Genomic DNA, 57,671 nt, shown 5'->3' with positions numbered 1-57,671 from the left:
TAAAATGATTGGATAATAGCTGAAAACATACTTTAAACTATTTAAACCTAATAAATCATAATTTTTGTAATTAATTGAATACTATGGATATTAAGAAAACTTACGGCTTAGAAGAGGCCCTAAACAAATTAGGAGTAAAAGGTCACAACGGTGGGACTTCAACAGGAAGTAACTGGATGGAAGGAAACGGGAAGATCAGCTCTGTATCTCCAGTAGATGGGAAAGAAATTGCCTCTGTGGGAGTAACAACTGCTGAGGATTACGAAAAAACCATAAAAACTGCTTCAGAGGCTTTCAAGACTTGGAGCAATATGCCTGCACCAGCAAGAGGCGAAATTGTTCGTCAGTTTGGAAATAGGTTAAGAGAATTAAAAGATCCGCTGGGCCGATTAGTTTCCTATGAAATGGGAAAATCCTTACAAGAAGGCTGGGGTGAAGTTCAAGAAATGATAGATATCTGTGACTTTGGTGTCGGATTATCACGTCAATTGTATGGATTAACCATAAAATCTGAACGACCAGATCATTCCATGCAAGAACAATGGCATCCATTAGGAATTACAGGTATTATCTCTGCATTCAATTTCCCCGTTGCCGTTTGGAGTTGGAACACCGCATTAGCTTGGGTTTGTGGTAATGTTACTGTTTGGAAGCCTTCTGAAAAAGCCCCACTAACAGGTATTGCTTGCCAAAATATTATTGCGGAAGTATTGAAAGAAAATGATATGCCGGAAGGTATCTCTTGCTTAATCAATGGAGATTACAAAGTAGGAGAAATGATGACCAAAGACGCTAGAGTTCCATTAGTATCTGCCACTGGCTCTATAAGAATGGGTAAAATTGTAGGCCAAGAAGTAGCTTCTAGACTAGGTAAATCTATTCTTGAATTAGGAGGAAACAATGCGATGATCATCTCAAAAGAGGCTGATTTGAAAATGACCTTAATAGGGGCAGTATTTGGCGCAGTTGGAACTGCTGGTCAGCGTTGTACTTCAACCAGAAGATTAATCATTCATGAGGATATTTATGATGAGTTGATCGGTAAAATGAAAGATGCCTATAAGCAATTAAGTATTGGGAATCCATTGGATGAGAAAAACCATGTTGGGCCTGTAATTGATCAAGATTCTGTCAACAACTATTTAAAAGCCATTGAAAAAGCTAAAGCTGAAGGCGGGAAAGTAATTGTTGAAGGGGGCGTATTAGAAGGAGAAGGATATGAAAGTGGGTGTTACGTAAAGCCAGTCATTATTGAAGCTCAAAATGAGTTTGAAATCGTGCAGGAAGAGACATTTGCACCGATTTTATATGTAATGAAATATAGTGGAGATATCGAAAATGCCCTTGCCCTCCAAAATGGAGTGAAACAAGGTCTATCTTCAGCCATTATGACCAATAATATGCAAGAGGCTCACAGATTCTTATCGTCTAGAGGATCAGATTGTGGTATTGCCAATGTGAACATTGGAACATCTGGTGCTGAAATTGGTGGTGCGTTTGGTGGAGAAAAAGAAACAGGCGGTGGCCGAGAATCTGGCTCTGATGCTTGGAAAGCGTACATGAGAAGACAAACGAACACCTTGAACTATGGAAATTCTTTGCCATTAGCTCAAGGAATTAAATTCGATATTTAATTTTTTCGATGAAATGCACACGTTTATTCGTGTGCATTTTCTATATTGAATTGTTTTTATACAACATTGATTTTATTAACTTGTTCCCAAATTAAAAATTGTTCAATATGAGTAAGTATCAATCCGTCATGCTAATCGATGATAATGAAATCGATAATTTGATAAACCAGAAAATGGTTGAAGCTGCAGGCTTGTCAAAGTATATCTATACACATACAGGTGCGAAAAGTGCAATTGAGTTTTTGAAAAATATTGAGCAATTAGAAAATGATATAGTTTCTGGTGTACTGCCAGATATTATCTTCTTAGACATCGATATGCCTTTAATGGATGGTTTTCAATTCCTAGAGGAGTTTAATAAATTGAAAGATAGTACAAAAGATAAATGCAAGATTGTCATGTTGACTTCTTCGATCAATCCACAAGACGTGAGCAAATCAAAGAAATATGATGCCGTTAAAAAGTATCTCAACAAACCGCTTTCTCAAGAGAGCTTAACGGAGTTATCTATTTAAAAGAGGCTTCATTGTCTCACATGTATAAACGGAAAAAGCCCATTTAACATATGTTCAATGGGCTTTTACAATTTATAATCTAACAAAAATTAAACCACCAGTTGCTTTATTAGATTATCGTCAAATTCAAGTAATAAACTAGGTGCAAAGTGCTGCATCGGCTCTAGAGATTTGAACTTCTTAACCAATTCCTTAATTTTTTCCTCCTTATTCCTTTTCGATTCACTTAAAGAAATTTTCATGATTTTATTCAACACTTGAATATTCATGCAATTTTCCTTTCCTATAATTCTAATTTGTCTCTGAATACTGTTAATAAGCTGATTAAATAACTCATAGTCCTTCATCAAACAATACTCAAGTGCTAGTAATGTTTTAATTTCTAGCTGAGCATTTTGATATTTTTTCAAACTAACATCATTCAATAAATTATTTAACCATTTAGCAGCCTCTTCATGCTTTTGGTCAAAATGGCAACTCAAAGAACGATAAGTAGCATAAGTTATATATTGAGGAACATCATCCTTATCAGGTTCAAAATCCTGAAATAAAGCTACATTTTCCTCAGATAGCATCACCTTATCCGGCATTCTCTTAGCTCTCTGTATTTTTGTAATTAAAAATTGAGCAGGATAAGTAAATAAATTAAAATTTGATAAAAATGCTGCACAAGATTCATTAACCTCCTCGAAGTAATTCTCTGCCTTCCTATATAATCTGTAATGATTATAATACTCTAACTTCAAAAATTCATAAACTAGTTTTAAATGGAAGTAAATGGAATCCAAACTATATAATTCAAAGATACCATCTGCCTTGGCCAACACATCCTCAATGGGGTCTAGGTCAACATTATTCTCGTCTTCTTCAACAAATAATCTATGAAATATATTTAAGCAATTTTTGTAGACGAAAAGTCTGTGGGAATCATAAATCTGACAGGTATTCAACATTTCCCTATTCAGGAGAACAAGCTCCAGTTTATTGGTCTCATCACCCGTTAAAGAGTAATTACCAAACTTAATGAAATAACTGCTTAACAGGTCTTCTGCCTTGTCAACAGCCAACATATAGGCAACATGGCGATTATACAATTGGCTGTAGCCAAAATACTCTTCCGTGTTTTGGTGTAATTTTTTTAATGCCTTATAAACAATGGTGAGTTCGTTCGAAAGATCATAATCTATAAGCTCTTTCTCCAATTTTTTCAAAGTGGCAATGGCTATCGCCTTCTTTTTGGTAAAAATGATTTCATTTATATTAGCTACTTTCTTTAAAATATCCGTTCTCGGATTTTCCATTTGTTGAAGCAGGTATTCTTCGATTTTTTGATTTAATCTCGATCTTAACGTATAATAAGCATTAGTATTAACCTCAAGTTCCTCCATGATGGCATGATCACTAGAAGAACTTTCACGCATCGATTTTAGCAAATAAGCAGATTTTTCCGCTCCACCTGTTGATAAACTCTCATGAATCGCAAGATAATCCGCGTCAGAAAGTTGCATGATTATATTCTTAAGTTTCGCCATATTCTTATTAATTCACCGATTTTAAATCATTTCAAAGGAAAGTTAATTATTTAGATGAAAATCACACAAAAAAGTTAAACATTTATGAAAAAACCTTACATCTACTGCCAATTATTTCGTTTAAAACCACTTTAAATCTTATAATTTTACAATAAACCTCATTTTTCATGTGACAAAGAACTAAATTTAACTTATTATAAAATTTAGTCAATTTACATATTATGAGAAATATCGCATTAATACTAAGCATCTTTTTATTAAGCTGTCAAAATGATAAATCCCTAGATTTTTTTACTCAGGTTAACAATTTAGAAAAAATTGAAGGCAACTCAGAATATAAAAATAGTCCCTTCTTAAGTGCGGGTAAAAGACTCTATGTGGTGGGTCACCAAAACGGTACTTTCCCAGATTTAGGTTGGCATATAGAAGGCGAAATGGGAGGCGTGTGGATGCCTCCCATTAAATTGCTAGATGGATATCATGCGGAGATTAAAAAAAATAATGAACATGTATGCTTAACTCAAGCTGACCAATTTATTAATTATCCGATTGGTAGTGAACATATTTTTAGGGCTAAGAATCTAGGCTTAAAAGTAGCACAATTCCATTTTGTTCCGGGAAATGAAAACGGATTAATTGTAGCCTATCAATTAGAGAACATTCTTGCGTCAGAAAATAAATTCACTTTTACATTTAACACTGCTATTGATATTCGCCCTGCCTGGTTGGCTGATTCTTTAAATATTGAAGACTTTGATGATGAGGGAGAATGGAAGAACAGAAATAATACTTTTTTAGCAAAAGACTCGGGAAATAATTGGTATGCCGCTATTAGCGGAAAGGATTTCAAACCATCTAATTCCGAGAACTCTTGTAAAATAAAAAGAAGAGGAAACGGCTTTGACCATGCTTTGAGTCGATCGATAAATCTGAAAGCAAATGAAAGAAAAACCATTTATTTAATAATTAGCGGCTCTTATAAAGGTGAAAAAGAAGTTATCAATACGTCTCGATATTTATCTAGTACCCCTGAAACCTTATTAAGGGAGAAAATAGATGCCTACCAAAAAGTAAGTGAAACTAATAATTTGAAAACCCAAGACAAAGACTTTGATCAAATGTTCAGGTGGTTGAAATATAATACAGAATGGTTGATGCAAGAGGTCCCAGATGTTGGAACTGGCTTAACCGCAGGAAGCCCAGACTACCCCTGGTGGTTTGGTACTGATAATGGTTATGCTGTGCAGGGCTTATTGGCATCTGGAATGCATCAACAAGCTTTACAAACCATAGATTTGGTTGTAAAATTATCTGAAAAGATTAATGGAAAGAATGGGAGAATCATGCACGAAGCTTCTACAAATGGCGTAGTTTTTAATCCAGGGAATCTAAATACTACTCCAAAATTTGTTAGTATGCTTTGGAAGGCTTACGCGTGGACTGGAGATGATGAATTACTGAAGTACTACGACTTAGTACATAGCGCAGTTGATTGGATTGAATCTCAAGATACCAATGGAAACGGTTATCCGGATGGTGCAGGCATGATGGAAATCCATGGTCTTGATAGTGAAATGATAGATGTAGTGTCTTATCAATATGAAATGTACTTGGCAGCAGCCAATTTTGCGAAAGTAAAAAGCGACAAGGTCTTGGTTGATGAGTACTTGGAAAAAGCTAAAAAGCTACAATCAAAAATTAATTCTGAATGGTGGGTAGAGGAATTTAATTCTTATGCGGATTTTCGAGCCACCAAATCAGAAGCAATAAAACTAACCGAAGCTGCTATTATAAGAGCGGACAGCATTGAAAAGCCTTGGTCGGTCATTGAATTAGAGAATACTTTAGATACCATTAAATCCATGGAGATAAGCGGCCCTTCTCCATTTGTAGTTCACCATAATTGGATAGTCAATACCCCAATGGAAGTTGGAGCTGCCGATCAAGAAAAAGCTACTGCGGCCTTAGCAACCGCAGAAAAATACCGAAGTAGGTTTGGAATATTTGTTACTGGTATCGACCGTGATGAAAAGCAGGAAAAAGCCGCCAAATGGCAATCTTTTAGTTATGTAGGAGCTGTAATGACTTTACCCACTGGAGTGCAGGCCATTGCGGAAGCGAAATATGGTAATCCGGATAAAGCACTGGCCTATTTAAAAAAATTGCAAAACTCATTTAGTTACGCTCTACCTGGCTCTATGTATGAGGTAAGCCCTGATTTTGGCATGATGACACAAGCTTGGAATATTTATGCAGTAGCAGTACCTGTAGTAGAAGAGTTTTTTGGTATTAGGCCAAAAGCCTGGAAAAATGAAATTATAATAAAACCTAATTTACCTTCAGACTGGAAAGATGTAAGTCTACAGTATATTAGGATTGGAAACAATAAGCTCGATATATCAGCAAAAAGAGTAGGGAATATCTTGGAAATCCGAGTTTCTCAATTACATAACTGGACTATAGCTTTTGAATTTCCAGAAGCAAAAAGCATTATCTATGATGGAAATAAAATAAATGGCGGTAAAGTAGAATTATATGACAGACTTCATAACCTTAAAGTAGAGTTTTAATTTATTAGTTTAATTTCAAAACATTAATGCAAGGTTGGCGTTAAATCTCCAACAGTACATAAAAATATACAAATGAATAAAGAACTTATTATACAGACAATAGTCATCACATCCGCAATTTTATTTCCTTTTGTTACGGGTTTTGTTAATTCGAGGAAACAACAAAAGAAGTTGGTTTATAAAAGAGTGAAAAGCTAGAAGTTTTTTTATTTAGAAATAAGCTCTTGAATTTGCTCTAAATGCTCTTTTTGCAAAGGCTTGGTAAAATATCCTTTTACAAGTTTAAACTTATCGGATTTCTGAATATCTGCTTTGTCAGAAGACGAACTTAGCATAAAAACATAGGTGTTATCAGATGATACAAAATGCTCAATGTTTTCCAAAAACTCCCAACCATTCATAAACGGCATGTTGATATCCAAAATAATTGCGTAGGTTTTGTCTTGTGAATAGTCCTCCCGCAAAAACTCTAAGGCGTAAGTTCCATCTAAAAATTTTTTGGGCTTTTGAAAAAAAGAATCCCCTTCTACTATCATTTCGGATAGCATCAAGGATATTTCATCATCATCAACAATTAGGTTTTTTAAGTTCATTCGTTTTGGCTATTTACGTTTATTTCCTGAGATTTACTCACCACGGATTTTACTATTTCATCTAATTCCTCGGCTGATTTCAAAATATGATTATAAAAGATTTCCTTATCACTATCTGTAATTCTCTCATTCTTCATGGCATTGACCAAGCCCATTAAGCGAGCAAGAGGGGCCCTCACCACATGCGATTGTGTCCATGCAATATCCTTTAGTATTTCATTCTGTTTCTCAACCGCTTCTATATGAAGATTCCTTTCAGTTACGTCATTGACTAAAATAATTTGAGCTTGTAGCCCTCTAAAAAGAAAGCTATTGGAACGTATCTCCACTCTTATTCTGTCCCCATTTTTCTTTAAATGAGTAAATTCACCATGATATATATTCTTATTGGGTTGTCTTTGCTTTATCATAGAGTCCTTCAATGCAGATATTTCCTCTGGGGGTCTAATGTCAGTAATATCCATTGCAAGAAACTCTTCATAGGAATATCCATAATGTTCGATAGCCGCATCGTTTACATCCAAAAATTTTAAGGATTTCTTATCATAAACCCACATGGGTAAAGGGCTAAAATGAAAGAGATCAGAATATCTTTGTTCTGATTCCTTCAAATTGACCATTGTTTTATTTCGCTCTATGTTATATAGGATGCTCTTATGCAGCACTGTTGTATTTAATACATCTTTCAAAAGATAATCCGAAGCTCCTAAGGACAAGGTTTTAATGGCAAAGTCTACATCAGTGTAACCTGTTAGAATAATGATGGGTACATTTTTTGAGTATTCTTTAATTCTGGAAATCAATTCCTCCCCCTCTAAATCTGGCAAACTAAGATCGAGAAATATCAAATCAATATGAGATACCTCACCTTTAAGTATATCCCTTGCCGAATGAAAATCTTTAGCCAATCTAATATTCTTAGTCACACGGGTTTCAAGTAGAAAATCTTCAACCAAGAGGTAATCCCCAGGATTGTCCTCAACAACTAAAATATCATATCGATTTAAATTTTTAGACATACTAATTCTGATCTCTAGGTAAACTTACTATACTGAACCAAAATTGTTCAATACCAGCAATAGCAGTCATAAATTCATCAATTTCGACTGGCTTACTGATAAAACAATTAGCATGGTTATGATATGCTTTTTTGATGTCAGTATCTGAAGAGGAAGTAGTGAGCATAATAACAGGTATGCTATTTAGATTCTTATCATTTTTTATTTCTAATAAAACTTCATGGCCACTCATAATGGGCAGGTTTATATCTAATAAAATCAAATCCGGCAGAATGGCTTCTTCATATCCTCTTTTCTTCATAAGATGGTCAAGTGCTTCTCTTCCATTTCTAGCAACATCAACTTCATTGATGATTTTACTATCTTCTAATGCTTCTGTTGTTAGCACTATATCTCCTTCATTATCTTCCACTAACAGGATACGTATGGGTTTCATTTTTTTGGTTTTGAATATTTGAAGCTACTCATGGTATCATCAGCACCTTGTAGATTGTTTTCGATTAAACATAATATTAATCTCTATTTAAAATTTCGTTTTTACAAAATAATTTATTCATCCTGAAAAAATAAACTTTTCCAGCTTCGTATTTCAAAAAACATGACAAAAATCATAGTTTTTGAATTTATAGTTGTTAATGTTAAATTCAATCTTAGTAAGATACATATTTTTATTCAAAAATAGTATATGTGACAGGTAAAAATACTGCTCCTATTAATTTCTAATTTAATAAGTAATAAAGGAGCCCTAAGCTTAAATTTCCCTTGATTGATTTATAGGAATCGTAAAATAGAATGTAGTGCCTTTTCCTTTTTCAGAGTCAACCCAAATTTTTCCGTTTTGGCTTTCTATAATCTTTTTCACTATGGCCAGTCCCATACCTGTACCTGAATATTCTGTCTTATTATGAAGTCTTTGAAAAATGTTGAAGATCCTATCAAAGTATTTTTTTTCTATTCCAATGCCATTGTCTGCAACAGAAAACTTCCAATCCTTTTTTAGCTTTCTCGCTTTAATTAAGACTTTTGGTGGTATTTTTGAGTCTCTGTACTTTAGTGCATTAGAAATTAAATTCTGAAATAATTGAATCATTGGAGAAGGGTGACCAGTGATCTTTGGCAAATTATCAAATAGCACCTCTGCATTTAGCTCTTCTATTTGCTTTCGGTGTAATAAACAAACTTCTTGTACCACATCATTCAAATCGACCTCTGTTTGTTCTGCTTCTTCTTTACCAATTCTTGAAAAGTCCAATAAATCCAAAATGATTTGGCGCATTCGTTTGGCTCCATCTACCGCAAAATGAATATATTGATTCGCTTTATCGTCAAGCTGATTTCCATATTTTTTTTCAAGTTGTGTCAGAAATCCAGAAACCATCCGTAAGGGTTCTTGTAAATCATGAGAAGCCACATAGGCAAATTGTTCTAATTCTGCATTTGAAACAGAAAGGGCATGGGTTTGCTTTTCCAGTTTTTCATTTATTTCAACTAATGATGTTTCATAAGCTTTACGATCACTTATGTCAGTGGTAGCCCCGATCATTCGAATAGCTTTTCCGCTGTCGCTCCTAACGATATATCCCTTATCAATGACATATGCATATTCTCCAGATTTCTTTTTAAATCTATATTCTTCCTTCCAAAAATTTACACTTTTATTATGAAGTGCTTCTTTTTGAGATTTTAATACTTGAGTTAGATCATCAGGGTGCACTTTTTGTTTCCAAAATGTAGGAGATTTATTCGCCTCCTCATTAGAGTATCCAAACCTTTTTTCAAAGCCCGTCCCAAAGCGTAAGGATTCTCCAGTTAGCAAATCCCAATCCCAAATAGCATCGCTGGTGGCTAAGGCTACTTTTTCAAATCTTTCATTTGATTGCTTAATCTCTTCATCAGCACTTTTCCTCAAAGTGACGTCCTTAAAATACACAGATAATCCTTTCTTCGAAGGATATGCACTTACTTCAAACCATTTCTCTAAAGGAGGGAAATACTCTTCAAAGTGAACTTTTTGTTGTAATTCTACGGCTTTATGATACTCCGTATAGAATTTAAGATTAATAGCGTCACCATATTCTGTCCACAAATTCCTATTAAGGATTTCGTGTCTCTTCTTACCCAAGACATTTTCCGCCTCTCTATTCCAATAAGTAACTGTCCAATCGCAATCAACTGCAAAAAATGCGTCCCCTATACTTTCTAAAATATCTTTCCTCTCTTTTAGTGCTTCCTTCAAAGCTAACTGCGACTTCTTTTGTTTATCAATATCTTGATAGCTCCCAAAAATTCGATTGGTTTTTCCTCCTATTCTATCCGCTTGACCAATACACCTGACCCATTTCTCGTTTCCGTTCTGAGTTTTTATTAGGAGTTCCAAATCAAATTCTTTAGCTGTATCAATTAATTCATTGATAGCCTCTTCAATTAAATTCCTACTGTGGTCAGAATAGAACGATAAACCATCTGATAATGAGGGGTTATATTCAGCATCGACTTCCAATATTTCCTTTGTCATGGGAGACCAATAAACTTCTTCTTTTCCATTGCGCCAATTCAATTCCCAACTTCCGATCTTTGCTAAACCAGCAGTTCCTTCTGCAAGTATTTCCAATTCTTTAAAATCCGTAATATCGGTGATAATAGAATCCCAAATAACTGTTCCATTCGAAAGTTTTTGAGGATTGCCAGAACCCTCATGGTATCGAATCATCCCATTAGGATGATGATATCTCCAAACAAAATGCCAAGGAGTTAATTGATCAGCAGATTTAAGAATGGATTCTTTCATTTGTGGCATATCCCCACCTGCTTCTATTCGGCTCCAAATTACCTCCGTAGTCTGCATGCATTCTTCAGGAGTGAAACCAAAGATTTCTTCAGATCTTTTGCTAACGAAATCTAATAAATCTGTACCGTCAGATTTTAAATGATATTGAAAAATCACGCCTGGCACATTATTGGAAATTTTCTCTAAACGAAGCTCCACGATTTTTTGATCATGTATATCTTGGAAACTACCGTATAAACGAACACATTGACCCTCAAGGAATTCTGCATTTCCTTTTGCCCTGACCCATCTTTCATGCCCTTTAAATGTGATTATGAGGGCTTCAAAGTCAAACGAGTCTCCACTACTGATGGCTTTTTCTACTGCTTCAGTAACTTTTTCGCGGTAATCCGAGTGATAAAAATTTATCGCTGTGTCTAAATCTGGCGTAAAATCATCTGGGACCTCATGAATCTCTTTGGTCATGGGAGACCAAAAATGTTCATTAGTCTTCATATTTATTTCCCAACCCCCAACTCTCGCTAGTTTTATAGCATTATCAACTGTTTGCTGCAGTTCAATCTTTTCTGTAACATCTCTTGAATTTGCGACTATACCTTTCACATGTGGCTCATTTAAAAGATTTGATAAAGAAGATTCAACCCACCGCCATTCTCCTCTACCATTTAAGAAACGAAAGGCAGGTAAATAGATGTTTCTTTCACTTTCTAACTTAGTAAACTCATCACGCACCCACTCTAAATCGTTAGGATGAATAAAATCAAAAGCACTTTTTCCCAAAAACTCACTTGGATTACGACCTAAGATTGTTGTTGATGTTGGACTGACATACTTGTAAATACCGTCTAAATTTAATATCGCAATTAAATCTCCCCCCTCTTGGACCAAAGCTTTAAATCTTCTTTCACTCATGTAGAGTTCCTCTTCGTCTTTCAACTGATCCGAAGCATCTCTTGCAATGCAGTTCATTAAATTTTGGCTTGATTCCCAATAGCCTGACCAAACAACGGGTACTATGTATCCTTCTTTGTGCCTATATCGATTTCGAAAGTTTCTAAATGTCTTGCCTTTTTGGATTTCTTCAGCCACAGCTAGTGTTAAATCTCGATCTTCCTCGATAATAAATTGCAAAAATGGCTGACCTTCTAGTTCTTCAGGTTTATAGCCCCATAACTGCTCAGATGAACTACTTACCATTTGAAAAATACCATTTTCATCTATAGTACACAGAGTGTCCAGAGAACTATCCAAAACTTGTTGAAGTTTCTCTTGGCTTGCCTCTAGCTCCTTTCTTGCTTCTAGCGCCTCAGTGACATTCAAAGAAGTGAGGAAAATTCCTACAACTTCATCTTTTTCTGAAAAAATTGGCTTTAACTTCAGTTCGTAAAATTGTTTGGCCTCTGATCCCTGGTCTTGAACGATCTTGTTCACTTCCTCTCCATTAGAAACTAATTTTAGGCACATTTTTAAATCTTCCCGTTGATCTAACTTTACTGCATCTAGGAGAGACTTTCCTTTTTCAATAGCACTTTGCAAAAGGAAATTAGAATGAGTACTCATTTGTTTATTGAATGATACTACTTTCCACTCTCTATCCAAATAAGTATACGCTTCCTCAGTATTGTCAACAAGTAATTGGAGCTCATGCAGCAGCGCAACTCTTTCAGTAATATCAGTCCCAGTTCCGAACACGCACTCCTCGCCTTTGTACTGAATTAATGAAGCGGTGAAATAGAGGGGTATATTTCTGCCTTTGTTATTAATAATCGAGGTCTCTATTTCAGCATGGCCCGTTCTAAAAACTTCTCCTATTTGGTATTTTACCTTAGTTCTTTCTTCTCCCTGAAAGAAATCTTCAACTTTTTTGGAAGCAATTTCTGCATCGCTAAATTCTGTTACTTTCTTTAATTGCTTATTCCACACTTGGATCTTTCCATCCCGATTAAATAGAAAAAATATAGCAGGTAAATTTCTAATTATGTCATTTGTGAGTGAGTTTTGCTCTTCAACTTGCTTTTGGGCATTGACAAAATCACTAATATCTTGAAAAACCCCAATGAGCTTTCTGGGTTTTCCATCATTATCATAAAATAACTTGGCCTTTGAACGAACATGAATAGTTTCTCCAGACTTTTTAATTAGTCTTTTCTCTATTTTATATTCTGTCTTATTTTGCACGACTTCTTCCATCAATGCTGTGGCACGTTGCCTGTCCTTAGGGTGAATAACAGATAGGCCCTTTTCAAAAGTTACCTCAAATTCATTAGGCTCAAAGCCAAGCATTTTGAAGACTCCCTCTGACCAAGACAATTCATTATTTTGGAGATCCAATTCCCATGCCCCTGATTTAGTCAATGACTCAACTTGATCATAGAGAAGCTTTAATTTTTCAAATTCTGCAGGATTCATAGGGATTTAGTAGCGGTGGTAAATTTTGTGTTGAAATTGAACCTTTCACGTAACAGCAATATAATAAAAACTCAGCTAATATGTAATAAATTTTATATGCGTTATTATTTTATGTAGATACAAGACAATGCCTATTCTCCTAAATCGTTTCGAGATGCCTTAACTTTTGCATGAAAGTCCAACATAAAAACTGCCATGAGGTAAAATGGAACCATAACTATTCTATATCTGGAAAGCGTTCCAAAATTATAAGTAGATATTCCAACGCCAAATGCAAAAATAATGGCGAAAATTAAGCAAAATAAAATGATGGGAGACTTCGCACTTTGAGTGAGATGAATGAATTTATTCCTGTAAAAAAGTCTTATGGTGAGGGCTAATAAAAAAAGTGCTTCTAAGGCAGAAAGCAACATTAAAGGATTATTGACTTCCCAAAGGTACGGTCGAAACAAAGAAACATTTATGGCTTGAGGGGCTAGTCTGAGCATACTCCCGAAAGTTCCATCCAATTCTCCCAAAGAATAACCTGAGCCTGCATCCTTACCGGTCCAGTAGCGAATATCATAAGCCGTAACTTGAGCAGTTTCTGCTATTTGATCCAAAGCATATCTACTATTATCTTCTCCGGCTTTTAACGCTACATAATATGCCAATGCCGCTCCAATTGCTAGTAGAAATGGGGCCACCATAATTCTTAGCACAAAAGAGGGAATTCTACCAATTCTATAGAAGAAATACCACAAAATTAATGCGGGCATTAAACATAGAAATATGTAAAGTTTTATGGAAGTGATAATATAGATTGACAAAAGCAACAAAATAATATTCCTGATCAATTTCTGTCTTTCAAAAAAGATTTGGATAAATGAATAAACAAGAAATCCTGATGCTCCTAGGGTCACCGTATCTTTTAAAATACCTGATCCCCAGAAAAAAACAGTGGGAACAAAAAATATAGCTATGGCAAATTGAAGTTTGAGTTCTGGATAGATTTGACAAAATGATTGATACATCAGCCACAGGCCCCAGAAGGAGAAAAATGCAAACAACAAAGCTACTCCTGCATAAGAATTATAGGTAAGTACACCAAAAACGGAAGCTATTCGAACAATAAAATAGGAGGTGGTATCACGGTACATCCATATTTTGGAGGAATATTTATAAGTTTCCGGATCAAATTCTCCGTTTGCAGTGAGTAGTTTCCATCCAGCAGAAAAACTATCATAAAAGGCCTCAACAATATGCGATGCACCATGGGTATAGTACGAGAAAGTATCTCCTCCACCGTAGTAAAATTGATAGATCAATCCCACACCAATTGCTCCAATCATCTTCAGCAGAAGAGCCGGAAAAAAATATTTTCTGGTTTCGCCATCAGCCGAAATTTCTCTTATTCCATATGCAATAAACATTAGGAGAAAGAATGTGATAGGCGCTATGATGAAATCTATAGTTTTCAACGCCTAAATCTACAAATCTTTCAGCTTATCTTTAGCACTTTTGAAAACCGCTTGCTTCCGTCCTGCTTTTTTCTTAGTTTTTTTGTAGTATTCTTCAGCCAGCTCAACTTCACCTTGCTTTTCTGCGATAAGCCCTAGGTGATAAATACTAAAAAGATAGTAACCGGCCTCTTCTTCTCCTACGCTTTCTGAAGAAATCATTGCCCTTTCGTAATATTTTTTTGCCTCGTCTAACTTAGCCTGTCGTTCATAAATTTGTCCCAAGAAAAAGCCAGCATAGCGCCCGGATGTCCCGCCATAACCTGTCCTCGCACTGTCTAGATTTGCAAATATTTCTAAACATTCTCGCTCAGAATCTTGAATTCTTCCAGCTGTATAAAGTAAACGTGCGTAAAATCTATGAAAATAAGCATTTTGAGGATAGGTCTCATGAAGATACTCTGAAAGTTGTAAGCCTTTCCGTAACTCACCTTCATCTAATGCCCAGATTCTCATTAAAAAATACTGGGCTTCGGTACGGGTGTAGAACGCATTTTGAGCCACTTTGGTGAGTTGCTCTACGCCAAGCTCTTTATCTCCATCGTCAAAAAATCTTAGTACAGGCCTCAGGATAGGGTAGTGCTCTGGAACCCATTCTACGTAATAATTATAAAGTGCATCACCGAAAAGAAATTCAGGGCTTAAATTCTTATTTCCCTTACTTTCCTCCATATAATTCAATGCATCTCTTGCTTCGAAGGCGGCTTTTGTCCAGCTTTGATTTTCAGAATAGAAGCGTCCTTTAAAGCCATGGATGGCGGCCAAGAAAAAAGTGGCTTCCATATTATCTTCATCTCTTTCTTTCATGAACTCCGCATAAAACTGAGCGGTATCCAAGTATGCTATCATTTTTTCATTATTCGGATAGTGGGAAGGTTCGGGCAATATTTTCCACCATTCATTTAAGCCATACAAAAAGTAGGGTAGCGGGTGGTTTGGGAAACGATACCGCAACCACCTGAAATCTTTTTCCACTTTTTCATGCTCTGCGTTATAAATAGCATTAACAGAAGCGTTAACTTCCATTTGGATGTACATATTATTCAATAGGATACTGCTATCCTGTTCCATTACATATTGAGCCTTGAGGGAAAGTGCAAACCCTATTAGAAAGGTAATTAATAATAATTTTCTTATCATTTATCTTAGTATAACGAAAGCAAAATTAAAAAAGCTCGACTGAAATCGAGCTCTTTTAAAATTAATATTTACGTCAATTGTTTAATGTGCCATTTGTTTTTCTTTGAATTTTTTGATCTGTCTCCTTAAAGCTTCAGAAGCATTATCAACTCCTGCTTCAAAAGAATCACTTTTCTCTTTTGCAAATAGCTGATTACCTGGAATATTTAATTTCACTTCTACGATTTTATTAGCATTATTAGAGTCTTTGTCCAATCTCAAAAACACTTCCCCATCGATAAATCGATCATAGAAGGTTTCCAATTTGTCAATTCTCTTTTGAATAAAGTCTAGCAATTTTGCGTCTGCGTCAAAGTGGATCGAATGCATTTGTAGCTTCATGATTTTTGTGTTTTACGGTTAAACTTACGCTTTAGGATGTGCTTGATCAAACACCTTTTTGAGTTTATCAAGCGAATTATGGGTATAGACCTGAGTAGCAGCTAAACTGCTGTGACCCAGCAAATCTTTAACTGCGTTGAGGTCTGCCCCTTTATTTAATAAATGTGTTGCAAATGTGTGCCTCAGAATATGAGGACTTGTTTTACTTATTGTAGTAACTTGATTGAGATATTTTTTTGTAATTCGATTTATCATCATCGGATATGCTTCGTTTCCATTATTAGAAACGATTAAGGCTATGTTGCCGTTGCCCGAAAACGTTTTATTTTTATGAGAAATATAAGAATTCAATCGGCTCAAAATTTTATTATGAAACGGAATAATTCTCTCTTTATTTCCTTTTCCTAAAACCCTGATGGTTTTGGCTTGCATATTGAAATCTGAATATTTTAAACCAAGGAGTTCAGAGAGCCTGATGCCTGTTCCATACAATAGCTCCATTATTAAAGCATCTCTACTTCCTTCAAAATCGTCTGCAAATTCAATAATGGACAAAAGATTATCCATCTCTTTTTCTTGCACAAATTGCGGCAGCTCTTTACTTGTTTTTAAAGCCTTGATTTTTTGAGTAGGATTTTGCTTGATCCCTTCTCTAGATATGGCGAATTTATAGAAGGTTCGTAAAGAAATGATTTTCCTATTGATACTTTTGGGATTGATCTGCTCTTGCATAAGAGCAACAATCCAGGCACGAATATGGCGATGCTCTGCCTTCAGCAGATTATGAACCTGATATTGACTTTCTAGAAACCTGACGAATTGATTTATATCGTTTTGGTAGGAAGCTAAAGTATGACGGCTGTAGCGTTTTTCAAATTCTAAATATTTCCAAAAAGTATTGAGCATATAGTAACTAAGCTATCAATAAGTTTTAGGAAAGAAATACTAAGATTTTAAGCATAAAAAAAGTTAGTATCCTTCCCAAGCAATTACTGCAAGTGGATACTAACTTAATAAATATATTTGAGAATAGCTAAATAAAAATTAGCTGTCTAAATCCCTCATTTTTTGCCTGTAAGCGGCACGGATAACTTCTTTTCTTCTGGCAACAGAAGGCTTTACAAAGTGTTGACGAGCACGTACTTCTTTCAAAGCTCCGGTCTTCTCAAACTTCTTCTTAAAGCGTTTTAAAGCTTTATCAATCGATTCGTTTTCTTTTACGTTTATTACGATCATAATTTACACCTCCTCTCGTGAATATTCTCTCAAAATTTTAAGCTGTTGTTTATTAATAAAATAGCCCTTTGTTTTGAGGACTGCAAAGGTAGAAGAATGTTTTTGGAAAACCTAATGCATCAGTGCTTTATGATTTCTATCTACTTTTAAACTCTTTTACAGTTGTCCCGTCATTCTATAAAAATCATATAAACTGACTCGAAAAGCTTCTTTCTGATCCGTGTCAGCAAATAACGGCAACTTTTTATTGTTATGATTCACAAACATTTCTACTTCGTCAGACAGCTTATTGTAAAGCTTGGCAGTGAAAATCATCTCATCTTTACGTTTCTCACCCTCCATTGAAATACTTCCTTCTTCTTCTGAGTCAATAGCCTCCCAATGCACTTGAAAATTTTGTTTATTGAAGCTTTTTGTCATTTCAATTATAGGGTAAACTCTATTGACTCTCCAATTGACTACTAATGAGATATTGACGTAAAACTCCGTGGTATCGGTTTGTCTATCTTCATGCCTATAGATTCGCCATTCGCCTTTTTCCATTACTTCTATATCGTAATTTGATTGGCGCATATTTCTAAAAAATATGTAGGCATCATCAGTGTAATTAAATCTCAGCTTCTCTATTTCTACTTTTTTGGAAGTATTGATTGAGCATGCAAAGATGGAAAGTACAAAAAGTAAAATGAATTTCTTCATGATAAGAGAAACTGAATATTCACTTCTAAGTTTGAGTTCCGATTATTTCTTTGCTCTAAAATATTGTGAGCAGTAGTTTAGTGTTACTTGCAGAATTCAATCTTTTTTCTGCAACCCAAACTTTAATAAGTTGAAAGAGAATTTTAATAATCCAACCAAAAACTCAACGTGTCATTGGGTATTACATATCCAATTTAGAACCTCAGATAAAATCATCCCCAATTTTTCTAGAAAGTTGGGGAAATGACTAAGATCATTGTTCAATTATAAGGGTTTTCACCCTTTTATTTACCTTAGAATAGTAAATATAATCTAAACTTGGGTAGAAACGTTCGTATTTATTTTGAATTAAATTATTGATTTGTGCAATATTTAAGCTACTATCATTATTTATTTCATTTAATACGTACTGTCTTACGAGATTATGATTAGATTCAATTAACCCTACAATAGTTTCTAGAGATATTTCTCGCACTCTCTCATCTGTAATTTTAGGGTCTATCCTCCCTTCTGCCATTTTTAGGATATAAGGCTTCGCTTCATCTTTATAGATTGATAAAAGTGAATCTGTAATTGCGGCAATGTTCTGATCCTGAGCAGAAACCTCTACAGTCAACAAAATAATTATTGGTATAAAAAATAATTTTTTCATAGTACATTTATTTAATTACTATAAACATAAGAACATATTTTTTTACCGCCAAGACTCTATATACCTATTCTAATAAAACAGATAGCAACAGTGGTAGTGATAAGTTTAATAGGTTTTAATTTTTCGAATTATTGTATGTTACATTGTAACATTTATGAGTTTCTATTTCATATCTGCTTTAATAGCCCCAAATTCAATGAATCTCCCCATCCTTGATTGATGTAATGTTATCGCAACCCTTCTCTTTTTACGGTGTTTAAAAACCAAAAAATAATTCCTTATACCGAAAACAACTGGTCAAATGGTCGTTAACCAAACCACAGGCTTGCATATGGGCATACATGATGGTACTCCCTACAAACTTAAAACCCCTTTTCTTTAAATCTTTGCTCAAGGCATCAGATTCAGGAGAATTAGCAGGTGCTTCTTTCATTGATTTTATTTTGTTGACAATAGGCGTATGATTAACAAAAGACCAAATATATTGATCAAAGCTTCCAAACTCTTTCTGTACTTCAAGGAATTTTTGAGCATTGATGACCGCTCCATTAACTTTCAATTTATTGCGGATGATCCCAGCATTCTGTAATAACTCTTCAATTTTAGATTGATCAAACTCTGCTACTTTTTTGGGGTCAAAATCCTCAAAAAGCTTTCTATAATTTTCTCTTTTCTTTAAAACTGTTGCCCAACTCAAGCCCGCTTGAGCTCCTTCCAAGATTAAAAATTCAAAATGCTTTCGATCATCATGAACTGGCACGCCCCACTCTTCATCATGGTATTGAACATATTGGTCAAAACCTAAACACCAGGGGCACCTTTCCTTCTGTTTAGAATTACTAGTGGACATAGCTTCCTGCATTTATATCAATTGTCGTCCCAGTAGCATGGTCCATCATTCCACTCATCATTAGAGCAATGGTAGGGGCAACATCTTTAGGTTCCGTAAGTTTTGTAAGCGCAATATCATTCAATGCATAATCTTCACCATATTGGTTAATAAACTGTTGCGCCATATCCGTTCTTACAAAACCCGGAGCAACCGTAAAGGCTTTAATATTTTGTTTTCCAAAAGCTCTGGCAATGGATTTAGTTAAAGAAACTACAGCTCCCTTAGAAGTAGCATAAGCCAAATAATCAGCCGTATCGCCTCTAAAGGCAGCACGAGAAGAGATATTGACTATTCTGCCCCCCGCTTCCTGTTTTTGGAATTGTACTACGCTTCTTTTACATAGCAAGCCTACTGCATTTACATTCACATCCATGGTTTTGAGCCAATCATCTGTCCATTCTACTGCATTTTTATGGATATCGGACGATAAAGCAATTCCTGCATTATTGACAATGCCATCTAATCTACCATCAAAATATTCTAAAGTCTCACTAAATAGTCGTGCTACTTCCATCGCCCCAGATAGATCTGCTTTAATCAAATGAATGCTCGAACCCAATTCTGCTTTAAGTTTTTGAGCAGATTCCTCATTACGGTTATAATGGGCGACTACATAAGCCCCACATTCCACTAAGGCTCTGGTTATTGCAGCTCCAATCCCTCTGGTGCCACCCGTGACCAATATATGCTGATTTGAACAGTCAATTTTCATAATTACAAGTAGGTTGAGTTTTCTTAAGTCAATTTAGTAAAAAATCTAATGTATTGAAGTGTCAAAATATAATCATTGAGCAGCGTTCGCCTCAAAGTAAATAATCTCCCCCTCCTCTATTTCCAAATTGATTTGCAAAGGGTTGCAACAAACCTCGCAATCTTCCACATAAGACTGATTAGAAATACTTATGTCAACCAACATACTGATTTCCTGAAAACAATGTGGGCACTGAAAGAAATGTTCTAGCATATTTTTTATTTTTGATTATAGTTACTTCTTTAAATCCCAATAGAACGGAAACCTGTCAGGTTTTCACATAAAATTAATGCGATAAGACACCAAAAGTTTAGTTTTGTGATTTTAGTAAACCTGACAGGTTTTGGCTAAGTTCCAAATTTTTACCAAAGTAGAATTATAACAGAATTAAATAATCAACGTTTCGAATGATATGAAAAAATTAAGCTTGACAATCGCCACTATATTTATAGCAATCCAGTTTGCAAACGCCCAAGTGGGAGATAGTTTTCCTGAGATGACTGGAACTAGTCTAACTGATGAAGAAATAACCGTCCCATCCGCAACTCAAGACAAAATGACTCTAATTGGCATTGCTTTTAGCAAAAAAGCGGAAGATGATCTAAAAACATGGTTTCAGCCTATTTGGGAAAGATTTATTAGAGAGGCTGATCCGAATGCTTTAATTCCAGAAATGAAACCGGATGTAAACGTGGTCTTTATTCCAATGTTTACTGGTTTAAAAAGAGGTGCTTCGGGTTCCGCTATAAAGAAAATGCAGAAAGACGTAGATAAGAAATTACACCCCCATGTGATAGTTTATAGCGGAAAAATGGGGGACTATGAAGACCAACTGAATATGACAGAGAAAGACCAGCCCTACTTTTATGTTGTCAATAAAGAAGGTCAAATAATTTATTCAACTGCAGGTAGGTCTTCAATAAAAAAATTAAATGAAGTGGAAGGAATGGTTACAGATTATTAAATAATTCCTAAATATTTTAAGAAGTCAATTGCTAGATTATAAATACCGAAAATAGCAATTGAAATTAAAATCACTGCTATGAACCCCTTTCTGAAAGGGGTTTTTTGGTTACCAGATTTTTCACTTTCCATTATTATGAAATGACTTTGATAGCACCTTTCAATACCTCGGCCTTGACCTCTTTATTGTCACCTTTCAATTCACCATCCACCTGCAGCAGCTCTGCCTCGTGACAATAAATTCTAGCCTCTTCTACTCTATAAATTTCTACATAAGGAGAGTTTTTAATATCCCCAAGGAAAGACTCTAGGGTCAAGGAGAGCAAATCTCTTAAAGGAATTGGCTTAAAAACAACCAATTCAAAAGTGCCATCATCCAACTTGCTGCCTGGATTAATAACAGCACCTGAACCATAGCTGGAAGCATTGGCAAGAACAATCATTTCTGCTTTAATGGTTTGTTGAGTGCCATTAAAATCAATTCTGAATTCATTGGTTTTCTTATCGACAAGCGAGCTAAAAAATGCTTTTGCATAGGCCAACATACCCCTTTCCCCGCTTTCTTCGAATTCTCTGATCATTTTGGCATTAAAACCTAAATCACTCAAATGAAGACAAATGAACTCTTCATTGATCCGGATTGCATCCATAGAAATTGTTTTCCCTCTTAAGATTAGCTCTAAACTTTCTACTACCCCTTCTTCAATTTCTAGTTCATAAGCTAAGCCATTGGCAGATCCTAGTGGAATAATTCCTAATTGAATTTCTGAATTTATAACAATCTGAGCAATTAAATTCACAGTACCATCGCCACCACAAGCCACCAATGTGTCGGCTTTATATTCAGATTGCCTTTCTTTTATTTTTTCTAGATCATTTTGACCCGTTGTATAGAAAACCGCATAATCCTTATTATTTTTAGCACAGAAGCTTTTGATTTGACGTTCCAAATATGATTTATCATTGTCCCCTGATTTGGGATTGATAATAAAAAGTAATTTTTTTGGCTGCATTTAAACTAAAAATTAGAAATTATCCTACGCTCGCTAAATATACGATTTGCACTTTACTTAAAACGACTTTTAGGTATTATTTCTCCTCCTAAAATTGTCCCATTTATGGGCTATGGAAATCATAAGTTGATTTACCTAAAAGGAGGCGTTGTGGAAAATCGCCCAGAATTTGACGCTAAGGCAACGGATAAAAGGAGGAAGAATTTCAGGATCATGCTTTCTCGCTATCTGAGTTCTCCTATTCCCGAAATGAAAGTTCAAATCATATTGGAGAACGAGAGCTTCACAACTCAAACAGATGATTATGGCTATTTCAGTGCTTGGGTTGAGCCCAAAAGAGATTTTGAACCAGGTTGGCACCCTGTTACCTACGTGATCAACAATCAAGGGGGAGAAATTTGTAAGGCAGAAGGAGAGTTTTTGATAGTAGCGAAAGAAGCCCAATTTGGTACCATTTCGGATATAGACGATACCATTTTGGTTTCACATGCCACTCAACTATTCAAGAAATTCAGGCTCATCATGACCAAAAATGCTAAAACCCGTTTGCCCTTTGATGGGGTGGCTGAGTTTTATAAAAAGTTAAAGGGAAACGACAATCCTTTCTTTTATGTCAGCAGTAGCGAATGGAATTTATATGATTTTCTTCAGGATTTTTTCAAAGTCAGAAGTATTCCCAAAGGCCCATTTCTATTGCAAGAATATAAGTCGGGCTTGCGAGACCTGCTTTTTACTGGGGGTGGAAGTCATCAACATAAACAAGAAAAAATTAAAAGACTTATGTTGCTGTTTCCAGATCTGAAATTCATTTTGATTGGTGACAGTGGTCAAAGGGATACTGAAATTTACAGACAGGCGTTGCATGAATTTCCAACCAGGATTTTGGCTGTTTACATTAGAAAAATTGGGAAGAAAGATGAATTTGATCGCGAAACCGCGCAAGAATTCGAAGATAAAGGTGTCCCCTTATTAATGCTGGAGAATACTGAAGAAGCATTGAATCATGCACAGGAAAAAGGGTTTTTTTAGCTTTTTTCAGTGAGTTAAGTAACATTAGTCACTTAATAATTCTTTTCCTCAAACCGATTTTTCAGTCCAGCGTTAAATATGATATATAAATCTAAAAATTTAAAAATATGGGACTTAGAATAGGAGATACCGCACCCAACTTTCAAGCGGATACAACAGAAGGTAAAATAGATTTTCACAATTGGTTAGGTGACAGCTGGGGAATATTATATTCTCACCCGGCCGACTTTACACCGGTATGTACAACTGAGATAGGTAGAACAGCTCAGTTGAAAGACGAATTTGCAAAGCGAAACACCAAGGTAGCAGTAGTAAGTGTAGATGATGTAAAATCACACAATGAATGGAAAAAAGATGTAAATGAAACGCAAAATACATCGGTAGAATTTCCAATTATTGGGGACGAAAATAGAGTAGTCGCTAATCTTTATGACATGATTCACGAAAACGCATCAGAAACAGCGACTGTTCGCTCTGTGTTTTTTATCGGACCGGATAAAAAAATTAAAGCCAGCATTGTATATCCTGCAAGCACGGGTAGGAATTTCGCTGAGATTTTGAGGGTAATTGACTCTTTACAATTATCAGCAAAATACCCTGTGGCAACTCCTGCGGACTGGACCCCTGGAAATGATGTAATTATTGGTTTGGGAGTTAAAGATGAAGAGATTGAGGCTAAATTTCCTAAAGGGCACAAAATTATAAAGCCTTACTTAAGAACTACCCCCCAACCTGAATAGAAATCAATTTGGTTTAAAAGTAGAAAAGGCATCCCCTAGCTAGTGGCTGCCTTTTCTGTTTTGATGAAATTATTCTTCGTATCCCCAATCTACTCCAGTTTTCAAATCCTTTATGATTAATTTATTAGACTTGAGAATTGCTCTAATCTCATCAACCTGCTTATAATTCTTTTCCGCTTTGGCTTTTTTGTAAACTTCCAATAATGCATCAATAATTGGATCAACAGCAGTTGGCGTCTCTTCCTTTAAGCCCAAGATCTCCTCCATAAATGTTTGATAAGTCTCGGATAATTTTTCAAATGCATCTTGTCCTACTTCACCATATTTCAACTGACCAGTGTGCAGAGAATTAATTTTTTTCAACAATTCAAAGAGCTGTGCAATAGTTTTTGCAGTGTTAAAATCATCATTCATTGATTTATAGCAACCTTCACAAGCTTGGTCTATCTGCTTGATTACTTGGTCGTTTTTCTTACCCTCATCATTTTGAAAGCTAAGGCTTTTAACGATCTTTAAACCATTTGCCAGCCTTCTATAACCTTTTTGCGCTGCTTTCAAGGCCTCATTACTAAAATCCAAAGTGCTAGAGTAGTGGGTCTGCATCATGAAAAACCGAACCGTCATAGGTGTATACCCTTGCTCCAGCATTTTATGATCTCCCGTTACCAATTGAGTAGGCAAGAATGAGTTCCCTAAAGATTTACTCATTTTTTGACCGTTGACCGTCAGCATATTGGTGTGAATCCAGTAGTTTACTGGCTTTTTGCCATTTGCACCCACAGATTGTGCAATTTCACATTCATGATGAGGGAATTTCAAATCCATTCCGCCTCCGTGGATGTCGAAGGTTTCTCCTAAATATTTGGTACTCATCACCGTACATTCTAAATGCCAACCTGGAAAACCATCACTCCAGGGTGAAGGCCATCGCATGATATGATCATCCGAAGCTTTTTTCCATAAAGCAAAGTCAAGTGGATTCTTTTTGTCATCCTGTCCATCCAGCGTTCTAGTGTTGCTTTGTAAGTCTTCAATTTTTCTTCCACTTAACACTCCATATTCGTGGGCCTCATTGTACTTGGACACATCAAAATAGATTGAGCCATTTTTTTCATATGCCCAGCCATTTTCCAATAGCTTTTTATTGATTTCGATCTGTTCAACTATATGTCCTGTAGCTGTGGGTTCAATATCTGGCTCCAAAATGTTAAATAAATCCATCACCCTGTGAAACCCATTGGCATATCTTTGGACAATTTCCATAGGTTCTACATTCTCGAGCTTGGCTTTTTTACCGATTTTATCCTCACCATCATCCGCATCATCTACTAAATGCCCTACATCAGTGATGTTTCTAACATAGCGCACCTTATACCCTAAATGACGTAAATAACGATTCATGACATCAAAACTCATAAATGTTCTTACATTTCCCATATGGGCATCACTATAAACCGTAGGGCCACAAACGTACATCCCTACAAAGGGAGGATTGATGGGTTTGAAGATTTCCTTCTGTCTAGTCAGCGAGTTTTGTATCTTTAATTCCTTGTCCATAAGGCAAAATTATAAATAAGATTCTCTTTTTAGGCACAAAAACATGATTGAATTTTGTGTTACATACTAATAATATGTAAATCTGTTCAGCAAGAGTATTTGTTTTGCTCAATTATTTACTCTAAATTTGCAACAAAGTTAGTAAAACAAGGTGACGAGGGGGCTTTTAAGTCCCCTCTTTTTTATCGTAGGATGATAGGTTTAGAGGATAAAGTAAGAGCTTATTTAGAAGAAATAATTGCAGAGCCAGAATATTTTATTGTGGATATTGTGATTAGTGGAAACGATAAATTGAAAATTGTTGTACTACTTGACGGAGATAATGGTATTTCAATTGACTACTGCGCTAGTGTAAGCCGTCAATTGGCACATCGAATGGAGGAAGACGAGCTGTTGGAGAAAGCTTATGTATTGGAGGTTTCTTCACCGGGATTGGATCATCCCTTAGCTAATCAAAGGCAATATTTAAAAAATATTGGTCGGAAAGTTAAGGTGGATACTACAGATGGAAAATCCATTCGAGGAGAACTTTTGGAAGCAAAAGATGGCTTTATTCTTGTAAATCAGGAAATAAAGGAAAAAGGTAAAAAGAAAATAAAGTTGGAAGAAACGAAAGTTTCCTTCGAAAATATAGACAAAACAAAAGTCTTGGTTTCATTTAAGTAACATGGACACATTAAATCTAATAGAATCGTTTGCCGATTTTGCAAGGCAAAAAAATATCGACCGTCCAACCATGATTCGCATCCTGGAGGATGTGTTTAAAACCATGATTCGTAAAAAATACGAAACGGACGATAACTTTGATATTATTATAAACGCAGACAAGGGTGACCTTGAGATCTGGCGTTTCCGCGAAATTGTGGATGATAATTCAGAGGATATTTGGGATCATGATAAGATCAGTTTGACTGAAGCTAGGAAAATTGAGCCTGATTTCGAAATCGGTGAAGAAGTTGCCGAAGAGGTAGAATTAGAGCATTTCGGCAGAAGAGCGGTGACTACTGCTCGTCAAACTTTAATTCAAAAGGTAAAAGACCTTGAGAAGGATATTTTATTCAATAAATACAGTGAGCTTGTTGGTGAAATAATCACAGGTGAAGTCTACCAAATTCTCAGTCGCGAGATATTACTGACGGATGCAGAAGGAAATGAGCTTGTATTGCTGAAGTCAGAGCAAATTCCTAAAGATAGATTTAGAAAAGGTGATTCAGTTCGCGCTGTAGTTCATAGGGTAGAGATGCAGAATGGCAATCCAAAAATTGTACTTTCGAGAACATCACCTGTCTTCTTAGAGCGTTTGTTTGAGCAAGAAGTACCTGAAATTTATGATGAAATCATCAATATTAAGAAAATTGTAAGGGAGCCGGGAGAACGGGCGAAAGTTGCAGTTGAATCTTATGATGATAGAATTGATCCCGTTGGTGCTTGTGTGGGAATGAAAGGATCCAGAATTCACAGTATAGTTCGTGAATTGCAAAACGAAAATATTGACGTAATTAATTTTACTGAAAACATGGAGCTTTATATTCAGCGTGCTTTGAGCCCTGCAAAATTAAGTTCTATGAAAATTGATGAAGAGAATAAACGAGTTTCTGTATATTTGAAGCCTGATCAGGTCTCTTTAGCAATTGGTAAGGGAGGTCAAAACATCAAATTGGCAAGTAAATTAGTAGGCATGGAAATAGATGTATTCCGTGAATTAACTGATGCTGAAGAGGAAGATGTGTTGATTGATGAATTCAATGACGTATTGGAAGATTGGGTTATTGAAGAATTGAAGAAAGTAGGTCTTGACACTGCCAAAAGAGTGTTGGAATTAGGAAGAGAAGAGTTGGTTAGAATGACTGACTTAGAAGAAGAAACAATTGACGAAATATTTAAAATATTCAGTCAGGAATTTGAGTAATCATTTTTATTACTCAGGTTCAATAATTTTTTAGGAGAATACAAAGCATTTATGTCAGAAGAAAAAATGATGCGACTCAGCCTTGCGGCAAGAAAATTGAATGTAGGTTTATCTACAATCACGGAATTCTTGGGTAAAAAAGGTTATGAGGTTGATAGTAAACCAAACTCAAAAATTTCAGAAGAGCAATTTGGAATGCTCGCTAAAGAGTTTGCCTCCTCTGCTCAAGAGAAGGAGGAAGCATCCAGCCTGTCTATTGGTAAAAAGCATAATAGCAATGTAGTCATCGATTCTGATGCTGACAATGCTGATGACAGAAATGACGATGAAGATAAAGTCCTGATTAAAAATGCAGGTGAGTCTAAAGAAAAACCCTCTTCTGAACAGAAGAAAACAGAGGAAGATACTTCTAGCAAAAAAGAAGAAACAAAGGATGACGTCTATAAGTCTGAAAGCGCCAAATTATCTGGACCTAAAGTTTTAGGAAAAATTGATTTAGACGAACACAAGAAAGGGAAGAAGCAAGATTCTCCAAAACCCGCAGATCAATCTAAAAAAGAAGAAGAACCTGTAGCGGAAAAGAAAAAAGCTGAAGAAGCGCCAAAGGGGAAAGTTGAGGAGAAAGAAGAGAAAAAAGACGAGGCTGCCAAGCCTAAAGAAGGCAATGTAGAAGCCAAAAAAGAGGAAGCTCCTAAGGCTGAAAAACCAAAAGAAGAAGAGAAGACGGAGGAAAAAGCTAAAGCTGAACCGAAGAAAGAGGAAGCACCGAAAGCTGAAAAATCAGATGAGGAGAAGAAAGCTGAGAAACTTCCTTTAAAAGAAGAAAAACCAGCAGATTCTACTATTGCTGCAAGAGCAGATTCTTTGAAAGGATTGACCGTTTTAGGTAAGATTGATTTACCTAAAGAAAAGGAAAGAAAAGGAAAGAAAGGTGTTAAACCGGTTGCTTCATCTGATGATAAAAAAGAAGCAAGAAGAGGAAAACGACCAAGAAAAAGGATTGCAGGCAAACCTCAAGATTCAAAGCCTGGAGGTACACCGGGTCAAAGTAGAGGACCAGGTCAGCAAGGACCAAATAGAGGTGGAGGAAATGATAGAAACAGAGGTAGAAAAGGAAGAGTAGAAAAAGCCGAGCCTACTGAAAAGGAAATTCAAGAGCAAATCAAACAAACCATGGCCCGCTTGAGCGGCAAAACGCCAGGTGCTAGTGGTAATCGCTCAAAATATAGAAAAGAAAAGCGTCAAACTCAGGCTGATAAAAGAGAAGATGACTTGCAACAGCAAGAACAAGATTCCAAGTTGTTAAAAACAACTGAATTTATTTCAGCTAATGACTTAGCATCTTTAATGGATGTAAGCGTAAATGATGTGATTGCTAAATGTATGAATCTGGGAATTTTCGCATCCATTAACCAACGGTTAGATGCTGAAACAATTACCATTATTGCAGATGAGTTTGGCTTTGATGTGAAATTCACTGAAGCAGATGATGAAACTGAGGTAATTGAAGAACAAGATGCTCCTGAAGATTTAAAAGATAGAGCCCCTATTGTTACGATTATGGGTCACGTTGACCACGGTAAAACTTCACTATTGGATTTTATTCGTGAATCAAAAGTAACTGCTGGTGAGGCTGGTGGAATAACTCAGCATATTGGTGCTTATGATGTGATGACTGAGTCTGGCAAAAAAGTAGCCTTCTTGGATACGCCAGGTCACGAGGCATTTACAGCGATGCGGGCAAGAGGTGCTAAAATCACTGATGTTGCAATTATTGTAATTGCAGCAGACGATGCCGTGATGCCTCAAACAAAAGAAGCAATCAATCACGCACAGGTTGCAGGAGTTCCAATGGTGATTGCCATCAATAAAGTGGATAAGCCGAATTCCAATCCTGATAAGATTAAAGAACAATTATCGGCCATAAACATTCTAGTAGAAGACTGGGGTGGTAAATATCAGTGCCAAGAAGTATCGGCAAAAACTGGTGCAGGTGTGGAAGACTTACTTGAAAAAGTATTATTAGAAGCAGAAGTATTGGAGCTAAAAGCAAATGCTAAAAAATCTGCTGTAGGTACAGTTGTTGAAGCTGAACTTGATAAAGGTAGAGGGTATGTTACCACTATTATGGTGCAGGCAGGTACATTGAAAGTTGGTGATGTATTGTTGGCTGGTGCTCATTATGGTAAAGTGAAAGCCATGTTTGACCACAAAGGACAGAAAGTTAGTGAGGCAGGTCCTTCTACTCCTGTGCTTATGCTAGGTTTGGATGGAGCACCGCAAGCAGGAGATCGTTTTAATGTAATGGACAGCGATCGTGAAGCAAGAGATATTGCTAACAAAAGAGAGCAAATCCAGAGAGAGCAAAGTATGCGAACTAAGAAGCATATTACGCTTGATGAGATTGGTCGTAGATTGGCAATTGGTTCATTTAAGGAATTAAATGTAATCATCAAAGGTGATGTGGATGGTTCTATTGAAGCCTTATCCGATTCCCTACTGAAGCTATCTACTGAGGAAATTCAGGTGAACATAATCCATAAAGCAGTGGGTCCAATTTCAGAATCGGATGTATTGCTCGCTTCAGCTTCTGATGCTATTATTTTAGGTTTCCAAGTGAGGCCTTCACAAAATGCGCGAAGATTAGCTGATAATGAAGAAATAGAAATCAGATTATACTCTATTATCTATGATGCTATTAATGAGTTAAAAGATGCGATGGAAGGTATGTTGGCACCAACTACTGAAGAAATCATCACCGGTAATATTGAAGTTAGAGAAATATTCAAAATATCCAAAATAGGTACTGTTGCTGGTTGTATGGTAACTGACGGCTATGTTAAACGTAATAATAAAATCAGATTGATCCGTGAAGGTATCGTGAAATACGAAGGTGAGATTGATCAATTAAAACGTTTCAAAGATGATGTTCAGGAAGTGAAGAAAGGATATGAATGTGGTATCAGCATCAAAGGTTATAATGATATTAAAGAAGGAGATGTAATTGAAGGTTTCGAAGAAAGAGAAGTAAAAAGGACTTTGAAGTAAACTCAAAGTTAAACCATAAAATTTAAAGCCGATTAGATGAAAATTTAATCGGCTTTTTTGTTGAATACTTACCATCTCCAAGAGCCCTTAAATTCTCCAAAGAACTTATTATTCTTAATTTATTAGTTGTTATCTTTAATAAATTTAATTAAGTTTATTTTATGTTTAACCAAAATTTAAAACCTTATGAAGTCCCTATTCAAAAATTTTGCATTTGCTTTTTTTCTAACCGTCACTTTTGCTTCTTGCGATTTGGGAAATGAATTTGACAAAACGAGCAAATCCGATTTCAATTTTTCACCAAGCTGCCAAAGTAATCCTGATATTACTGTATTAAGTCCAAACTGGGATTCTAATAACAGAACTTGCCCAGCTACAAATCTTGAATTACAGGTTAGTGGTGGAAATGCACCCTATAGCTGGCAAATTAGTGGTGCTACTATAACCAGACAGGCCGGAGAGTATATTTACATCAAAACAAGTTCCTTTTCTGGTCAAACTTATTTATCCTTCACTGTTACTGATAATTGCAACAATAGCTATACTTTAAGTGGTACTGCAAACGGTAGCTATGGTGGATGTAACAATTTCTGTGATCAATATCCAAACTCCCCTTTTTGTGAGGATAATGGTCAGGCTTTATAAAGGGTCTGGCATTTGTTGAGTTAGTTTATCCACTTGCGGAAAGCAAAATCTAATTTATTAAGCCTGTGAGCCCTTCTTCGCAGGCTTAATTTAGTAACTATAATCTAGACCTGTGTCTACTTCCTAGCAATCAAATCCGCTCAAAATTATTCATTCGTTTTTTTTCATAGCCTTTAAAAATCAATTACATTAGTTCTAATTTTTAAAAACCAAAATATTACAAAAAAATGAAAAACCACTACTATGTTTTTGCTTGCGCAATATTAACAATGGGATTGATGTCTTGCTCAGGAAATGAAACAAAAAACACAGAAGAAACTACAGTTCAAGAAGAAAAACCAGTAGAGATGGTCGATGCAGTCAGCATTTGGGATGGGATTTCTGTTCGTGAGGAACCTAATTCAGAAGGTAAATGGGTATCTTCCATCAGTCTGGGAGAAAAAATAAAGCTCACTGGACATACTGCTGTAGACTCCTCTGAGAAGAACAGAGAATATGTCGAAATAAGATTAGGTGATGATAAGCAAGGCTGGGTTGTGAGTGATTTTGTTGAGGAAGGAACTGCTGTTACTGCTTTAAAAGATGTTCAAGTATACAAACGTCCAGATCTATTGACTAAAACTGATAATAGTTTCAAACCAATGGATGTGATGGCTTTAATTGACACACGTGATGAGTGGGTTGAGGTAAAAGGCAAAAGCCAAGGTGAAACCTGGTTTTGGTCCGGTTGGGTAAAACGGACTGATTTATCAGACAATGAAGTAGACATTGCAGTGGCAGTCTATGCTCAAAAAGCTTTTGAAATAGAAGATGAAGAGAAAAGAAGTAATGCCATTCAAGAAATTATAGAAAATGAGTCATTTATTTCCTCTCAGTTTATGGTGGATTTAAAAAACGAACTTAATAAGCTTCAAACTCAGGGTGATGAATTAATAGATGAACCCATAGAAGAGGTCGACAGCGTTGAAGTAGATGAAGAGGTGGAAAATCCTGAAGAAGCAATTAGTGAGTAATTAGAAAAAGTAGAAATTAATTAAAATAGCCATTCCTCGAGTGGCTATTTTTGTTTCCTGCCGGTTTAGTTCTATTAAAGAGAAGGCTCGCTAACCTACATGGCCAATTCATCTAAAATAAGAATATTTGAACCCGAAGAAATCCCCAAAACATTCGTCAAAGCCTGGAATCTAAAAGATGCCAAAATGCTAGCTTCCATTTTTGATGAAGATGCAGAGTTTATCAATGTGACCGGATTATGGTGGCACGATAGAGAATTTATATTTAAAGCTCATGATTACGGCTTGATAGTCATTTTTAAAGGTTCAGCATTATCTTTAAGAAAGCTGAAAGTCAAATATCTATCTGATAAAATAGCAGTAGTAAATGCCCGGATTCATTTAGAAGGCCAAACAGATATTGAAGATAAAAAAGCAAAAGCTAGAAATACCATTTTTACATTTGTGTTACACCAAAGCGAGGATGGCAAATGGAGCTGTGCCTCAGCTCAAAATACTGATATCGTTCCTGGCAAGGAAACGCATTTCATTGATGAAGGTGGGAATATGGAGGCAGTTGATTATCAGGCATCTACTTGAAGTAAATATTCTGACTTAAAAATCATAGCCAGCGATTAATAATATTGAATGGTTGTTAATCCCTATTCTACCATCTCTACTTGGCGTTACAAGTAAAGCGTTGTAAAAATCAAAACCCGTAAATACGTCAAGGCCTATACTCATTCCCATGACAAGATTTTGCTTAAATCCTGCTATAATACCATATTCCATTTGTGACGATAATAAATCTACGTTTTTATTCGTTGCCCACTGTCTTACCATAAAGCCAGCCGCAATGGAGCTACTGGAACTTAATAAATATTGAAAATTAATAGGAAATTCAAATGCGAGATGTCTTTGAATAGCCGTTTCATCTAATCTGTGCAAAGGATAACCTCTTCCATAATAATAAATTCCATCAAGCAGTGACTCGCTTTTATCACGGTAAAACAAATTAAGCCCTAATCCTATCCTAATTCTATCATTGATGATAGGCCTAGTGATCATACCACCTAAGCGAATGGCGGTAGCGGGGTAATTCTCCGTGTGATAACCCGTCACATTAAATGCAGTTAGTCCTACCCCGATCTTACCTTCGAATTGATAAGGCTTTTTTGTCTCTGGTTCCGCTTGTGCATTAATGATAATCGGGAAGCACAAGAAAAAAATAAATACTAAGCTGGTTTTCATAGGTTCAAGTTTTAATCTTATTTACTTTAAGTTAACTGTTTCCTGATACAGAAATTGTCAATCGATCACTATTTATCTTATAATTAAAACGTAACTATTTCTGGCTAAAGCTTTCAATTTCTAGTTCAAGCGTCAACTTGCACCATTAAACATATTCAAACCATTCTCAATCCCTCAAGTAAATTTTGGCATTATTTCAAATCACAAATCAACCCTTAAAGTAAAAGCTACTTGCATTTAAAACTTCCTATTGCGAGATTAATGGAAATTAAACATTCGCGATATGAGGAAATCATTTATAAAACAATGGATTTTTACTTTGCTTGCTATGGGTTGTTATTTTACAGCCTCAGCACAAGAATTAGATTTAAAAAAATTGAAAGGCATTGATGTCCGCAGCATCGGACCTGCCGGAATGAGTGGGCGTATAACGGCTATAGATGTGGTGCATGATAATCCACAAGTGATGTATGTAGGATCCGCTTCTGGTGGACTATGGAAATCAGAAAGTGGTGGGGTTGACTGGAAACCGATATTTGATGACCAACAAATCCTCTCTATTGGAGCTGTAGCTATCCAACAAGATAATCCCGATGTGATTTGGGTTGGAACCGGAGAAGGAAATCCTAGAAACAGTTCAAACGGAGGTTATGGATTATATAAATCACTTGATGGCGGAAAAAGCTGGAAGTTGATGGGCTTGGAGAAAACCCGTAATATCCACAGAATTAGAATTGATCCTAAAAATCCTAACACAGTGTTTGTAGGGGCGATAGGTTCGCCTTGGGGTGAGCATCCTGAAAGAGGCGTTTATAAAACTACCGATGGAGGCAAAAGCTGGAACAAAAGTCTTTTTGTTGATAATAAAACCGGAGTTGCGGAATTGATTATGGATCCAAATAATCCGAATAAGCTATTCGCGGCTATGTGGGAACATAGAAGAAAGCCTTGGACTTTCACATCCGGTGGGCCTGGATCTGGATTATATATGACCGTAGATGGCGGAGAAAATTGGAAGGAATTAACGGAGGAAGATGGTTTACCAAAAGGTGACTTAGGAAGAATAGGTTTAGCCATTTCAGCTGCTGATTCTAAAACTGTTTATGCCTTAGTGGAATCTAAAAAGAATGCCCTTTACAAATCAACGGATGGCGGTTACAAATGGAAAATGATCAATTCCGACATGGGAGAAATCGGAAATCGTCCTTTCTATTATGCCGAATTGTATACTGATCCCTCCAATGAAAACAGAGTTTATACAATCTTCACTTATGTAAATGTAAGTGAGGATGGCGGGAAGTCATTTAAAGAATTAATGCCTGCATACGGTACTGAAGTTGGTGTACACCCTGATCACCACGCATGGTATATACATCCAAATAAGCCGGATATGATGCTTGATGGAAATGATGGGGGATTAAACATCACCTATGATGGAGGGAAAACCTGGAGATTTGTGCAAAATTTACCTGTTGGTCAGTTCTACCACATTAATGTAGATAATGATTATCCGTACAATGTGTATGGCGGAATGCAAGATAATGGTAGTTGGATCGGCCCGGCTTACGTTTGGAAATCTCAGGGTATTCGAAACTCATACTTCCAGGAACTAGCATTTGGAGATGGTTTCGATGTAATGCCAGACCCTGACAATTCGAGATATGGATTTGCTCAATCGCAACAAGGTTTTGTAGTTCGCTATGATAGAGAAACAGGTAACAATCAAATTGTAAGACCCACACATCCTGATAAAGATGTATTGTTAAGATTCAATTGGAATGCGGCCATAGCCCAAAATCCATTTGATAATAGTTCTGTTTATTTTGGTAGTCAGTTTTTACATAAAACCACAGATAAAGGACAAACATGGGAAATCATTTCACCGGATTTGACCACTGATGATCCTGAAAAACAAAAACAATTTGAAAGTGGTGGTTTAACGTATGATGCTACAGGTGCCGAAAATAATACAACGATTACCGCTATTGCACCATCATCTCTAAAAGAAGAAGTAATTTGGGTAGGAACAGATGACGGCAATATTCAATTGACCCAAGATGGCGGAGAAAGCTGGACAAAAGTAAGCTCCAAAATCAAAGACTTTCCTGCGGAATCATGGGTCGCGCAAATTCAAGCTTCAACCTACAGTGCTGGAGAGGCATTTGTGGTAGTGAATAATTACAGAAATTTCGACTTCAAGCCGTATTTATTTCACACCACTAATTATGGTAAGAGTTGGACTAATTTAACCTCTGGAGATGATGTTTGGACTTATACTTTGAGTGTAGTACAAGATCCTGAAGAACCCAATTTGATGTTCTTAGGGACAGATGGCGGTTTATATTTCAGTGTCAATAAAGGACAAAACTGGCAAAAATGGACCAATGATTATCCGAATGTTCCAACTCGGGATATGGTGATTCATCCACGTGAGCATGATTTAGTCATTGGTACTTTCGGAAGAGCTATTTATGTAATGGACGATATCAGGCCATTAAGAGCATTAGCGACAGAAGGAAAAGGCATCTTAGATCAGTCTTTAAAATTGTTTACTCCGCCAACTGCCTATCAAGCGGTTAATCAGCAACCCAGCGGATCTCGCTTTGGTGCGAATGCGCTATTCAATGGCGAAAACAGAAATTCTAATGCAATGATTACTTACTTGATCAACAAACCGGAGCAAAAAGAAGGAGAAAAAGATAAGAAAGAACAAGAGGAGGAAGATGACAAAGATAAAGTAAAATACGATTCTCTTCATCTTAAAATCTATAATATGGAAGGTGAGGTAATCCGTACTTTAAGAGAGAAAGCGCCAAAGGAAAATGGCCTACATCGCATGTACTGGAGAATGAATGAAGCTTCCAGTCGACCTGCTAGCAGGAGGTTAACTAAAGAGGATGCTGAAGAAGTAGGTCGAATTGATGTATTACCGGGTACCTATAAACTAGTTTTGCATCTCGGAGAACAGAAGGACTCAACTGAATTAGAGGTCGAGTTTGATCCGAGATTAGAAGTTTCTGAATCTGATTTGCAAGCGCGTTATGATTTCCTAAAATCGATTGACCAAATGCAAGCTGTAGCCTATGATGCCAGCCAAAGAGTACTGGAAGCAAAGGAAACGGTAGATCATTACATTAACTGGATGAAACAGAAGGACAAGGATGCTTTCAAGGAACAGATAAAAGCAAGTAATGCCATTAAAGATTCATTGGAAGTATTATTTGAGCCATTTGTAGGGGAAGACTTTAGCGAAAAGCAAGGGATCATCAGAACACCAATTCCAGCTATAGATGACAGAATCGGACAAGCTTTCGCTTATGCAGCTGATAGCTTTGACCGACCAGGTGATACCCAAAAGCGATTGAAGCAACAAGCTGAAGAAGCCCTTAAACCTGCTATTGATGCACTTAATAAATTCTTTGCTGAGGATTGGAAAGCCTATCAGGAAAGCATTGGCGAATTAGACCTTTCCCTTTTTAAGGAATATCAGGCTATCGAAGTAAAAGAATAAATTACATTTTAGTATGATGGGAAAGCCTGTGGTGGAGACGCTGCAGGTTTTTTTTGTGCCTTACGATTTGAAATTATTTTACTACATTTATGATAGCAGTTCCTATACAGTCACACCTTAAAACTCATTATAATTTTTTAGGCGGTAGGTGGACATAAAGCCTGTCATATGCTAAGTTTAAATTATGAAATCTATGGTCGCCTACGATGAATATTATCAAACTGAAAACCTGTTCGGAGATCCATATCCTGAACTGCTAGAATTTTTGTCTCATTATCCGAAAAAGGGGAAAGTACTGGATTTAGGTTGCGGGCAAGGAAGGGATGCAATAGCCATTGCTCGAATGGGTTATGATGTAACTGGAATAGATCATTCCAAGGTTGGAATTGATCAAATGAACCAAATTGCCAAAGTCAAAAACCTACCCTTGAGAGGAAAAGTAGGAGATATCTTTTCTTATGATGAGTATCAAAACTATGATATTATTTTACTCGACAGCATGTTTCATTTTGCTAAGAAGGACAAGGCAAAAGAGATTGCATTAGTTCAGAAAATCGTTTCTCAGATCCGAACAGAAAGCTTGATCATATTCTGCATCCAAGACAGTGGGGAAAAAGTTAGCATTCTAAATAAAGCGATTGATTTTCAAGCTAAGTTAAGGAGGTTAGCAGATCAGAAATTTGTCTATACTTTTAAGGACCGGGAAAGCGGACATGAATCTGAAACAAAGTATCGTATGATAGCAGTGGAAAAGTGACTTTGTGATCTAATATTCAACTGTAACAGTCATTCCTGGGCTAACAATTCCGATCTTTTCCCAGGAGTCTTGACTGACTGACCGGACAAACAGATCATTGCCAAAGAATGAGGCGGAGAATGTCAATCCATCCTTTCCGCCCAGATCCTCTATCCACTCCAAGGAAATTACAAAGTTGTCTCGGGCTATGATATTGTAGTCTTCCAAGTCAATTTCCAAAACACCCTCTTGGGCATCGCTTTCAATAATGATGTTTTCTTTTAGGAGCGATTTACCAGGTAATCCATCTTCTAAATCGTACATATTAAGTCTGAATTTCAGGTGATCAAAATTGTTATTTGCAATGGATACGCTAAACTTTCTAATAAATGTAGGACTTCGCTTTATCTTTACTAATATTCCGACCTCGTTACCTAGCTTGTTGGAACTAAAGCCCGCAACTATACTTTTTGAAGTGGTTTTATTTCCCAGGACCTTCTTTTTCAATCTTCTATTGGTCACAACGACCTCGTCAAGTTCCGTGATTTCAGGAGACAAATACAGGATCGACTTGCCTTGCAGTATTTTTTTGAAGTCCTTTACCACAATGTTTTTGGCTTCGTAACCTATACTTGAAATTCGTAGCGTATCTGTAGCATAAGACTCGTTGAGCTCGAGACTAAACTTTCCTTCAAAAGTAGAAACAGTTCCAACTCCCTTTTTCACGATACCGATATTTACATAAGGAAGAGGCTCTTCAGTAGTTTTATCTTTTATGATCCCAGAATATATATTTTGGCTTACTGCGGGTGTGGAAAAACTGAGGATGAATAATAGTGAGCAGAAAAAGGCACTGATAAAAGATTTATAGGTTTTCAAGTTCTTAAATTTACGATTCATTAAAAGTAGAACAAAAATACTTTCAGAACCACTCGGAATAGTAATATTTAAAAATTAAAGTCAAAAAAAAGCAGCAACCCTTTAGAATCACTGCTAGTCTAACCAAAATATAGTTACGTCTATTCAATTACCACGTCAAAAGTAGCTTGAATGTCGGTTTCACCACCTGCATTGCTTGGGTCGCCATTTGTAACTCCAGCTGCTGATTTGTCCGGCTCATGTCGTAAAATCACAACTAGTTGACCATCGCTAGCCCCACCAGTTGAAAAAATAGTAGCTAAACCAATGGGGTCTCCATTTCCATCTGCATCATCATATGCAAACTCAATGTTTAAGCCATTACTTTTTTGGAAGAAGAATTGGTGCTCTTCATCCTCTTCTATGATCTCTGCTGTGATGTCTTCGTTTTCTTCATCATTTCTGACTTCAATAGATACGTTGTAGTCAGTGTCTGCAGCTAATGTGCCATTGGTATAAACGGGCTCTATTGGGCCATCGCCATCTTCATCAAAAACTGAAAATACTACATCACTGCCTCCGGCTACTGGGGTGAAGGTCATTTCCAAAGTCGTAATTAACTCCTCCTCATTTTCTGGTTCCGGATCTTCAGTGTTACATCGTGAAAATAGCAATACGGCTACGAGCAGTAACATACTTCTTAAAATACTCAGTGTTTGGGTTTTCATTGTTGATATAATTTATTGTTAAAAGATGTAATTGATTCGTAATTCAAAATTTCTACCGGTTTCCGCTGCATAAAACCGTAGCCTGTTCAGGTAATCGGTATAATCTGTATTCATTAAATTGTAAATACTGAAGCCAATATTTAATTGTGCATTCTCTAATTTTCGAGTAGTATCCAAAGAGAAATTCGTAATGAAATAACCCTCCGGTACAGGAACAGTCGCTTGTTCGTAAGCCTCTGTTTCGGTAACCGGTGCCCTAAACTGCTCAAATACTTTTAAGCCACTTAAACTGAGATCTATTTCTTTAAATCCCAACTTATTACTCAACCTCCAGTTTAGGGTGTTTTCCCAACGATCTGCAGGCATAAAAATCAGTGGTAGTTCGTTTGAAATATCATTTCCCCTGATGATAGAAGCTTTTGTATTTAAGGTGAAATGGTGGAAGAATTCATAGCTACCTATAATATCGGTTCCATAAATATCCGCTAATGTCTGTTTATATTGATAAACTGGAAATGCTCCCCTAATTGTTAATCTGGGCTCTTCCGGTTGTAAATAGATATAGTTCTGTATTCTGCTTGCATAAGCATCTATATTTAGCCTAAGTTTTTCATTAAAGCTTAATTGCACACTATGTAACCATTTAATAGAAGTTTCTGGTGAAAGTCGATCATCTCCCTCCTCTATTGCTGCCACGCTATGGTGCAAGCCTTGACTGTACAATTCATTTATGCTTGGTGCCCTCTGGCTCCAACTTAAGTTGGATTTATATTTAATGCTTCTATTAATATCAAAACCTCCTCCAATTATGCCCGAAAACATATTATACTTATGTTGTGGGTTGATTAATTCATCTTCGGTATTAAATTTTAACACATCAATTGCAATGGCATCAAAACGCAAACCTGCTTCCATATTCCAATTTTCCTTTGCCCAAGATTCATTGAGAAACGCTCCAGTCTGAAAACTGGAGTAATTAGGAATTAATGGAGTCGTACCTGTCCCTGGCACGTTTTTATTATTTTGATATTCGTAATCTAATCCAATCTCACCGCTTAAGTTTTCCCAAATAGGTTCATGATGGAAAAGAAGCTTGGCAACATGGCTGTCTAGTTGTAGATCAACAGATGCCTTATCGCTCCTTCCGCCCCTTCGAATATCAAATTCTTGTCTGGCATTTTGTTGAAAAGCATAAATAAAATCGAAGTCTCCATAATCTGAGCGGTCTAAATGGATTTTTGCTTTCAATAATTGGTGGACAACATTTTGCTTAGGATTGTTGATTTCATAGGAAAAATCTTCTGTAAAGAATGGTGGCCGTTTATCTAAGGCTTCAAAGAAATTATCAACATTGCCAATGTGTGCTCCTCTTAATATCCCTATTTCAGTTGAGAACCTGCTATAAAAGAGGTCTGCTTGTAAATCATTCTTGATATAATTAGCAGCAGCTGAAAAATTTAATTCCTCGCTACCCGTATTAGTTAAATTATAATTGGCCGCATGTTGATCTCCTGATTTTTTTGCCGAGGATTGTAATCTCCAATTGATGGATTCTTCCTCGTTTAATAGAAAACTTCCCGATAGCATTGCAGAACCAATGCCTCCTCTTCCGTTTGTAAACCCTACTAAATCTAAACTTCCATGCAACACGGAATCTGGCACCAGTGGCTCCGGTTCCAACAACAAAGCTCCGCCTATCGCTCTAGGCCCATATTTTACGGAGGAAGCTCCTTTTACAACTGTTATTCTAGATGCTACAAAAGGATCAATTTCTGGTGCATGATCTACCCCCCATTGCTGACCCATTTGAGAAACCTCATTATTGACTACCTGGATCCTACTTCCATATAAACCATGAATCATCGGTTTATTTATGCCTGGTCCTGTTTTAATATTGTATACCCCAGGTAAAGTACTTACTGATTCGGAGAGCGATTTCCCCTTTAATTTCTTTAATTCTCTTGCAGAAAGCACACTTTCTACATTACTTAAGAGTACTTCTTCTCTTTTATGCGAGTGAACGCTGACCGCTGAGAGGATATTGTTTTTTGATTCTAGATAAAAGGTTTGCTTTAAATCTTCAATTTCAACTGATATATACGTACTTGCTTTTTGATATTCAACTTGGCTGATAATAAGCTCGTACTTATCATGACACGGAAGCTGAATTGTGAAGAACCCTTCTTCGTTGGTTTGAACTCCTTCGTTCAGTTCAGAGATGTAAATACTGGCAAAAGGCACAGGAACATGTTCCACTTCAGATAGTACTTGTCCAGAAAAGGAAACCATACAGTTTTCTTGAGCAAAGCCTACCGTTGAGAAGGCAACTAAATAAATGTAAAGTAATAATTTCATTAAACGCAACATTGTTGCAAATATATAAAAGTTGCGTTAATAAAAAGCCCCTTTGAAAAATTCTTTCGCCCTTTGGTGTAATTTTGAAATGGCAAAAATGGATGACACGCAATTTTTTAGTAGTATTGGGTATATTTTTAGCTAACATTTAGAGAATTATGAAGAAATTATTAATCATGATGCTGATTTGTGCACCATTTTTTACAGTGGCACAAGAGCAAGAATACAAAGAGCGTTTTGAACAATTGGGTAGTATGTTGCCAACCCCTAATTCGTACAGAACTGCCTCAGGTGCTCCAGGAGAAAATTATTGGCAACAAAAAGCCGATTACACGATCAAGGTGAAATTGGATGAGTCGGCCAACAAGATTACGGGTTCTGAAACCATCACTTACTATAACCAATCTCCACATCCTTTAAACTATTTATGGTTGCAATTAGACCAAAATATGAGAGCTGAAGGATCAGATAGTGAATTAGTTGGAACAGCTACTTTTTTTAACGATACTATTCCCGGAAAATATTTAGAGCAATATGTTGCCAATGGAGGTAATTCTTACGATTTCCCTGGTGGATTCAATATTGAATCAGTTAAAAATGCTGATGGTGACAAAATGGACTATCTGGTACAAAAAACCATGATGAAAATCCGTTTACCTCAAACATTAAAAGCAGGTGAAAACATTAGCTTTTCCGTTGACTGGAATTATTATGTAAATGACAGAATGAAAGGTGGCGGGAGAAGTGGATATGAGTATTTCGAAGAAGACGGAAATGCTCTTTATACCATCGCACAATTCTTCCCACGTATGGCGGTTTACAATGATGTTGAAGGATGGCAAAACAAACAATTCTTAGGTTCTGGTGAGTTTGCCCTTACTTTTGGAGATTATGATGTAGAAATCACGGTGCCAGATGATTTTATTGTTGGGGCTACAGGAATGGTTCAAAACCCGAAAGAAGTTTTAACAAAAGATCAGGCGAAAAGGTATGAAAAAGCTTTAAAATCAACAGAACAAACTTTCATTGTAACGGAAGAAGAAGCCATTAAAAATGAAAAAGAAAAGTCTTCAAAATATGAGACTTGGAAGTTTAAAGCAGAAAACGTAAGAGATTTTGGTTTTGCTGCCTCAAGGAAATTCATTTGGGACGGTCAAATGGTAGAATTAGAATCTACTAAACCATTTGCGCAATCATTCTACCCGAAAGAAGGAAACCCACTATGGGAAAAAGAATCTACCAAAGCAGTTAAAAATACCTTAGTATTATATTCTGAAAGAACATTTGATTATCCTTACCCGCAAGCAACATCAGTACATGCTGCTTCCATTGGAATGGAGTATCCCATGATTTGTTTCAACTTCGGAAGGCCTGATAAAAATGGTGAGTATTCAGTGAGAACTCAATTAGGCATGACTTATGTAATCGTTCACGAAATTGGACACAACTATTTCCCAATGATTGTGAATTCAGATGAGCGTCAGTGGGCCTGGATGGATGAAGGGCTTAATTCCTTTTTGGAATCAAACGTGATGTTCGAATATTATCCGGACTTACCTTATTCTGATAATATCCCACAAGCAGTTACAGGCTATATGAAAAGTAGCAAAGACCAGCAAAGAGCAATTATGACCAATCCTGAGCAAGTATTGCGATTAGGGCCTAATGCTTATTCAAAACCGGCCGCTGCCTTAAATCTATTGAGAAATACAATTATGGGGCCTGAGCTCTTTGATGAATCTTTCAAAGCCTATGCGCAAAGATGGATGTTTAAACACCCAACTCCAGCCGATTTCTTCCGAACTATGGAAGACGCATCAGCAGTTGATTTGGATTGGTTTTGGAGAGGTTGGTTCTATACTACCGATCATGTAGATGTAAGTGTGGATGAAGTGAAGTATTTCCGTATCGCTCAGGATGAATCTGATATGGAGAAAAATACCAGTGCACCAGCAGGGGACTTGGGTGAAAAAGAAGAAAAAGAAATGAAAACAGATTTCAGTGATGGGCCTGCTTATATTTCAGTTTCTGAAACTCCAGAGTTTTGGTACGGTGAATACCGCAACAAAGTGGATGATGAGGCCATTAAGGCTAGATATGCTGATAAGCACTTCTATGAAGTGACGCTAAGCAATAAAGGCGGTTTGGTAACTCCTCTTCTGTTCAAGATTGAATACAAAGACGGAACAACAGAAGAAAAATACATACCTGCTGAGATTTGGAGAAAAAATGAGGGTAAAACTCGTAAAATGCTAATTTTAGATAAAGAAGTTTCAAAACTTGTTTTTGATCCTGAAGGAGGATTAGCCGATACTGATAATGCCAACAATGTTTTCCCTAAAACAGAAAGCAAAACAAAATTAGACGAGTTTAAAGAAAAAGGAGAGTAAAAACCACTCTTAAGTAAATACTGAAAACCATCCTTTGGTAAATAGCTATGGGATGGTTTTTTTATTGAATCAGTTTTTTGTTCTCTTCTAAACCATGTTCAAATTGGAGGGTAATATGCCCAATTGAAAAATTAGTATGCAATAAGTCCTCAATATTCTGTTGAATTTCATGTGTCTGGCTCACATTCAAGTCTTCTCGTAAATCTACGTGAGCCTCCAAATGAATCGTGTATTCATCCAATTGCCAAACATGAATATGATGAATGTTCTTCACTTCTTCCAGCTCTTCTACTTCTTTTACCAATTGTGGGATGTTGATACCTTCGGGAACAAATTGCAACAATATTTTTGTACTACCCCAAAGTAATTGCCATGAGGTAGCTAGTAAATAGATCCCAATTAAAATAGACAATACGCCATCCACCCAAGTGACTCCATAATACTTCATGGCTAATCCACCACCCAAAACTGCCGCAGAGAATAAAGTATCTGAAAGCAAATGTAAAAAGGCAGATTTCATGTTCATGCTGTGCTTTGCATCTGCGGCTAAAAACCAAACGCTTAAGCCGTTTGCAATAATGGCTACTCCTGCCAACCAAATCACAATATCGTTATCAATTTCTAATGATTGTGTAATTTGTAAGCGCTTAATACTTTCTATTATGATGTAAATTGCAACGGCAATAATGACGGCAGAATTTACAAATGCAGCTAAGACCTCTGCTCTTTTATATCCGAAAGATTTGCTATATGTGGCTTCCTTTTTTGCCAGAATAATTGCTACTAAACTTAAAGCAAGAGCTGCCACATCACTGAAATTGTGCATAGCATCGGAAATCAATGCCATAGAGTTTCCTACAATTCCTCCAACTATTTGAGAAGCTGTAATGATGACATTGAGTAAGATGACCCACTTAAGTCTATTTTCTTTTTGCATAGAAATCAAAAATATGAAATCGTATTAGGAAGTGCTAACCTCATATGTAGTTTTGTGACAAAAAAAGAAGCCACTTGAAAGGTTTTCAAGTGGCTTCAATAGTTTTTGCTTCGTAAGGATATTATTTATCCATTTCCAATTGAAGGGATTGCGGTGTTGTCTGCAACTCACCAATTTCAATTTTAGAATCGCCCTTCACTGTAATAGTTGCCTTAATGAAATCTTCTTCCTCTGCTTTGTAGATATTCTCTACATATTTCTGAGGGTTTCTGTCAATATAGGGGAACCAAGTACTATGGATTTGAACCATTACTTTATGCCCTTTTTTGAATGTGTGCAATATATCCTGTAAGGCTATTTCTACTTCGTCTTCTTCATTGGGAACAAAAGGTTTTGGATCTGCAAAACTATCTCTAAACCTACCTCTAAAAACTTCTGCTCTCACTAATTGCTGATAATTACCCATCACTATATTCTTTGGGTTATGCTCATAGCTTTCATGATCACCAGGATATACATCGATTACTTTTACAATAAAATCTGCATCAGTAGAAGAAATGGCCACTTTTAATTTAGCGGCAATTTCACCTGCCAAAGTCAACTCTTCGTCTAAAGGATCGGATTCCCAAACTAGCACATCAGGTCTTCTTGAAGCATGGCGCTGATCATCGGTCATGTATGGACGAGGCGTAAAGGTTACACTTTCCGTAAAAGAGGTATAGGGAACCGGTTTAGCTGGGTCAGAAACATAGCTGAATTCATCTTCATTACTTCCTTCATCATTAATCAAAAGCTTGCCGTTTTGAGCAAAGCCTAAAGTGGTTTTCGGAATTTGTGGCGGCCAAACGTCAAATTTTTGCCATTCTTTTAAACCGGTATCAAACATATAAGCCTCAGGTAATTCCGGTTTGCCTTTGCCATCTCTTAAGAAATGATTGAAGAAAGTGCGCTCAATTTCTTTTTGATAGAATGTAGAGAGGCTATCGCCAAAATAAATATGATTTACGGCTTGAATTCCTCTTTCCCTCGCCCAATCTCCATGGCTCCATGGACCGAAAACTATAGTATTATAAGCGTCAGGACTGGTTTTTTCGATGGTTTTGTAAATATTAAGAGGACCGTATAAGTCTTCTGCATCAAACCACCCGCCTACAGTCATAACTGCATGATCAATATCATCTAAGTGGGGAATAATACTTCTTTTTTGCCAAAATTCATCGTAATTAGGATGCTCTACGGTTTGCTCCCAAAACTCATTATCGAAATGAAGTTTTTCAGTAATATTTTTTAATGGACCCATGTCTAAGTGATAATCATAACCATCAATTGCATTGGCTGTTCTCATTCTGGCAAAAGCTTCATTATACCATGATTCTTTTGTTGGTCCGTCTGTTTGGTAACCGAAAACAGGATATGCGGCTGTATAACTCTGCAAGTAAGCGCCATTGTGATGGAAATCATCAAAGAAGAAATCTCCAATTGGAGCTTGAGGTGAACTTGCTTTCAAAGCTGGATGAGCATCTGGTAAAGCCGCTGCAGTATAGAACCCTGGGTAACTAATTCCCCATTGACCCACATTACCATTGGTTTTACCTTTCAAGTGTTTCAATAACCATTCAATAGTATCGTAAGTATCAGAGCTTTCATCCGCTTCTTTTTTATGCTTATTGCCGGGAATGTTGGGGGTCATGTTAGTGAATTTCCCCTCTGACATCCATCTGCCTCTCACATCTTGATAAACAAAAATAAATTTATCTTCCATTAAGTATTTAGAAGGCCCCAAAGACCGTTTGTACTGATCTGCTCCATAAGGTGCAATACTGTAACAGGTTCTTTGCATCATAATCGGATGCTTCCCCTTTTCTTTCGGAGTGTAAATGGCCGTATAAAGTCGAGTGCCATCTCGCATAGGGATGTACACTTCTTCTTTATCATAGTTATCTTTAACGTAGGTGCTTTCCTCTTCCTGTGCCCAAAGACTAGGATTCAAAAACAAGAAAAAGCCAATCAATAATAGAATATGTTTTTTCATTTTTGCAATTAGTTTATTTTGAAGGGATAAGTTAATAAATAAGTTTTTGAGATGGATAAGATGGGAGGTGAATTTTGATGAATGGTTCCCGCACACCATTTATCACATTCCTAAAACTGTTTATAAGTTCCATCGTTTTCTTTTAATTGAATTACTAAATCATCATAATGAATCAAATTTTAGCAGTCCAAGATCTAAGCAAGACCTATCAATCAGGGGAAAAGTCCTTAACCGTACTTTCAGACATAAATTTTGAAATAAAAGCAGGCAGTAGTTGCGCTATAATCGGACCTTCCGGTAGTGGCAAAACTACCTTATTAGGACTATGCGCGGGACTAGATGAAGCAGGATCGGGTTCTGTTACACTTGATGGAAAACAGTTGGAAAAACTTACGGAAGATGAAAGAGCGGCTGTTCGAAATGCTTCTGTCGGATTTATTTTTCAAAGCTTTAATTTACTGCCCACTCTCACAGCTTTGGAAAATGTGATGGTTCCGTTGGAACTATTGGGAAAGAAAAATGTAAAACCCATAGCAGTAGATTTACTAGAAAAAGTAGGCTTGGGAGATCGAATGCATCATTATGCCTCTCAACTTTCAGGTGGAGAACAGCAAAGGGTATCCATTGCAAGAGCATTTGCCAACCAACCAAAAATCTTATTTGCCGATGAGCCAACCGGTAATTTAGATCAAGAGACAGGCGACACCATTGAAGCTCTGATTTTTGATTTGAATAAAGAATTAGGCACCACCTTGGTTTTAGTGACCCATGATCAAGAGCTGGCAAAAAGAACTGACCGCGTACTACAGCTCAAAGGCGGAAAGCTGATTAAAGATTCTGCCAACTTAACATCTCAAGAAGCATAAAACCATTCTCATGCAAAATTTAAACTGGTTACTGAAAATGGCTTGGCGCGACAGTCGCAGAAATCGCTCGCGTCTATTTCTGTTTATGAGCAGTATCGTGCTCGGCATTGCGGCTTTAGTAGCCATCAATTCATTTGGAGATAATCTCACCGAGCAAATTAATTCTGAAGCCAAAGAACTTTTAGGCGCTGATGTAGAGCTAGAAAGTAGGAGTCCTTTTCCTGATTCTCTTTATCAGTTTTTACAAGATGAAAACCTTCAGCTTTCTGAGGAAAGAGCTTTTGCCAGTATGGTCTATTTTCCAAAAAATGGCGGGACAAGACTCATAAATGTTAGAGCAGTCGAAGCCAATTATCCATTTTATGGAGCGATTGAAACCACTCCTTTTGAATCCGCAGAAAACTATAACAATAGCCAGAAAGCATTGGTAGATCAATCATTGATGTTGCAGTTTAATATGAACCCTGATGATTCGGTTAGGATAGGAAATTATGTGTTTTCCATTGCAGGTGAAATCAATAAAACGCCTGGACAATCTGCCATTACCACTACAGTTGCTCCGCCTGTATTTATTCCCTTTTCCAGGTTGGAAGAAACCGGATTAATGCAAAAGGGAAGTCGAATCAATTATAAACTCTATGTGAAATTTCCTGATGGCGTTGATGATCAAAAGTATTTTAACGAGGTCTTAAAACCCCGTTTGGAAAAAGAAGAAATCCGCTTTGATGATGTAGAGGAGCGAAAAGAAGAATTAGGAGACGCTTATTCTGACCTCACCGGATTTCTTAATTTAACAGCATTTATTGCCCTGCTTTTGGGCTGTATAGGAGTGGCCAGCTCAGTGCAGGTTTATGTAAAAGAGAAGGTAAAATCAGTAGCCATTCTACGATGTTTAGGTGCTTCTTCTTTACAAGGCATGTGGATATTCCTCATTCAAATTGCAGTCATAGGATTGATAGGCTCAGTGATTGGAGCCTTGATAGGAAGCAGTATCCAATATTTCTTACCCCAATTATTTGCTGATTTTTTACCATTTGAAATTGAATTGACATTTAGTTATAGTTCTTTCTTTCAAGGGATTTTAATTGGCTTATTGGCTTCAATACTTTTTGCATTGGTTCCGCTTTTGCAGATCCGCAAAGTTTCTCCTTTAAATGTATTAAGAAGTTTGGGCTGGGGCAAAACCTCTAAAGCGAGTCGTTTTGTTTATTTATTAGTGATAATCTTCGTTTTCGGATTCTCCTATTTACAGCTTGATTCCCTTCAGGAAGCGGGAGTTTTCACTGCATCATTGCTATTGGCCGCCCTAATCTTGATGGGCGTGAGTAGAGCTATCATTTGGGCAGTAAGAAAGTATCTCCCAGAAAAAGCGGCATTCACCACCCGACAAGGCTTGGCCAATTTATATAGACCCAATAATCAGACTTTAATACTGGTAGTGACCATTGGATTGGGCACGGCCTTAATCACTACACTGATGTTGAGCCAAGATTTGCTATTGGATAAAGTAAAACTGAGCAGTAGCGATAATCAGCCTAATATGGTGCTCTTCGATATTCAGAGTGATCAAGTGGATGAGGTAATCAATATTACCGAAAAGGACAGTTTGCCTGTCATATCAGAAGTGCCGATAGTCACCATGAAACTTCATAGTTTAAAAGGAGAATCTGTTGACGCAATTAGAGAAGATACTACGGCAGGAGTCCGAAATTGGGTGTTGAGAAGAGAATATCGAGTAACTTACCGGGACAATCTAATTGATTCGGAAACCCTTTTAGCGGGAGAATGGAAAGGAAAAGTAGAGAATCCGAGTGATTCCATATTTATTTCACTTGAAGATGGCTTAGCAGAAGATATGAAAGTTGGTCTGGGTGATCCGCTTACTTTTAATGTGCAAGGAGCATTAATCCAATGCTATGTTGGGAGCATTCGAGAGATTGATTGGCAAAGAGTGCAAACCAACTTCTTGGTAGTTTTCCCGGAAGGGGTTCTAGAAGAAGCACCAAAATTCCATGTCTTATTAACGCGCTATGAAGAAGTTGAAACCTCTGCGAAATACCAACAAAAGGTAGTCAGTCAGTTCCCCAATATCTCCATCATTGATTTGGATTTGATCTTGAAAACTGTGGATGAAGTCTTAGGTAAAATTTCCTTTGTGATTCAGTTTATGGCTTTCTTTAGCATCATTACCGGTGTGATCGTATTAATTGGAGCAGTAAATATCAGTAAATTCCAACGAATGCAGGAAGCTGTTCTGCTGAGAACGATAGGGGCAAGCCGAAAACAAATCGTACGTATCAACTTTATGGAATATTTCTTTCTGGGAAGTATTGCGAGTTTGACAGGCATCATCATCGCCATTTTATCTGCTTGGGGACTGGCTTATTTTAGTTTTGAAACTGTTTTTGTTCCCAATCTTTTGGCCGTGCTAATTACTTATGTTGCTATTACTGCATTAACCGTATTTATAGGTTTAATAAATAGCCGATCAGTAGTGAATAAGCCGCCTTTGGAAATATTGAGGAAAGAGGTTTAGTTTTTGTCTTGCAAATATTTCAAGCTTGCTACTAATGTTTAAATGGCACTAGTAGCATGGCAAAATTTATTTGTCCAGCTGGCCATAAAAATCATGTAGTACTTGTTCTCTTCAAGACTTAAAAACGAGGAATAGGGGAGAAAATAAGAATTCAATAAGTCATTTAAACCGCATTTTAATGCAGCTTAATACGACCTGAGATGTGTTATTTCTTATTCAATTTGGCAACTTCTATTGGTATAAAATCCGGTATATAGTCAGGAGTGCAATTTTTTGGAACGGGTTCGTCTTTATACAACCTAATTTTTTCACCAATTGCAATACATTGTTTTCGATACTTTTCATCCCAGACACCTATTTGACATACTGTAAAATTCATTGCCCATTGCACTTCAGGTTCTTCATTTGCCATATTTGATTCTACAGTCGTTAATAAATCCTTAGTATTGGGGTGATTTGTATTCCCTGTCCACCTTAATCTCGCTTGATAATACCAAAAAACTCTTCTTTGAAGCTTCGAAGTACTGTTTTGCCAAGACGCTATAATTGAGACCATTTTCTTGTCTTTACTTAACTGATTTGCCGTCAACCAATCAATTAACTGATTTCCTTCTTCAAATTCATGTTCTTGAATATCACTGTCTAGTTTGTCAATCAATTCTTGAGTCAGAAGCTTTTTGTCCATGATTAAAATAGCTAATTGACGGGATAAAAACTTAGCTGTAGACCAAAGCTCCATGGCTAAATCATGGTCCTTTTTTATTTCTCTGTCGATTTTTCGAAGATCCCCCAGCTTGGTGTTCTGGCTGATTTGAGAATTAATGTTATTAGCTTTTGATGATAGTTCTATATCCATTTACTATTTATAGCGCCACTCAATTTCAATTGATCGTTTTGATTGGGAATCTTAGTGCTTTGATCACCTTTCAAAAATGAGACTATAGCTGATATTGCTTTAAATATATTTAATTACTCCTAAAATAATGCATAAAAATCTATTTGAAAAATTCGGTCTCCCTTTCTTGATATCAGTCCTATCATCTGGCATATCAAGTTGGAGTCATGACGGATTGATTTAGCACAAAAAATATGTACTCCGCGGTCATGCCGGTAGTAAGCTCAAATTCATCCCCGAAAAAAGGGATTGCATTTTCTTGTTAGCCGCTCTTTTTCTTGGCCTTTCGGCAAGCATCTGCTAACCTTAATCTTTTTTTCGTTTTATTCGATTATTTCAAATTTCACATCATCGATAAATAATTCTACATCGAAGGGTGTTGGATTTGCAGTTGCTCCAATTTGGAATCTTTCATAGAATAAAGGTTCCTGCAGTTCAAAGTCAATTCCATTGTTAGCAAATTCAGTTTCAAAGAGACTTTTATTTGGCATATTCATACCGCTTTCGGATAAAACTTCTTGATTATTAATGAAGAGTTTATTTATACCATCGTTATTTTGAGATAATTTCAATTCCCAAACTACATTTACCCACTCATTTCTTGGAAAAGCAATTTCAGATTGTACAATAGTTGAGCCTAAAATTTTACCTCGTTCTATAGATAAATAGTCATTATCCTTCATCATTAATCTTATTCCGGGACATTGATTATCTGGTACTCTTGGGTCCCAACAAGAACAACACTCCAGGTCGATTAATAACAGATTCTCTATATTTTCCGTGGAAGCAATGTAGAAGTTTGCACTAATACTTACTATTGAACCTTCTGGCGCATTAAACCCAGCCTTTTCTATGTTCGCTTTTGATAGGGTGTTATCAGATGCTCTCGCATAGATTCTTAAAGAATTGTTTCCCTCTGATACTATGCTACTTTCTAAATCTATTTCATTTTCTCCACCATTGGTATCAACTTGTTGCAAATTACTCCACCGGCTTCCATCATTTGGAAACAATTCCGACAAATCATTTCCTGAGGTTTCAAATCCATCTTCAAATAAATATCCATCTCTATTCTCATTTTCGGGCGCTACACCATCATTCTTTGAACATGATACCAGTATCAAAACAAGCCCTATCAATATTAATTTCATTCTAATTTTCATTGGCTACAAAACGTTTTTTTCTTCATAAGTCCTCAACAAAGAAGATGGCATTGTTATTCAAATCATAAAACCCGAATTCGCTAGTATTCCAAGCCGTCTTTAATCTCAATTTTTCTCTTTTTATCGTTCCTCTTTCTAACAACTCTTCGAAAATTGGGATTACATTCCTCACAAAAACCTTCATCACAGACCCTCCGAGAAGAGGGTCATCTTCAGTATCTGCATGCCACTGTAGGTGAATACAAAGGTTTTCTCTCCTCAAAACAGCGTACATATGGTCCTTGTGAAGACATTTAAATCCAACTTTTTTTTCATACCAATCTACGTCCCTGTCAATATCTTGACTAGGCAGAACTGGTGATATTTCTATGAACTCGGTTTTCATTTCCCTTTTGGTTTTAGTGATGCTGTTTGCCGTATTTTTTATATACGGAGTTGCCCACCGGCATTTCCTTCACGTTATATTGAATGTCTGTAATTTTTAATTTTAACCAAGTCCATCTAGCATTCTCCACTTTCCAAGATGCTTCACATTCTACTGGTATTTTTATTCCATTTTTTTCTTCAATTTTGGTGGCTCTTACGCTCCATTCCGTAGGGTTGGCATCATTAATATCTTGATAACGCATGGCCACGAATTTTTCAAAATTTCCGTTTCTGTCAAAATGAAATTCGCCTGAACCTTTAGTTCCTTTATATTCCATCGTTGCTCTTGCAGAATAGTCATCTATAGTCTCCCATTTTATATATTGACTCAAAGACGCTGAAGGAAACCAAACGATTTCTGCCAAATATCTTTGCAAGCTTGCTTGATCTATCTTTTCGTCATTTTTTGCAGTTGCAACTGGAATGAGTGAAAGAAGTCTGATTATCATTTCGCCTTCACCATCTACAAATTCGTCTCTACCCACTACCCTCAATATCGAGTTCATTTCAGCATTGATATTCCAATTGAAGGCTGGTGGTTGAACAGTAAAATATTGTTCTGCCGTACCATTATTCCAATTTGCTTGTTCAGGTTTCAATTTGAGCTGCAGTTCTTGAACTAAATGCACATTGGAAATGAATTTTTTACCAATTATTCCGCTCTTAGTCAACCATTTTTGAACAATTAGTGGTAAATCAGCAAGTGCTTTTTCGGTGACGATTTCTTGGCTTTGGATTTCCGCATTTTCAAACAGACTTATTCTTTCTTGGTTGACTTTATGCTTAAAATTAAAACTTGAGTATCCGAGAATTGTAGCTAATAGAATAATTACGTTTGCTGCTGTCCCAAATTTTGCGTCAGACCAAAAGTTGAAAATCAACACTTGCGAAATTATTACAGCTAAAAACCCGCTTAACCACCAATAACTAGAATGATTAAGAAATAAAACGATTGTAATAGCCAAAAGTAGAAAAGTCAAGAACCAAAATATTCCGAAAGTTTTTGAAATCGCTTGTGAAATCTCGTTAAATTCAGATATTCCGAATGCTTTCAGGAATCCGAATAAATGGATAATTCCGTGTATCCCAATTAATATGACTAAAGCTATTCGCATTGTTTTCTTTGTATTCTTTAAGGCTAAGAAACGTACAGCTTTTGGAGCCATTTATTTAATTTCGTTTCACCAATCTCTATTATCGAATTATAAAAAACGGAAGCATCCCTAAATTTTTCGCCAGGAATATTGAAATCCTTTTCGTCAACGCCTGCTCCAATCCAAAACATTAATCTTTAAGCTTTCATTTGTTTTCAGTAACCAACTATTGGATTTCAGTTTAAAAGCCAAACTGGGTGTCCGTGCCAAATTTCACTTTGAACATCAGTCAGTGCTTTTTCTATACTCAGAGCAAGCAGGTTGCATATTTCCCTGTCCTTCAATTCTTGATTTTCGTTATATTGTTTTATTTCGGTGTTCATATTTCTCAACCTATAGGCATCCGTGCTTTTTGTTATTGTTAAATCTCGATTATGTATGATGTTATCGATTTTAATTTCGCACCCTTTGCTCCTTGGAAAATATAAAAGTCCGAAAATGCATATTCTTTTCCTTTCAGTAATTTCATAGCTCCATTTACAGCCCCTTGCTTTCCGTGCGATAAAATTTGGTTGAGAACTAATTCCGCAACTTTTGTCGATTTCATTTTTTCCAACTCCTCTGCGAATTTTTGCTTTCCTTCAATTTTTTTATTGCCAATTATATTCCAAACAATTTCATCCGTTACGCTATCTTCAATAAATTCCAAGTCTCCCTTTGCAAAAGCAATATTGAAGTCCTTTAGAAACCCCATTTTAGGTGAGTTTCCACAATTAAGGTTTGAAATAATTTTTGTCATTTCACAGATTTTTTAATTTCAGCACGCTGCTTCTTTGGCTTGTTTAAACGTCCAACTATCATATGTAAGCTGAACTTTTCAAATATCTTTAAAAGTATCTCATGATACTAGCCTACTATGCAAAGAGCTCAATGAGCTTATGGATGATAGTATATGTTACCAACGTTTATGATGTAATACTATATTCTTTTGCATTCCATTGATTTCATGAGGTTACTCTAAAATCGCGTTGCGAAATAACAAGAACTATTTCTATTATCATTCCAATTAATTATTACTAACAGTTCGCTGTAACTTTAAGTTGGTGGACAATCAATCGCAACTATCATATGAGTACTCCGAATCAATTATTCCAATGGTACTTGATATTGGGTAATCATTCGAATCATAGGTAAATTCATATTCTTTACTTACGTATACATCTCCATCTGGATTAGAATAATCAGCTTTTATAATATTATTTGACATCATATTTTTAAAAGCAAAATCAAACATTATTTGTGCATCTTCTCCAGTAGGTATTGACCAATTTACTTTAGCGGGAATATTTTCAAATGGATTTCGCATATTGTCATACTGAAATTCGGCAGACCATGCTTCTTCTCCATTACTCCAAGTAGCATACTCTCTAATCAACTGACCTTTTTCATTGTAATCATATTCTTCTGTTACGTGACCAACCCACTCTATTATCTGCCCCTTATCATTTAAAGTGTAATTGTCCACAATTGGAGACGACAATCTTGATCTGTTGGTTCGTACTTCGATAGATAAATTATCATAAGTAATACCTACATAATTTTCATCATCTGTCTTGATAGAAACAATCCTATTCTGATCATCATATTCTAATTGAGCAGAAAGGGTGTAAGTTTTTTCATAAAGAATTATGGTTAAGTCGATTGAAGAAACTAAATTATTTGAATAATTGTAGCTAAAGGTTCTTACATCTGAATCATCACTGTATTTGTAGTTTGTAATTCTACAACTAGCAATGTTAGGTTCTGGCTCTTCCTCGCTGCAACCCAAGAACAGAAGGCAGGGAACAATAAAAATGAAGAGGCAATGGATTAATTTTTTCATAGATTCTTAATTGTTGAGTTTATAAATGTTTTTCACTAAAGGTCTGTGGCTATCGTTAAGAATATCGGGCTTTGGGCTCTTCAAGGCTCCAAAAACCCAATTACTTATATATTTCCTCAAATGTAATCATTTTCAACTTTTGCACTATCAGCCCAATGACCTATATTAAGTGTTGAACGAATCCGCCTAAGGGCGGAAGCCTACCGTTTTGTTCAGACTTCCGTAACTTAGGTTGTGTATTCATTCATTAAATTCTAAGTTATGAAAAAAAAGTAAACCTCTGATCGAAAAAGCCTCTCAAAATGTGCTGGGCTTCGGCCTACAGTATAAAAGGCTGAGAAGTAGTATTGATATTGCTGGCAAGAGCCAGAGTACACTCACTAATTACGGGAGGTGTTTGGCACATATAGGTCTGCACCTGCAATGTGATCTTCTGGAACTCGATGAAGAGCTAATATTGGATTACCTGCACATGTTGAAGTCTAAAAGGAAGACGCCTTTTGACATCTTTTTCAAGCATACCGTCTACGGGCTCCGCTACCTCTACAGAATATTTGACCGAACAGAAAGCAGGGTCATATTGCCATCCATTGAAAGGCAGAAGGCCTTGCCCGTGGTGTTGAGCCAGCAGGAAGTGCGCTTGCTTTTAAAGACTCCAAAACTGCTCAAGCACAGGTTAATGATGGCATTATTATATGGGTGGGGTTTAAGGAATTATGAGCTGTGCAATCTTAAATTAGTTCACCTAGACTTGGAAAGGGCACAGCCTCATATTCAACAAGGAAAAGGAAGAAAAGACCGCTATGTGCCAGTTTGCGACTTGCTGATCCGAGGCGTTAAAACCTACCTGCAAGCTGAAAAACCAGTGGAATATCTTTTTAATGGACAGGCTGATAAAGAAGGAGGCTTTACAGGAATTTCAACCAGAGGAGTTCAATGGGTCATGCGACAGGCTCGCCAACATTCAGGCATCAAAAAGCAAATTACCGCCCATACTCTTCGTCACAGCTACGCCACTCATTTGCTGGAAATGGGCACCGATATCATCACGCTCAAGGATTTGCTGGGTCATGGACACATTGAGACTACATTGATTTACCTGCATGTGGCAAGAGTAAGCAGGGCTTTGCCTTTTTCCCCTTTGGAAAAACTCTATCCGCAATGATACCGGCCTTTGAAGTGGCGCAGGCCATCAGACAAGAGCTGCACCACCTTCCCAACATTATCCACAACAGCTGGAAAAGGAGGACGCTGTACGCACTGGCAAAATGCAGGACATCTGCATTGGGAGGGCACGTAGACCGTTGTGACAATCCCAAATGCCATACATTGCATATCAGCTATAACAGTTGCCGCAACAGGCACTGCCCAAAATGCCAGGGCCACCTGCAACAAAAATGGGTGCGGGAAAGAGAAAAGGACTTGCGCAACACTTCCTATTTCCATACCGGCTTCACCTTGCCAGACACACTTAATCAAGCCGCCTTGGAACAGCCCAGATTGCTATATGCGCTATTGTTCAAAACAGCTTGGCAAGTGGTAAAGGATTTTGCTGCCATTCCCAAGTTCAAGGGAGCCCAGAACGGCATGATTGCTGTGCTTCATACATGGGGGCAGAACTTAAGCCTACATCCCCATTTGCACTGTATCATTCCTTCCGGAGGATTGACCCGATCGCAAAAATGGAAAGAAGGTAAGGGAAAGGGTAAATACCTTTTCCCGGTAAAGGCGATGAGCAAAGTCTTTAGGGCTAAGATGGTTGCTGCCTTGAGGAGAGAGCAGCTGCTGACAAAGCAGTAAGGCCA

General features: G+C 36.7%; 48 protein-coding genes and 1 pseudogene (1 of these 49 only partly in view). 19 read left to right on the top strand and 30 right to left on the bottom strand.

Going from position 1 to position 57,671, the window contains the following annotated elements:
* The first annotated feature begins 83 nt into the window (after positions 1-83).
* Both AAC601_RS07700 and AAC601_RS07695 read left to right on the top strand, forming a co-directional pair.
* Complete coding sequence (locus AAC601_RS07700) at positions 84-1,634, top strand: aldehyde dehydrogenase family protein (RefSeq protein ID WP_340152943.1); 1,551 nt, start codon at positions 84-86, stop codon at positions 1,632-1,634.
* Between the two features lie 107 nt (positions 1,635-1,741).
* Entirely contained in the window at positions 1,742-2,149 is a 408-nt protein-coding gene (locus tag AAC601_RS07695; RefSeq protein WP_340152942.1) for a response regulator, read from the top strand.
* A gap of 89 nt (positions 2,150-2,238) precedes the next feature.
* On the opposite strand, the gene AAC601_RS07690 is transcribed toward AAC601_RS07695, so the two are convergent.
* Positions 2,239-3,681, bottom strand: coding sequence for a hypothetical protein (locus AAC601_RS07690; protein ID WP_340152941.1), 1,443 nt, complete (start codon positions 3,679-3,681; stop codon positions 2,239-2,241).
* Positions 3,682-3,902: 221 nt separating this feature from the next.
* On the opposite strand from AAC601_RS07690, the gene AAC601_RS07685 reads away from it, so the two are divergent.
* A complete protein-coding gene (locus tag AAC601_RS07685) occupies positions 3,903-6,251 on the top strand; it encodes a glycogen debranching protein (RefSeq protein WP_340152940.1) in 2,349 nt (782 codons plus the stop codon).
* A gap of 206 nt (positions 6,252-6,457) precedes the next feature.
* Here the strand turns inward: AAC601_RS07685 and AAC601_RS07680 are convergent, their stop codons facing one another.
* The 14 genes from AAC601_RS07680 to AAC601_RS07615 form a co-directional block, all read right to left on the bottom strand.
* On the bottom strand, positions 6,458-6,844 hold the full coding sequence (locus AAC601_RS07680) for a response regulator (RefSeq protein ID WP_340152939.1): 387 nt from the start codon (positions 6,842-6,844) through the stop codon (positions 6,458-6,460).
* A complete protein-coding gene (locus AAC601_RS07675) occupies positions 6,841-7,863 on the bottom strand; it encodes a response regulator (RefSeq protein WP_340152938.1) in 1,023 nt (340 codons plus the stop codon). Before AAC601_RS07675 ends, AAC601_RS07680 begins: the two co-directional genes overlap by 4 nt.
* A 1-nt stretch (position 7,864) precedes the next feature.
* Positions 7,865-8,299 carry a response regulator gene (locus AAC601_RS07670; RefSeq protein WP_340152937.1) on the bottom strand — a complete coding sequence of 145 codons (435 nt, stop codon included), beginning with the start codon at positions 8,297-8,299 and terminating at the stop codon, positions 7,865-7,867.
* Positions 8,300-8,614: 315 nt separating this feature from the next.
* Complete coding sequence (locus AAC601_RS07665; protein WP_340152936.1) at positions 8,615-13,060, bottom strand: PAS domain-containing protein; 4,446 nt, start codon at positions 13,058-13,060, stop codon at positions 8,615-8,617.
* A gap of 131 nt (positions 13,061-13,191) precedes the next feature.
* Positions 13,192-14,520, bottom strand: coding sequence for a hypothetical protein (locus AAC601_RS07660; protein WP_340152935.1), 1,329 nt, complete (start codon positions 14,518-14,520; stop codon positions 13,192-13,194).
* A 9-nt stretch (positions 14,521-14,529) separates the two neighbouring features.
* Positions 14,530-15,699, bottom strand: coding sequence for a tetratricopeptide repeat protein (locus tag AAC601_RS07655; RefSeq protein ID WP_340152934.1), 1,170 nt, complete (start codon positions 15,697-15,699; stop codon positions 14,530-14,532).
* Between the two features lie 81 nt (positions 15,700-15,780).
* The gene (gene raiA / locus AAC601_RS07650; protein ID WP_303271385.1) at positions 15,781-16,080 is read right to left on the bottom strand and encodes a ribosome-associated translation inhibitor RaiA; all 300 of its coding nucleotides are present in this window, start codon (positions 16,078-16,080) and stop codon (positions 15,781-15,783) included.
* 24 nt (positions 16,081-16,104) lie between these two features.
* Complete coding sequence (locus tag AAC601_RS07645) at positions 16,105-16,986, bottom strand: tyrosine-type recombinase/integrase (protein ID WP_303271384.1); 882 nt, start codon at positions 16,984-16,986, stop codon at positions 16,105-16,107.
* Between the two features lie 138 nt (positions 16,987-17,124).
* Positions 17,125-17,316 (bottom strand): 30S ribosomal protein S21, encoded by a 192-nt coding sequence (gene rpsU / locus AAC601_RS07640; RefSeq protein ID WP_303271383.1) that lies wholly within the window; start codon positions 17,314-17,316, stop codon positions 17,125-17,127.
* Between the two features lie 156 nt (positions 17,317-17,472).
* Positions 17,473-18,015 (bottom strand): hypothetical protein, encoded by a 543-nt coding sequence (locus AAC601_RS07635; protein ID WP_303271382.1) that lies wholly within the window; start codon positions 18,013-18,015, stop codon positions 17,473-17,475.
* A 253-nt stretch (positions 18,016-18,268) separates the two neighbouring features.
* Positions 18,269-18,667: a hypothetical protein gene (locus tag AAC601_RS07630; protein WP_303271381.1), complete on the bottom strand. Its 399-nt coding sequence runs from the start codon at positions 18,665-18,667 to the stop codon at positions 18,269-18,271.
* A 256-nt stretch (positions 18,668-18,923) separates the two neighbouring features.
* Positions 18,924-19,517, bottom strand: coding sequence for a DNA-3-methyladenine glycosylase I (locus tag AAC601_RS07625; RefSeq protein ID WP_303271380.1), 594 nt, complete (start codon positions 19,515-19,517; stop codon positions 18,924-18,926).
* Positions 19,507-20,271: an SDR family oxidoreductase gene (locus tag AAC601_RS07620; RefSeq protein ID WP_303271379.1), complete on the bottom strand. Its 765-nt coding sequence runs from the start codon at positions 20,269-20,271 to the stop codon at positions 19,507-19,509. Before AAC601_RS07620 ends, AAC601_RS07625 begins: the two co-directional genes overlap by 11 nt.
* A gap of 72 nt (positions 20,272-20,343) precedes the next feature.
* Positions 20,344-20,523 carry a CPXCG motif-containing cysteine-rich protein gene (locus AAC601_RS07615; protein WP_303271378.1) on the bottom strand — a complete coding sequence of 60 codons (180 nt, stop codon included), beginning with the start codon at positions 20,521-20,523 and terminating at the stop codon, positions 20,344-20,346.
* A 199-nt stretch (positions 20,524-20,722) separates the two neighbouring features.
* Between AAC601_RS07615 and AAC601_RS07610 the strand changes: the two genes are divergently transcribed.
* Positions 20,723-21,274: a hypothetical protein gene (locus tag AAC601_RS07610; protein WP_303271377.1), complete on the top strand. Its 552-nt coding sequence runs from the start codon at positions 20,723-20,725 to the stop codon at positions 21,272-21,274.
* Positions 21,275-21,407: 133 nt separating this feature from the next.
* Here the strand turns inward: AAC601_RS07610 and AAC601_RS07605 are convergent, their stop codons facing one another.
* Positions 21,408-22,286, bottom strand: coding sequence for a diacylglycerol kinase family protein (locus AAC601_RS07605; RefSeq protein ID WP_303271376.1), 879 nt, complete (start codon positions 22,284-22,286; stop codon positions 21,408-21,410).
* Between the two features lie 105 nt (positions 22,287-22,391).
* Between AAC601_RS07605 and AAC601_RS07600 the strand changes: the two genes are divergently transcribed.
* Positions 22,392-23,315: a phosphatase domain-containing protein gene (locus AAC601_RS07600; protein WP_340152933.1), complete on the top strand. Its 924-nt coding sequence runs from the start codon at positions 22,392-22,394 to the stop codon at positions 23,313-23,315.
* Between the two features lie 107 nt (positions 23,316-23,422).
* Positions 23,423-24,055 carry a peroxiredoxin gene (locus AAC601_RS07595; RefSeq protein WP_340152932.1) on the top strand — a complete coding sequence of 211 codons (633 nt, stop codon included), beginning with the start codon at positions 23,423-23,425 and terminating at the stop codon, positions 24,053-24,055.
* 69 nt (positions 24,056-24,124) lie between these two features.
* Here AAC601_RS07595 and cysS read toward each other — a convergent pair whose 3' ends face one another.
* Positions 24,125-25,612, bottom strand: coding sequence for a cysteine--tRNA ligase (cysS, locus tag AAC601_RS07590; RefSeq protein ID WP_340152931.1), 1,488 nt, complete (start codon positions 25,610-25,612; stop codon positions 24,125-24,127).
* A gap of 192 nt (positions 25,613-25,804) precedes the next feature.
* On the opposite strand from cysS, the gene AAC601_RS07585 reads away from it, so the two are divergent.
* The 6 genes from AAC601_RS07585 (at position 25,805) to AAC601_RS07560 (ending at position 32,806) form a co-directional block, all read left to right on the top strand.
* Positions 25,805-26,278, top strand: a complete 474-nt coding sequence (locus AAC601_RS07585; RefSeq protein ID WP_340152930.1) for a ribosome maturation factor RimP — start codon at positions 25,805-25,807, stop codon at positions 26,276-26,278.
* Between the two features lies 1 nt (position 26,279).
* Complete coding sequence (gene nusA / locus AAC601_RS07580) at positions 26,280-27,521, top strand: transcription termination factor NusA (protein ID WP_303271372.1); 1,242 nt, start codon at positions 26,280-26,282, stop codon at positions 27,519-27,521.
* A 51-nt stretch (positions 27,522-27,572) separates the two neighbouring features.
* The gene (gene infB, locus AAC601_RS07575; protein WP_303271371.1) at positions 27,573-30,569 is read left to right on the top strand and encodes a translation initiation factor IF-2; all 2,997 of its coding nucleotides are present in this window, start codon (positions 27,573-27,575) and stop codon (positions 30,567-30,569) included.
* Between the two features lie 186 nt (positions 30,570-30,755).
* Positions 30,756-31,214, top strand: a complete 459-nt coding sequence (locus AAC601_RS07570; RefSeq protein WP_303271370.1) for a hypothetical protein — start codon at positions 30,756-30,758, stop codon at positions 31,212-31,214.
* Positions 31,215-31,441: 227 nt separating this feature from the next.
* Positions 31,442-32,227 (top strand): hypothetical protein, encoded by a 786-nt coding sequence (locus AAC601_RS07565; RefSeq protein WP_303271369.1) that lies wholly within the window; start codon positions 31,442-31,444, stop codon positions 32,225-32,227.
* A 99-nt stretch (positions 32,228-32,326) separates the two neighbouring features.
* The gene (locus AAC601_RS07560; RefSeq protein ID WP_303271368.1) at positions 32,327-32,806 is read left to right on the top strand and encodes an SgcJ/EcaC family oxidoreductase; all 480 of its coding nucleotides are present in this window, start codon (positions 32,327-32,329) and stop codon (positions 32,804-32,806) included.
* 15 nt (positions 32,807-32,821) lie between these two features.
* Here the strand turns inward: AAC601_RS07560 and AAC601_RS07555 are convergent, their stop codons facing one another.
* Positions 32,822-33,457, bottom strand: a complete 636-nt coding sequence (locus AAC601_RS07555; RefSeq protein ID WP_303271367.1) for a hypothetical protein — start codon at positions 33,455-33,457, stop codon at positions 32,822-32,824.
* A gap of 283 nt (positions 33,458-33,740) precedes the next feature.
* On the opposite strand from AAC601_RS07555, the gene AAC601_RS07550 reads away from it, so the two are divergent.
* Positions 33,741-36,968, top strand: a complete 3,228-nt coding sequence (locus AAC601_RS07550; RefSeq protein WP_340152929.1) for a hypothetical protein — start codon at positions 33,741-33,743, stop codon at positions 36,966-36,968.
* A 193-nt stretch (positions 36,969-37,161) separates the two neighbouring features.
* Complete coding sequence (locus tag AAC601_RS07545; protein ID WP_340152928.1) at positions 37,162-37,725, top strand: methyltransferase domain-containing protein; 564 nt, start codon at positions 37,162-37,164, stop codon at positions 37,723-37,725.
* Positions 37,726-37,734: 9 nt separating this feature from the next.
* On the opposite strand, the gene AAC601_RS07540 is transcribed toward AAC601_RS07545, so the two are convergent.
* The 3 genes from AAC601_RS07540 to AAC601_RS07530 form a co-directional block, all read right to left on the bottom strand.
* On the bottom strand, positions 37,735-38,583 hold the full coding sequence (locus AAC601_RS07540; protein ID WP_340152927.1) for a carboxypeptidase-like regulatory domain-containing protein: 849 nt from the start codon (positions 38,581-38,583) through the stop codon (positions 37,735-37,737).
* Between the two features lie 140 nt (positions 38,584-38,723).
* Positions 38,724-39,290, bottom strand: a complete 567-nt coding sequence (locus tag AAC601_RS07535) for a hypothetical protein (protein ID WP_340152926.1) — start codon at positions 39,288-39,290, stop codon at positions 38,724-38,726.
* A gap of 18 nt (positions 39,291-39,308) precedes the next feature.
* On the bottom strand, positions 39,309-41,645 hold the full coding sequence (locus AAC601_RS07530) for a TonB-dependent receptor (RefSeq protein WP_303271361.1): 2,337 nt from the start codon (positions 41,643-41,645) through the stop codon (positions 39,309-39,311).
* Positions 41,646-41,803: 158 nt separating this feature from the next.
* On the opposite strand from AAC601_RS07530, the gene AAC601_RS07525 reads away from it, so the two are divergent.
* Positions 41,804-44,035: a M1 family metallopeptidase gene (locus tag AAC601_RS07525; RefSeq protein WP_303271360.1), complete on the top strand. Its 2,232-nt coding sequence runs from the start codon at positions 41,804-41,806 to the stop codon at positions 44,033-44,035.
* A 61-nt stretch (positions 44,036-44,096) separates the two neighbouring features.
* Here the strand turns inward: AAC601_RS07525 and AAC601_RS07520 are convergent, their stop codons facing one another.
* Together AAC601_RS07520 and AAC601_RS07515 are read right to left on the bottom strand one after the other, a co-directional pair.
* Entirely contained in the window at positions 44,097-44,972 is an 876-nt protein-coding gene (locus AAC601_RS07520) for a cation diffusion facilitator family transporter (RefSeq protein WP_303271359.1), read from the bottom strand.
* 121 nt (positions 44,973-45,093) lie between these two features.
* Positions 45,094-47,004 (bottom strand): CocE/NonD family hydrolase, encoded by a 1,911-nt coding sequence (locus tag AAC601_RS07515; RefSeq protein ID WP_303271358.1) that lies wholly within the window; start codon positions 47,002-47,004, stop codon positions 45,094-45,096.
* Positions 47,005-47,171: 167 nt separating this feature from the next.
* Between AAC601_RS07515 and AAC601_RS07510 the strand changes: the two genes are divergently transcribed.
* Positions 47,172-47,870, top strand: coding sequence for an ABC transporter ATP-binding protein (locus AAC601_RS07510; RefSeq protein ID WP_303271357.1), 699 nt, complete (start codon positions 47,172-47,174; stop codon positions 47,868-47,870).
* Between the two features lie 10 nt (positions 47,871-47,880).
* On the top strand, positions 47,881-50,406 hold the full coding sequence (locus AAC601_RS07505) for an FtsX-like permease family protein (RefSeq protein WP_303271356.1): 2,526 nt from the start codon (positions 47,881-47,883) through the stop codon (positions 50,404-50,406).
* A gap of 205 nt (positions 50,407-50,611) precedes the next feature.
* On the opposite strand, the gene AAC601_RS07500 is transcribed toward AAC601_RS07505, so the two are convergent.
* The 7 genes from AAC601_RS07500 to AAC601_RS07470 all read right to left on the bottom strand — a co-directional run bounded on the left by AAC601_RS07500 (position 50,612) and on the right by AAC601_RS07470 (position 55,866).
* Positions 50,612-51,262, bottom strand: coding sequence for a DNA alkylation repair protein (locus tag AAC601_RS07500; protein ID WP_303271355.1), 651 nt, complete (start codon positions 51,260-51,262; stop codon positions 50,612-50,614).
* 362 nt (positions 51,263-51,624) lie between these two features.
* Positions 51,625-52,452, bottom strand: a complete 828-nt coding sequence (locus AAC601_RS07495; RefSeq protein WP_340152925.1) for a heparin lyase I family protein — start codon at positions 52,450-52,452, stop codon at positions 51,625-51,627.
* 34 nt (positions 52,453-52,486) lie between these two features.
* Entirely contained in the window at positions 52,487-52,849 is a 363-nt protein-coding gene (locus AAC601_RS07490; RefSeq protein WP_340152924.1) for a glyoxalase/bleomycin resistance/extradiol dioxygenase family protein, read from the bottom strand.
* A 13-nt stretch (positions 52,850-52,862) separates the two neighbouring features.
* The gene (locus AAC601_RS07485) at positions 52,863-54,056 is read right to left on the bottom strand and encodes a DUF6544 family protein (RefSeq protein ID WP_340152923.1); all 1,194 of its coding nucleotides are present in this window, start codon (positions 54,054-54,056) and stop codon (positions 52,863-52,865) included.
* Positions 54,029-54,175 (bottom strand): hypothetical protein, encoded by a 147-nt coding sequence (locus AAC601_RS07480; RefSeq protein WP_303271351.1) that lies wholly within the window; start codon positions 54,173-54,175, stop codon positions 54,029-54,031. Before AAC601_RS07480 ends, AAC601_RS07485 begins: the two co-directional genes overlap by 28 nt.
* A 230-nt stretch (positions 54,176-54,405) precedes the next feature.
* Positions 54,406-54,783 carry a nuclear transport factor 2 family protein gene (locus AAC601_RS07475; RefSeq protein ID WP_340152922.1) on the bottom strand — a complete coding sequence of 126 codons (378 nt, stop codon included), beginning with the start codon at positions 54,781-54,783 and terminating at the stop codon, positions 54,406-54,408.
* Positions 54,784-55,095: 312 nt separating this feature from the next.
* A complete protein-coding gene (locus tag AAC601_RS07470; RefSeq protein ID WP_303271349.1) occupies positions 55,096-55,866 on the bottom strand; it encodes a hypothetical protein in 771 nt (256 codons plus the stop codon).
* Between the two features lie 472 nt (positions 55,867-56,338).
* On the opposite strand from AAC601_RS07470, the gene AAC601_RS07465 reads away from it, so the two are divergent.
* A complete protein-coding gene (locus tag AAC601_RS07465; RefSeq protein ID WP_340152952.1) occupies positions 56,339-57,031 on the top strand; it encodes a tyrosine-type recombinase/integrase in 693 nt (230 codons plus the stop codon).
* Positions 57,028-57,671: pseudogene (locus AAC601_RS07460) on the top strand (transposase); it runs 379 nt beyond the window's last position. The gene AAC601_RS07465 and the pseudogene AAC601_RS07460 overlap by 4 nt, the downstream one beginning before the upstream one ends.

It is taken from the genome of uncultured Marivirga sp. (assembly GCF_963974845.1).
In the GTDB taxonomy this organism is placed as follows: domain Bacteria; phylum Bacteroidota; class Bacteroidia; order Cytophagales; family Cyclobacteriaceae; genus Marivirga; species Marivirga harenae.
This window is presented reverse-complemented; position numbering and strand designations above follow the sequence as displayed.

What these genes read in the sequence shown, in the direction of transcription:
- AAC601_RS07645 (WP_303271384.1), bottom strand. Translation starts at nt 16,986, where the DNA reads ATGCTCAATACTTTTTGGAAATATTTAGAATTTGAAAAACGCTACAGC.
- AAC601_RS07520 (WP_303271359.1), bottom strand. Translation starts at nt 44,972, where the DNA reads ATGCAAAAAGAAAATAGACTTAAGTGGGTCATCTTACTCAATGTCATC.
- cysS (WP_340152931.1), bottom strand. Translation starts at nt 25,612, where the DNA reads ATGGACAAGGAATTAAAGATACAAAACTCGCTGACTAGACAGAAGGAA.
- AAC601_RS07525 (WP_303271360.1), top strand. Translation starts at nt 41,804, where the DNA reads ATGAAGAAATTATTAATCATGATGCTGATTTGTGCACCATTTTTTACA.
- raiA (WP_303271385.1), bottom strand. Translation starts at nt 16,080, where the DNA reads ATGAAGCTACAAATGCATTCGATCCACTTTGACGCAGACGCAAAATTG.
- AAC601_RS07515 (WP_303271358.1), bottom strand. Translation starts at nt 47,004, where the DNA reads ATGAAAAAACATATTCTATTATTGATTGGCTTTTTCTTGTTTTTGAAT.
- infB (WP_303271371.1), top strand. Translation starts at nt 27,573, where the DNA reads ATGTCAGAAGAAAAAATGATGCGACTCAGCCTTGCGGCAAGAAAATTG.
- AAC601_RS07500 (WP_303271355.1), bottom strand. Translation starts at nt 51,262, where the DNA reads ATGGATATAGAACTATCATCAAAAGCTAATAACATTAATTCTCAAATC.
- AAC601_RS07535 (WP_340152926.1), bottom strand. Translation starts at nt 39,290, where the DNA reads ATGAAAACCCAAACACTGAGTATTTTAAGAAGTATGTTACTGCTCGTA.
- AAC601_RS07495 (WP_340152925.1), bottom strand. Translation starts at nt 52,452, where the DNA reads ATGAAATTAATATTGATAGGGCTTGTTTTGATACTGGTATCATGTTCA.
- AAC601_RS07635 (WP_303271382.1), bottom strand. Translation starts at nt 18,015, where the DNA reads ATGAAGAAATTCATTTTACTTTTTGTACTTTCCATCTTTGCATGCTCA.
- AAC601_RS07570 (WP_303271370.1), top strand. Translation starts at nt 30,756, where the DNA reads ATGAAGTCCCTATTCAAAAATTTTGCATTTGCTTTTTTTCTAACCGTC.
- AAC601_RS07475 (WP_340152922.1), bottom strand. Translation starts at nt 54,783, where the DNA reads ATGACAAAAATTATTTCAAACCTTAATTGTGGAAACTCACCTAAAATG.
- AAC601_RS07530 (WP_303271361.1), bottom strand. Translation starts at nt 41,645, where the DNA reads ATGAAATTATTACTTTACATTTATTTAGTTGCCTTCTCAACGGTAGGC.
- AAC601_RS07695 (WP_340152942.1), top strand. Translation starts at nt 1,742, where the DNA reads ATGAGTAAGTATCAATCCGTCATGCTAATCGATGATAATGAAATCGAT.
- AAC601_RS07555 (WP_303271367.1), bottom strand. Translation starts at nt 33,457, where the DNA reads ATGAAAACCAGCTTAGTATTTATTTTTTTCTTGTGCTTCCCGATTATC.
- AAC601_RS07625 (WP_303271380.1), bottom strand. Translation starts at nt 19,517, where the DNA reads ATGTCCACTAGTAATTCTAAACAGAAGGAAAGGTGCCCCTGGTGTTTA.
- AAC601_RS07545 (WP_340152928.1), top strand. Translation starts at nt 37,162, where the DNA reads ATGGTCGCCTACGATGAATATTATCAAACTGAAAACCTGTTCGGAGAT.
- nusA (WP_303271372.1), top strand. Translation starts at nt 26,280, where the DNA reads ATGGACACATTAAATCTAATAGAATCGTTTGCCGATTTTGCAAGGCAA.
- AAC601_RS07685 (WP_340152940.1), top strand. Translation starts at nt 3,903, where the DNA reads ATGAGAAATATCGCATTAATACTAAGCATCTTTTTATTAAGCTGTCAA.
- AAC601_RS07675 (WP_340152938.1), bottom strand. Translation starts at nt 7,863, where the DNA reads ATGTCTAAAAATTTAAATCGATATGATATTTTAGTTGTTGAGGACAAT.
- AAC601_RS07565 (WP_303271369.1), top strand. Translation starts at nt 31,442, where the DNA reads ATGAAAAACCACTACTATGTTTTTGCTTGCGCAATATTAACAATGGGA.
- AAC601_RS07480 (WP_303271351.1), bottom strand. Translation starts at nt 54,175, where the DNA reads ATGTTTTGGATTGGAGCAGGCGTTGACGAAAAGGATTTCAATATTCCT.
- AAC601_RS07470 (WP_303271349.1), bottom strand. Translation starts at nt 55,866, where the DNA reads ATGAAAAAATTAATCCATTGCCTCTTCATTTTTATTGTTCCCTGCCTT.
- AAC601_RS07700 (WP_340152943.1), top strand. Translation starts at nt 84, where the DNA reads ATGGATATTAAGAAAACTTACGGCTTAGAAGAGGCCCTAAACAAATTA.
- AAC601_RS07560 (WP_303271368.1), top strand. Translation starts at nt 32,327, where the DNA reads ATGGCCAATTCATCTAAAATAAGAATATTTGAACCCGAAGAAATCCCC.
- AAC601_RS07665 (WP_340152936.1), bottom strand. Translation starts at nt 13,060, where the DNA reads ATGAATCCTGCAGAATTTGAAAAATTAAAGCTTCTCTATGATCAAGTT.
- AAC601_RS07505 (WP_303271356.1), top strand. Translation starts at nt 47,881, where the DNA reads ATGCAAAATTTAAACTGGTTACTGAAAATGGCTTGGCGCGACAGTCGC.
- AAC601_RS07605 (WP_303271376.1), bottom strand. Translation starts at nt 22,286, where the DNA reads ATGCAGCCAAAAAAATTACTTTTTATTATCAATCCCAAATCAGGGGAC.
- AAC601_RS07670 (WP_340152937.1), bottom strand. Translation starts at nt 8,299, where the DNA reads ATGAAACCCATACGTATCCTGTTAGTGGAAGATAATGAAGGAGATATA.
- AAC601_RS07465 (WP_340152952.1), top strand. Translation starts at nt 56,339, where the DNA reads ATGTTGAAGTCTAAAAGGAAGACGCCTTTTGACATCTTTTTCAAGCAT.
- AAC601_RS07680 (WP_340152939.1), bottom strand. Translation starts at nt 6,844, where the DNA reads ATGAACTTAAAAAACCTAATTGTTGATGATGATGAAATATCCTTGATG.
- AAC601_RS07655 (WP_340152934.1), bottom strand. Translation starts at nt 15,699, where the DNA reads ATGATAAGAAAATTATTATTAATTACCTTTCTAATAGGGTTTGCACTT.
- AAC601_RS07595 (WP_340152932.1), top strand. Translation starts at nt 23,423, where the DNA reads ATGGGACTTAGAATAGGAGATACCGCACCCAACTTTCAAGCGGATACA.
- AAC601_RS07600 (WP_340152933.1), top strand. Translation starts at nt 22,392, where the DNA reads ATGGGCTATGGAAATCATAAGTTGATTTACCTAAAAGGAGGCGTTGTG.
- AAC601_RS07610 (WP_303271377.1), top strand. Translation starts at nt 20,723, where the DNA reads ATGAAAAAATTAAGCTTGACAATCGCCACTATATTTATAGCAATCCAG.
- AAC601_RS07620 (WP_303271379.1), bottom strand. Translation starts at nt 20,271, where the DNA reads ATGAAAATTGACTGTTCAAATCAGCATATATTGGTCACGGGTGGCACC.
- AAC601_RS07630 (WP_303271381.1), bottom strand. Translation starts at nt 18,667, where the DNA reads ATGAAAAAATTATTTTTTATACCAATAATTATTTTGTTGACTGTAGAG.
- rpsU (WP_303271383.1), bottom strand. Translation starts at nt 17,316, where the DNA reads ATGATCGTAATAAACGTAAAAGAAAACGAATCGATTGATAAAGCTTTA.
- AAC601_RS07490 (WP_340152924.1), bottom strand. Translation starts at nt 52,849, where the DNA reads ATGAAAACCGAGTTCATAGAAATATCACCAGTTCTGCCTAGTCAAGAT.
- AAC601_RS07615 (WP_303271378.1), bottom strand. Translation starts at nt 20,523, where the DNA reads ATGCTAGAACATTTCTTTCAGTGCCCACATTGTTTTCAGGAAATCAGT.
- AAC601_RS07550 (WP_340152929.1), top strand. Translation starts at nt 33,741, where the DNA reads ATGAGGAAATCATTTATAAAACAATGGATTTTTACTTTGCTTGCTATG.
- AAC601_RS07585 (WP_340152930.1), top strand. Translation starts at nt 25,805, where the DNA reads ATGATAGGTTTAGAGGATAAAGTAAGAGCTTATTTAGAAGAAATAATT.
- AAC601_RS07510 (WP_303271357.1), top strand. Translation starts at nt 47,172, where the DNA reads ATGAATCAAATTTTAGCAGTCCAAGATCTAAGCAAGACCTATCAATCA.
- AAC601_RS07690 (WP_340152941.1), bottom strand. Translation starts at nt 3,681, where the DNA reads ATGGCGAAACTTAAGAATATAATCATGCAACTTTCTGACGCGGATTAT.
- AAC601_RS07485 (WP_340152923.1), bottom strand. Translation starts at nt 54,056, where the DNA reads ATGGCTCCAAAAGCTGTACGTTTCTTAGCCTTAAAGAATACAAAGAAA.